This window comes from Antarctobacter heliothermus, assembly GCF_002237555.1.
Classification (GTDB): domain Bacteria; phylum Pseudomonadota; class Alphaproteobacteria; order Rhodobacterales; family Rhodobacteraceae; genus Antarctobacter; species Antarctobacter heliothermus_B.
Window position 1 is genome coordinate 113341 of the sequence record NZ_CP022540.1, and the last position, 54119, is coordinate 167459.

The following is a 54119-nucleotide window of genomic DNA, read 5'->3' on the forward strand; positions in this document are numbered from 1 at the left end:
GGTGATGAAGCTGGGGTTTCTGCCACAGCCGTCAGATCCTGCGCGCCTTGCCGCGTTGGTGGGACCGGCGCGCGCCAAGATGATCCTGATGGCCGGGCAAAAGGTGCCGGTGGACGAGGCTTTGGTCTGGGGGCTGGTCGACCGGGTGGTCGAGGGCGACGTGGTGGAGGCGGCGCGGGCGCTGGCGGCGGACACGCTGGGGGCCGAGCCCGAGCACGCCCGCGCGATCAAGGGACTGATCGGCTGATCGGCGGGGCGCGATCGTCATTTCGGCGCGGGCCCGGGTCCGGTCGGCCCGGGCATTGTCAGGGGCCGTTTGGTCGCGACGTTCCTGGCTTGGCGCTGCGCGGCGTTGTATCGCGAGGGTGCGCTGCCCCCGCCGCCCCTGCGGGGCGCCTCCCCCGGAGATGTTTGGACCAAGAAGAAGCCCAAGGCGCGGCTCAGAGGTCCATCTGAAAGAAGATCATGCGGTCGGCGACCTCCGGGGGCAGGTCGGTGTAGGGACCGCGAATGCGAAAGCCAAGCGAAATGAAGAGGCGTGTGGCGGCTTTGAGTGGCTTGCTAGTGTCCATCAAGATGCGGGAAGAACCGTTTTCCCGGCAGGTCTCGATCAGCGCCAGCATGAGCGCGCGGCCGGCGCCGGTGCCGCGCGCCTCGGGGCGGAGGTAGACGCGCTTTATCTCCGCAGTCCCCTTGGCAAGCGTTTGGACCATGCCGCAGCCGACTGGCGCGCCATGGAGCCGGACGAGCTTCACGGAGCCGCCGGGCGGGCGGCAGTCTACATCCAGCCGGTCGAGAAGCTCCGTATAGGTTTCCACAGGGTACTCACGCAGCACAATCGCAGCGTCGGCGGGCCGCAATGACAGCAGGAAATCACGGTACTCCCAGCACAGCTCGCGAACGGTGTCGAGGTCTGCAGCGCTAATCACATCGGTGATCTCGAGCGCGCCGGGGGCTGCGCTGATAAGGTGGCGTTGATCTGGGCGATCACGCTGTTGGTGGTGATCTGTTCCAGCGGCGAGCCGGGCGACGATGCTGTCGGCCGTAACGCGGCCCAATGCCCTGCCGCCTTCGGTCACCGTCAGCGGGCCATCCTTGAGGCGCGGCATCAGTTCACGGATCGGGGTTTCGGCAGCGATCTCTTCGATACCTGTGCCCGGTTCCATCACATCGCGGGCGGTCAGCACGCCCAGCGGGTTCATGTTGGCCACGAAATCTGCCACATAGTCTGAAACCGGGGCTGAGAAGATCTCACGCGGGGTTCCAGTCTGAACGATGCGCCCACCCTCCATGATGGCGATGCGGTTGCCGATCTTGAACGCCTCGTCCAGATCGTGACTGACAAAGAGGATAGTGCGTTTGAGTTCGCGTTGCAGGTCGAGCAACTCGTCCTGAAGCCGTGAGCGGATCAACGGGTCAAGCGCCGAGAACGGTTCATCCATCAAGAGGATCGGGGCCTCTGTGGCAAAGGCGCGGGCCAGACCGACGCGCTGTTGCATACCGCCTGACAGCTCGCTGACCTTGCGGTCTCCCCAGTCGGACAGCCCCACAAGCGCCAGTTGCCGTGTCACCGTCTCGGCGCGCTGCGCGCCCGCCTGCCCGGCCAACTCCAACCCGAAACCGACGTTTTCCGCCACGGTGCGCCAAGGCAGCAGGCCGAATTGCTGGAACACCATTGCGACATGGCCCTGCCGGACCCGGCGCAGGGCGCTTGCGGAACAATTGGTAACCTCTGTCACTTCGTCACCGCAGGTCACTCGCACGGAGCCACGGCTGACCGCGTTCAGCCCGTTGACCGCGCGCAGCAGCGTGGATTTTCCGGACCCCGACAGGCCCATGAGCACCACGATCTCACCCTCTGCCACGTCGAGCGAACAGTCATGCGCCCCCAGCACCTGGCCGGTTTCGGCCTGAATCTCGGCCCGGCTCCTGCCCTGATCCGCGAGTGGCAGGGCACGATCGGGGTGATCGCCAAAGATGATCGAGACGTTTTCGAAAGACACGGCTGTCATTTGCCACCCACCCTCAGCGCACGGTCCAACATGATGGCGACGACGACGATGATCAGCCCCGCCTCAAACCCCAGCCCCGTATCGACGCGGTTCAGCGCGCGCACCACCGGCACGCCCAGTCCATCCGCGCCGACCAGCGCGGCGATCACCACCATCGACAACGACAGCATGATGGTCTGGTTCAGCCCCGCCATGATCTGCGGCAGCGCCGAAGGCAGTTCGATCTTCCACAACTTTTGCCGCGGTGTCGCGCCAAAGGCATCGGCCGCCTCCAGCAGCGCCTTGGGGGTTGAGGCAATGCCCAGATGGGTCAGCCGGATCGGGGCAGGCACGACAAAGATCACCGTGGCAATCAGACCCGGCACCATGCCGATACCGAAAAACACGATGGCCGGGATCAGGTAGACAAAGGTCGGCAACGTCTGCATCAGGTCCAGAACCGGGCGCATGAACCGGTAGATACCCGGGTTGTGTGCCGCGTAGATGCCGATAGGCACACCGACCCCCATGCAAACCACGCAGGCCGACAGGACCAGCGTCAGGCTTTCGGTGGTTTCCTCCCAATAACCCTGATTGAGGATGAACAGAAAGCCGACAAACACCAGCGCCGGCACCTGCCAGCGGCGGTGCACCGCAAATGTGGCCGCCGTTAGCACCAGCACCACGATCAGGGGATGCGGCTCTTGCAGCACCCAGAGGATCGCGTCTATCAGCGCCTCCATCGCGACAGCGAGACCGTCAAAGAACCAGCCACCGTTCTTCTGCAACCAGCCGAACCCCGCCTCGGCGGCGTCTCCGATGGGTATCTTGTGATTTGTCAGCCAGTCCACCGGCCCATCCCCCTTGGTTTTCCTATTCATGAGGGGTTTGGCCGGAATTGTGAAGCAGGTCGACGTCAATTGGGGTTTGTCGAACCTACGCAACAATGGCACCCTCCTCCCGGAACAAGGAGCGCCGCCATGTCAGATCTCGTGTTTTACACCAATCCCATGTCGCGCGGGCGTATCGCCCGCTGGATGCTGGAGGAATGCGGCGCGTCCTATGAAACGCGCGTTGTGGCCTATGGGCCAGAGATGAAGGGCCCCGCCTACCGCGCGATCAACCCGATGGGCAAGGTGCCCGCGCTGGAGGATGGCGGCACGGTGATCACCGAAGGCGCAGCAATCTGTTGCCACTTGGCAGAGCGGTTTCCCGACGCCGGTCTGATCCCGGCGTCCGGCGCGCGCGGGGCGTTTTACCGCTGGATGTTCTTTGCGGCGGGTCCGCTGGAGGCAGCGGTTGTGAACCGGTCCTTTGGGTTTGAACTGCCCGACGACCCAGAGGCGCGCGGTCGCGCCGGGTGGTGTTCGCTGGAGGAAGAGGCCGACATCCTTGCCGCGCTGCTGTCGGATGGGCGCAAGTGGCTGCTGGGGGACTCGTTTTCCGCGCTGGACGTCTATCTGGGATCGCAGATCGCCTGGGGTCGTCAGTTTGGCACGCTGCCCGAACGCGCAGGATTTGACGGCTACATCGACCGGATCATGTCCCGCGACGCGGCGGTGAAGGCGCGGTCACTGGATGATGCCTTGTTGGCCCAGTAGACGATTGCCTTGGGTCGACCGATGTCAGCAGATGATGCCGGACTTTGCCCTGTCGCAACACCGACCGTACAAATCGCTGGACCTAGAATCTGGCACCCTTCGCGGCCAGAATGCGCAACTTACCTACGGCCTGGAAACCCGCTGATAGCGCATGGTCCAACTCAGCACCGGATTCAAAACCCGACCAAAGGGAAACGTCCCCCGACAGAGCTGGCCGCATTTGCCGCCTCCGCAATGGACCGTTGTGACGGGCTTTCCGCAAAGACATTGGACAGGCCGACACACTCATTCGACAGGTTTGCAATACACCCGTCTGTAAATCGGCCTGCCTCGAGCCGACCCAGAAATATGACGTCTTCTCTGTCCAGGAGCAAGTCAGGGAACATTCGGCACTCCGCGCTGGAAGTGCACCGCCTCCAACCCTCTCCCCAGATCGTCAACTCACTGGTGTTATTCACAATTCTCCAACCAGCGGGCAAACCGGATCGCACATGATCCCGCCAAATCCAGAAAGCCTCAAAAAGCGTCCGAAACCCATTCTGCTCAAGCTCAAGCTGGCAAAAACTGTCCTTTACCACAACACGCTCAAAACGTGACACCAACCCAGCCAACTCCCGGATGATGGCCGCTTCTTGGTCTGGTGCAACACCTGTCAGGTTGGAATGGAAAGGCAGCGCGCCATCCTGACCGACAAAGGCATAGGGACGACGTACATAGCGCAGCCCATGCGTTGTAAACATGGCCTCATACCAATCCGCATTGTTTCTGGCGGCCGTGAGTGCACGTTCATCGATGGACATTCGCACCCAAACTCAAGTGGACATGAAACGATCAACCATTGCGGAGCAAAATCCGCCCACAAGGTCAACAAGCGCGCCAGACGGCCCCCTGCGGCGAAAGAAGGCTCCGCTGATGGCGGAGCCTTCCAGAACGCGGGCCGTGACTCGCCGTTACTCCAGCGCGGCCTTGACCGCAGCCATTGCGTCGCCGCCATCCAAGGCGGTCACACCGGCCAGCCAGCCGTCCAGCACGCCCATGTTCGCCGACAGCCAAGCCTTGGCGGCATCCTCCGGGTCTTCACCATCGTCAAGGATCGCGCCCATGATCTCGTTTTCCATCGCCAACGTGAATTCGAGGTTCTTGAGCAGCGCCCCGACATTCGGGCACTCATCGACATAGCCCGCGCGGGTGTTGGTATAGACCGTCGCCCCACCCAGATCCGGGCCAAAATAATCATCGCCACCGGTCAGATAGGTGAGATCATAGTTTGCGTTCATCGGGTGCGGTTCCCACGCAAGAAAGATTACCGGCTCATTGCGGTTCACCGCACGACCCACCTGCGCCAGCATCCCCTGCTCGCTGCTTTCCTTGACCTCGAACGCGCTCAGGCCAAAAGCATCGGCGTCGATCATGTCGATGATCAGACGGTTGCCGTCATTGCCCGGCTCGATCCCATAAATCGTCTCATCCAGCGCATCGGCATGGGCAGCGATATCGGCGAAATCGGCAATCCCAAGTGCGGCCCCAACGGCATTGGTCGCCAGCGTGTATTTCGCGCCTTGAAGGTTGTCGCGCACGGTGTCGACGGTGCCCGCCTCGCGATAGGGGGCAATATCCGCCTCCATCGTGGGCATCCAGTTGCCAAGGAAGACGTCAATGTCGCCTGCCGCCATCGAAGTATAGGTCACCGGCACCGACAGAACCTTGATGTCGGTCTCATAGCCCAGCGCGTCCAGCACGACGGTTGTGGCGGCGGTCGTGGCGGTGATGTCGGTCCAGCCCACATCCGAAAATGTGACGCTGTCGCAGTTGGCCAGTGCGCCCGTGGCGGCAAGGCCAAGAACGAGGGCAGAGGTAAGGGTCGTTTTCATGATGGTCTCCCTGGTTGATTTTTCCCAGAGTAGACCGTGCCGCGCACGTCTTTGCAACCGGCGTCCAAAGGCGTTCGAGGACTTCGCAGTTTCTTCTGTCCTGAAATATCCCGGGGGAGTCGACCGCAGGGAGACGGGGGCAGCGCCCCATTCGGCTGCATCGAAAGGCGACACGCCTTCTCGCACCCGCCAACCGCCTGTGCCATCATCGGACAACAACAGGCGGAGGCAGTCACATGGCAGAACTGGAACAGCGGATCTCACAGGGGCGCGGTGATGAAACCGCAGACCTCGTCCTGCGCGGCGGACAGGTATTCGACCTGATCACCGGCGCGCTGCTGGACGGCGACGTCGCGGTCTGCGGCGATACGATTGTGGGCGTTTTCGATCACTACGAAGGGCGTAAGGTGATCGACGTCTCGGGCCTGATCCTTGTTCCCGGATTCATCGACACGCATCTGCACATCGAATCCTCGCTGGTCACACCGTTCGAATTTGACCGCTGCGTCACCCCGCGCGGGGTGACGACAGCCATCTGCGATCCGCATGAGATTGCCAATGTGATCGGCGCTGCGGGTGTTCGTTATTTCCAGGACGCCAGCCGCCACGCGCTGTTGGACATCAAGGTACAGCTTTCGTCCTGCGTGCCTTCGACCCATATGGAAACAGCCGGGGCGGAACTGGACGCAGATGCGATTGCCGGGTTGATGGGGCATCCATCCGGCCTTGGGCTGGCGGAGTTCATGAATTTTCCCGGCGTGATCCACCGCGATCCACAAGCGATGGACAAGCTGCGCCTGTTCGAAGGTGCCCATGTGGACGGGCATTGCCCGTTGTTGTCGGGTAAGGAACTAAACGCCTATATCGCCGCCGGCATCCGCACCGAACATGAAGCAACAAACCCGGACGAGGCACTGGAAAAGCTGCGCAAGGGGATGCGGGTGCTGATCCGTGAAGGGTCTGTCTCCAAAGACCTGCATGCGCTGCAGCCGCTGCTGGATGAGCGGACGGCCCCCTACATGTGCCTGTGCACCGATGACCGCAACCCGCTGGACATAGGCGAATACGGGCACCTCGATTACATGATCCGAGAGCTGATCCGGTTAGGCTGCTCACCATTGGCGGTCTACCGTGCCGCCAGCCTGTCCGCAGCTGAGGCATTCGGCCTCAAGGATCGCGGTATGATCGCTCCGGGCAAACGCGGGGACATCGTGGCGGTCAGATCGTTGGAAGATTGCGACGCGCAACTAGTGTTGGCGGGTGGCGTGGTGGTGGACGACGCCGGATTTGCCAAACGCGGGACCGTGGCCCCGGTCGGGCGCGGTTCGGTCAAGGCACCGACCGTCAGCGCGCAGGACTTTCGCGCACGCGGAAACCGGGTGGAAACGGATGTGATCGGCATCCGCGAGGGGCAGATCCTGACCGACCATCTGCATGAGGACATTCCGATCACCGACGGCGATAAGCGGCCTGACGTGACGCGCGATCTGGTGCGGATTGCCGTGGTCGAACGACATGGGAAGAACGGCAATATCGCCACCGGCTTTGTCCGTGGATTTGGCCTGCAGGCAGGGGCGATTGGCTCGACCGTCTGTCACGACCACCACAACATTGCCTGTGTCGGCGTCGATTATGCTGACATGGCCGTTGCGGCCAACCGTTTGGGAGAAATCGAGGGCGGCTTTGTCGTGGTGCGCAATGGTCAGGTGCTGGCCGAACTGGCACTGCCGGTCGCAGGGTTGATGTCGCTAGAGCCGTTTGAGACAGTGCGCGCGCAATTGGTGGACCTGCGTGCGGCGGCGAAATCGCTGGGCGTGGGACTGGAAGAGCCTTTCCTGCAACTGGCGTTTCTGGCGCTGCCGGTGATCCCGGCGCTCAAGATTACCGACAGGGGAATGGTTGACGTGAACAAGTTTGAAATCATCGGCTGAGGCACAAAAAGGAACATGGGGCAGGCGCCGCCGCACCTGCCCCATGTTCCTTTTGTCCAAAAATATCCAAGGTGGGCCTCATGCCCGCCACCCTGACAGCCCTACAGCCGGTTAAGCAGAGCCGGCGTTGGCCAGGCATCGGCAGGCATTCCCAGTTCACGTTGCACGTTGCGCACCGCATCCCGTGTACCCGCGCCAAGAATGCCGTCAATCTTGCCGACATCATAGCCGCGCGCGGCCAGTCTGGATTGCAACTGCTTCATTTGTTCACCTGACAGACCCGGCTCCGGGTTGCCCGCGTCATAGACCGGCGCGCCCTGCAGCCGGGTGCCAAAGTAGGCCGCGGTCAGAACGTAGGTAAAGCTCTGGTTCCACTCGAAATAGACGCTGAAGTTCGGATATGCGATAAAGGCCGGTCCCTTGCGCCCCTGCGGCACAATGATCGAGGCCTCAAGCCGTCCGTCGTCCAGCGCGCCGTGACGTCCCCGGACGCCCAACTGCTCCCATTCGGCGACGGTCTTGGTGGCATGCATCCCGGTGTCGTACCAGTCCAGATCGGAGGGCAGAACAACCTCTTGCAGCCACGGCTCATTCGGACGCCAGCCAAGGTGGGACAGCATCTTGGCCCCGGACATCAGCGCATCGGGGGCAGAAGTCTTGGGCGTCACATGACCGTCGCCATCCCCGTCGACGCCGTTGATCAGAATGTCTTTGGGCAGCATTTGCACCATGCCGATTTCACCCGCCCAGGCCCCTGTTGTAGTGCGCGGGTCAATATCTCCCTGTGCGTACAGAGAAAGCGCGGCAAAAACCTGCGGGCGAAAGATCTCAGGGCGACGGCAGTCATGCGCCAATGTCACCAGCGCGTTCACCGTGTTGAAATCCCCCTGAAACGCCCCGAAATCCGTCTCGAATGCCCAAAATGCCAAAAGCACGCCGCGCGACAGGCCGAATTCGCTTTCGATACGGTCAAAGACGCTGTCATAGCGGTCCGCCATTTGACGCCCCTTGTCGAGACGGCTCTGGCTAATCAGCTTGCGGGAAAACGTGATGAACGGATCCTGAAAGATGCCCTGCCGTTGGTCAGCCCGAAGAACGGCGGGGCTTTGCTGAACGCCGGCAAAGAACCGCCGAACCGTGTCAGCGTCATGACCCAGTGTGACCGCCTCTTGGCGGAGGCTATCCACAAAAGTGCCAAAGCCGCCGCCGCAGGGAACGTCCTGCGCCTGCGCCGCGCCTGCCAGCATCAGAGCGCCGATTATAGCTGAAAACCGCATGAATTTCCTCGTTTGCTGTTTGATGGCGCACAGTAACAAGCCCGGCGCGCGGAGCAAGCAGGCTTCGGCAGAGTGCCACGACAATGCGGCGGCAGACCGCTCGGTGGAAACTCTGCGTACACGCAAAATTCAGAGGCGGATTAACCCTTTCTTCACCCCTGTGAAGGATTACTAAACCTATACGAAAGTTTAGTCTAATTCCCGTTCGGGTTTTGGTTCTGTGGAGGTTCGCGTGAATGTGCTGATAGTGGAAAGCAGCAAACCGCTCGCTCAACTGTGGCAGCGCCATTTACAACGCAGTGGCGTCGATGTCTGGACAGCCTACACCCAGAACGCGGCTTTTGAACTGCTGGAAACCCACTCATTCCAGGTGATCATCCTTGATGTGGTGGTCGAGAACGACAGCACGCTGGCGGTGTCCGATATCGCCCAGTTCCGCCAGCCTGACGCGCGGGTCATCTTTGTCACCAACACCAGCTTCTTCTCGGACGGGTCAATCTTCAACCTGTGCGCGAATGCCTGCGCATATCTGCCCAGCTCGACGCCGCCGGATGACCTGACAAACATGGTGCACCACTACGCACGTGCCTCCTGACCCGGTAATCCGGTTCAGGCCGCCCGCAATCTCTCTCGCCCATGCGGAGCATCCAGATCGAGGTCAGGACCCACAGGCACGATGCGATGCGGGTTCACCGTATCTTGGCTGTAGTGGTAGTGCCGCGTGATATGGGCGAAATTCACCGTTTCGGCCACACCGGGCCACTGGTACAGTTCGCGGGTGTAGGCCCAGAGATTGGGGTAATCCACGATCCGCGCGCGATTGCATTTGAAGTGACAGTGGTAAACCATGTCAAAGCGGATCAGCGTCGTGAAAAGTCGCCAGTCGGCCTCTGTGACGCGATTACCCATCAAATAGCGGCTGAGCGACAGCCGTTCCTCGAGCCAGTCAAGCGTATCAAAGAGCGGGTGAACGGCGGCGTCATAGGCCTCTTGCGACGTGGCAAAGCCCGTTTTGTAGACACCATTATTAAGCGTGTCGTAGATACGCGCGTTGACCGGGTCGATGGCATCGCGAAGATCTTTGGGCCAGTAGTCATCCGTATTGCCGGTCAGACCGTCAAAGGCGCTGTTGAACATGCGGATGATCTCGGCGGATTCGTTTGAGACGATGGTTTCGCGGTGCTTGTCCCACAAGATCGGCACCGTGACCCGCGTTGTCGCCTTGGGGTTCGCCTTGACGTAGACGTCGCGCAAGAAAGGCAAGCCATACAGCGTGTCGCCAGTTGCGCCGTCCCTGTCCTGGTCAAAAGTCCAGCCGTCGCCCAGCATATCGGGGTGCACGACACTGACAGTGATTAGATCCTCCAGCCCCTTGAGTTTGCGAAAGATCAACGCGCGGTGCGCCCAAGGGCATGCATAGCTGACGTAGAGATGATAGCGGTCAGGTTCCGCCTTGAACCCGCCGTCACCCGAAGGACCGGCCGAGCCGTCCGCGGTAATCCAGTTGCGCGAAACCGAGTCCGAACGGACAAATTTTCCGCCGGATTTCTTGGTGTCGTACCAGCCGTCGTGCCAGATACCGTCAACGAGTTGTCCCATGTCATGCGCCTTTTGTTACCTGCTCCAAGACGTAGAAGCGTTCAGGACCATATCAAAGCCCTAGCGTTGCAGGCTTGCAGTGCGCATTTGCACAGGTCTGCGCGACAATAGATAAGCGTCCGCTCCCGAGTCTTTCTCAATTCACTTGGCGATTCTGGAATTCACATATAGGTTAAAAAAATATTAACATGCCATTCTGGAGAAGGTTATGATCCGATTTCTTTGTGCATTGTCCTTGCTATTCTTTCCGACTATCTCCCCCGCCGATGAAATGCCCACTCCTGCAAAGCCGGAAATTTCCACCTCGGCCCCGGGACATGGCGGCGGGTGCCGGAAAGATTCGCCTCCCGGAAAGTGTTGCCACGCGGGATCCAAACCGTACCACTGCCACTGAACAACGTGACCAGTTTCGAGGTTGGTCCGGGGCGCGATGTCAGCGCAAGTAGGTTTTATACACCCAGATCAGTACAAGTGCGCCCAGCACCGCACCGACAAGGCCCGCCAGTAGTCCGGTGACGGCTAACAGGAAACGAATGATCAGACCACCGATCAGCGCGCCGCCGATCCCGATGGCGATGGTCGGCAAGACGCCGGTGTCCATCTTCATCATGCGGGTGGCAAGAAAGCCGGCGGCAGCGCCGACGATAATAAGCCAGACTATGGGCATGGAGGTCTCCTAACGGGACGGATTTCGGCCGTAGGATAGTCGAGCACAGCGGTCGGGCCTAGCGGGAAGGTTGCGCAAACGGGGCCGCAGCAGGGAACGGTGCAACTAAAGCGCATTTGGTGGAGAAACTTGGGCGGTTTAGATATGGGTGCATCTCAATCGCGGCAGGAGGGGGCGCTGCCCCCGTCTCCCTGCGGTCGTCTCCCCCGGGATATTTTCGGACAGAAGAAACGTGGGGTCAGCGCTTTGTGTTTTAGCGTTTACGCCAGTGCGTGGGGACGATGACCAGCGCGCCGATGGAGGCAGCAATGGCGTTGAGGCCGGGTGCGCGAAAGCCGATGCCGAACATGATCGTCACGAAATAGAACAGGAACGCGCCGCCGATGCAGATGATGATGCTGGGCAGGATGCCGTTATGGGTGAACCGCGACTTCTCGGAGGCGTATCCGACGATGCCCGCGATTACCACGGTGCCGATCAGAGTTGGGAACATGGGCGTCTCCTGTGTGTGAGGTCATTGCAGTCACCTTGGGCAGGTCAGTCGCCCAGACGGGTGCCGGGCGGAAGTGGATGTCCATTCAGAAAGGTAGCGGCGTCTTGCGCGCCTTTTCCTGCCCGCTGGGCGCGCGTGACGCGCAGGGCGTTCTCGCCGCAAGCGACGGTGAACGTGTCGTCCAACAGCGAGCCGGGCGCGCCCTGTCCAGTCGCCGGTTCCGCGCCGAGCAGTTTGATCCGGTTGCCCGTGTGCGTGGTCCAAGCACCGGGAAAAGGCGACAGGCCGCGGATCTGGCGTGAGACGTCTGCCGCCGGGAGGGTCCAGTCGATCGCAGCCTCCGACTTGTCGATTTTGGCGGCGTAGGTAGCGCCATCATTGGGTTGCGCTTCGGGCGTGAGCGTGTCGAGCCTGTCCAGCGCCATGACGATCAGTTCCGCGCCCAGCACGCTAAGGCGGTCGTGCAGCTCGCCGGTCGTTTCGGCGGCACCGATGGGTGTGGCCTCGCGCAGCAGGACCGGGCCGGTGTCCAGACCGGCCTCCATCTGCATGATGCAGATGCCGGTTTCGGCGTCTCCCGCCATGATCGCGCGGTGAATTGGGGCCGCCCCGCGCCAGCGCGGCAATAGAGAGGCATGGATATTGAGGCAGCCATGTGCCGGCGCGTCGAGGATGGCCTGCGGCAGGATCAGGCCGTAGGCGACGACCACAGCGATGTCGGCGTTCAGATCGGCGAACGCCTGCTGTTCGGTAGATGATTTAAGGCTGGTGGGATGGCGGACCGGCAGACCCAGTGCCTGTGCCCTTGCATGGACCGGCGTGGCGCGGTCCTTTTTTCCCCGGCCTGCTGGGCGGGGCGGCTGGCAATAGACGCAGGCGATGTCGTGTCCCGCCGCGACAAGCGCGTCCAACACTGGAACAGAGAAATCCGGGGTTCCCATGAAGATGACGCGCATGTGAATGATCCCTTGTCCTGCCTTGCCGGTGTCTTATCGCAGGTCTCGGCCGGGCAGAAGGGGCATTGACCGGAACGACCCGGATGCAAGAGAGCCCGGATCAAGTTTGGGCCGACGGGTGCGCGGACGGCCCCCCCAAGGCGGACTTAGCCCAGTTTGCGCGCCTTGCGTAGCAGCATATCGCGTTTGATCTTGCTGAGTCTGTCGAAATACATACGCCCTTGGAGATGGTCGATCTGATGCTGGACCGAGGTTGCCCAGAGGCCGACCAGATCCTTGCGCACCTTCATGCCTTGATGGTCAAGGTAGGTGACCGTAACCGCACGGGGGCGCGAGATTTTAGCAGACACCCCAGGCAGATTCGGGCTGGCCTCTTCGTGGTCGCGGAACTCGACCGAGGCATGCAGGATGACCGGATTGGCCATCAGGATCGCCTTGCCCCTCTCTTCAGAGGCATCAACCACCGCGAGGCGTAACATGACGCCGATCTGCGGCGCGGCAAGGCCAACGCCGGGCATCGCCTCCATCGTGTCGACCATGTCCTGCCAGATGGCGCGGATGTCATCGGTGATCTCGGCGACCGGGGCAGCGGCGGTGCGCAGGCGTTTGTCCGGCCAGGGAACGAAAGCCCGTTTGGTCATGCGCCCTGCCCCTTTGCGTAGTCCGCCAGCAGGGCGGCGCGCGCCGTCGGGTCAAGACGGTCGAAATGCATAATGCCGTCCAGATGATCCAGTTCGTGCTGAGCGATGGTGGCGGCGGCACCGGTCAGGGTCACCTCCTGCGCGGTGCCGGTCAGGTCGGTATAGGCCAGCGTGATCTCGGCGGGTCGGCTGACATCGGCGCTGACACCCGGCACGGACAGGCAGCCTTCGGTCGCTATCGCAGTAACATCAGTTGTCGCGGAGATCCTTGGATTGAGGCAGGCAAGCGGGGTCATGTCACCCTCTTTCCAGCCCGCATCCATGACAAAAAGGCGCGTCGTCCCGCCGACCTGCGGCGCGGCAAGACCCCGGCCCGGAGCGGCATACATCGTCTCAAACATATCGGTGACCAGCTGCTCAACCGCGGCCCGGTCATCAACCGGGGTGCAGACCTGCGCCAAGCGCGGGTCTGGCCACTTCAGGATCGGTAGCAGGCTCATGCCCGTTCCCGCGCGCGTTCTTTCTTTAGTTTGACCATTTTTCGGGTGATCAACTGACGTCGCAGCGGTTTGAGGTAGTCGATAAACAGCCTGCCTTCGAGGTGGTCGATCTCATGCTGCACACAGGTCGCCCAGAGACCATCGAAGGTCTCGGACTGCAGCTTGCCGTCGCGATCGATCCATTCCACATCGACGATCTTGGGGCGTTCCACATCGGCGTATTGGTCGGGGATCGACAGGCAGCCCTCTTCGTAGACGTTGCGTTCGTCCGAGCTTGCCAGAACCTTGGGGTTGAACATGACCAGTGGGCGATGCGCATCTTCGCTGTCGGATTTCACACAATCCAGCACGATCAGTCGCGACATGACACCGACCTGCGGTGCCGCAAGGCCGATGCCGGGCGCGGCATACATCGTTTCCAGCATGTCGTCCGCAAGCACGCGTAGATCGTCCGACAGATCGTCGACAGGATCGCAGTGCTTCTTCAGGCGAGGATCGGGGTGGATGAGAATGGGCCGTTTCATGGCGCTGATTTAAGGGCGTCGTGCGGTTTAGGCAAGCATGTGCTCTTGCCCTTGGCGGCCAGACCGCTAGCGTGCCGCTTCGAAAACCAAATAGAGGTCAGGAAATGAGCCGTTTTGACGAAGTGATCGACCGCGTCGGCACCCATGCGATGAAGTGGGACATGATGGAGGCGCGCTATGACGTCTCGCCCGAGGATGGGCTGGCGATGTGGGTTGCGGACATGGATTTCCGCGCGCCCGACTGCATATCGCAGGCATTGCAGGGCATGGTCGATCACGGGGTTTATGGCTATTTTGGCGATGACCGGGCCTATTTGGACGCCGTGCGCTGGTGGGCAGAAGAACGGCACGGATGGCAGGTTGAACCAGAGTGGATCTTTTCAACCCATGGTCTGGTGAACGGCATTTCCATGTGCCTGCAGGCCTACACAGACCCGGGGGACAGCGTTGTCCTGTTCACGCCGGTTTATCACGCCTTCGCGCGGGTGATCCGGGCTGCGGGCCGCAAGGTGGTGGAATGCCCTCTGGTTCTGGAGGATGGCCGCTATGTCATGGATCTGGACGAGTACGACACGCTGATGACCGGAGCAGAAAAGATGGTAATCCTGTGCTCCCCCCACAATCCCGGCGGGCGCGTATGGTCCAGGTCGGAATTGCAGGCGGTGGCGGGCTTTGCCGAACGCCATGACCTGCTGCTGGTCTCGGACGAGATTCACAACGATCTGGTGATGCCGGGCTATACGCATGTACCGATGGCGGTTGCAGCGCCCGACATTCTGGACCGGCTGGTGATGATGTCGGCCACCACCAAAACCTTTAACATCGCGGGTGCCCATATCGGCAATGTGATCGTTCCAGACGAGGCCCTGCGGGCGCGTTTCGGCAAGGCCATGTCTGCCATGGGCATCTCTCCCAACTCCTTTGGTCTGGTCATGGCAACCGCCGCCTGTTCGCCCGAAGGCGCCGCCTGGGTCGATGAACTGGTGCAGTATCTGGATGGCAACCGGCGGCTATTTGACGAGGGGATCAATGCCATTCCGGGTGTCCAGTCGATGCCGATGGAGGCGACCTATCTTGGCTGGGTGGATTTCGCCGGCACCGGGATGACGCGCGAGGAGTTTACGCGCCGCGTCGAACGCGAGGCGAAAATTGCGGTGAACCACGGACCAACCTTTGGCTATGGCGGCGAGCGTTATTTGCGGTTCAACTTTGCCACCCCACGCGCGCGGGTGGCCGAGGCCGTGGCACGGATGCAGGCGGCGTTTTCTGATTTGCAGTAAGTGCCGGCCCTCTGGGACGGGTGCGAGGGGCCAGCCCCTCGCGCTCCCCGGGATATTTTCAGACAGAAGAAGCTGCGGGCAAGGGTGCCGTGCGCCGGGATTTCAAACGCGAGGCGGGCGGGGTTTGTAGACCGGCAAGCGCCAGCCGAGGGCCAGAGATCCGGCGCGCAGGCCAATGGTGACCAGCGCGGTCAGCGCGGCGGCCAGTGCAGGGGGAGCGCCCACCCCAACGGCCAGCACAGTGGCCAGCGACCCTGCCAGCGCGCAAGTGACGTAGAGTTCACCTTGTTTCAGCACCAGCGGCACCTCGTTGGCGACCACGTCGCGCGCCAGCCCACCTGCGCAGCCGGTGGCGATGCCCATGACCAAAACCACTGCAGGCGGCTGGCCAAGCCGCTGCGCCAGCCCGGCCCCGGCCGCCACGGCGACGCCCAGCGCCAAGGCATCGAGCCAGAGGATCGCTTTCATTCGGCTTTCCAGCAGGTGCGCGGTGAAAAAGACCAGCACCGCCGCCCCGGTGACGACGCCGAGATAGGTCTGGTCGGCGACCCAGATCGGCGGGCGGTCCAAAAGCACGTCCCGCAGGGTGCCGCCGCCGAGGCCGGTCACCCCGGCGAGAAAGGCAAAGCCCACGATATCAAGCTGGGCGCGGCTGGCGACCAGCGCGCCGGTCAGCGCAAAAACCAGCACGGCGGCATAGTCGAGCAGGACAAGCGGCGTCATTTCTTGAACGGCGCCATGCCGGCGCGTGCAAGCTCATCGGCGCGTTCGTTTTCCGGGTGGCCTGCGTGGCCCTTGACCCATTCCCAGGTGACGGTGTGGCGCTTTTGCGCCTCTTCCAGCCGTTGCCAGAGGTCGACGTTCTTGACCGGCTTCTTGGCGGCGGTTTTCCAGCCGTTGCGCTTCCACCCATGAATCCAGCTGGTGACGCCGTTTTTGACGTAAGCGCTATCCGTGACGACGGTGATGTTGGATGCGCGGCTGAGCGATTCCAGCGCGTTGATTGCAGCCAGCAGTTCCATCCGGTTGTTGGTGGTCTGCGGCTCACCGCCGCTGAGTTCGCGTTCCTTGACGATCGTGTCGCCGTCCTTGGCACGCAGCAGCGCGCCCCAGCCGCCGGGGCCGGGATTTCCGGAACAGGCACCGTCTGTATAGGCAAGAATCTTAGGCATAGGAGGTCACCGAGATCCAGGGCGCCATGATCTTGTCGAGGCCCATACCCTCTCCGTGCCGAAAGGGACCGGGGGTGAGGCCGGCCTGCGTAAGCAGCAAGGACAGTTCGGGTTCGGTGTAATAGGTATAGAGGCGGCCAAGGGTATCGCGCTGGCTACCCGTGCCTTCCTTGACGGCGACATGCGCCAAGCCGCCGGGCTTCAGAGCCTGTCGGATCGCGGCAAGGTGCCGGGGCATCTCGGCGCGCGGGGCGTGTAGCAGGCTGAAGTTGGCCCAGATCGCGTCGTAGACCGCACTGGCTGTGAGGGCGTTGAATTCGGCCAGTCGCGCGGTGACGCCGGGCCGTTTGGCAGCCAGCGCCACCATCCCCTCAGAGGCATCCCATGCCTCGACCTGATGTCCGGCGGCAGCGAGTATCCCGGCAGAGCGGCCCGGCCCGCACCCCAGATCAAGCACCCGCGCCTTTGGCGGCAGGGCGGCGAGAAAGGCGCGCAGCGTGGCGTCAGGCCCGGCGCCTTCGGTTACATCGGCGTAATCCTTGGCACGGGCATTATAGAGGCGGATGGTTTCAGGATCGGTCATGGCGCGTGGTCTCGCCTTTTCCTGACGCCTTCGCAAGGGCGGTCTTGCGGTCAGGCCAGCGGGATGACGGCAAGAGGACGGTCAGCGCCCCCTGACAAACGACACCACACCGGAAAGCGTGAGGGTCAAGACAGAGCGAAGGATACGGGTCATCGCGGTTAGCCCAAGGAGGGTATGTCAGATGCCGGTGCAGATCGGGCGCCACGCCATGGCGGCCGGCCCTATGCGGGTACGCGCAACACGCGCGGCACCTTGAACTCCACATTTTCCTGTGCCGTTTCCACAACGTCAACCGTCACGTCGTAATGAGCGCGGAATGCGTCGATCACCTCATCAATCAAGATTTGCGGTGCCGAGGCCCCGGCGGTGATGGCAATCGACGTGATGCCGTCCAAGGCACGCCAGTCGATGTCCGTCGCCCGCTGCACCAATTGCGCATAGGCGCAGCCCGCACGTCGCCCCACCTCTACCAAGCGTTTGGAATTGGACGAATTGGGCGCGCCCACGACCAACAGCGCATCGGCACGCGGTGCAATGGCCTTGACCGCCTCTTGCCGGTTGGTTGTCGCGTAGCAGATGTCCTCTTTGTGGGGACCAACAATGGCGGGAAAGCGCGCCTGAAGGGCGGCGACAATCCCGGCTGTGTCGTCCACCGACAGCGTGGTCTGGGTCACAAAGGCCAGCCGCTCAGGGTCACGCACCTGAACGCCTGCAACGTCTTCAACGGTTTCGACCAACAGCACCTCACCCGCCGGCAATTGTCCCATGGTGCCTACAGTTTCGGGATGCCCAGCGTGGCCGATCATGATCATCTGGAGACCGTTCTCAGAGTGACGCGCCGCCTCGATATGGACCTTGGACACCAGTGGGCAGGTCGCGTCCACATAGATCATCTCACGGCGCGCGGCCTCTGCCGGGACAGCCTTGGGGACGCCGTGGGCGGAAAAGATCACCGGGCGGTCGTCTGGGCAATCTTCCAACTCTTCGACAAAAACGGCGCCTTTGGCGCGCAGATCGTCGACAACGTATTTGTTGTGCACGATTTCATGCCGGACGTAGACCGGTGCGCCCCATTTATCGAGCGCCATCTCGACGATCTTGATCGCGCGATCCACACCCGCACAGAACCCACGCGGCGCGGCCAGCAGCAGGGTAAGCGGTGGAAGGGACTGGGAGGACATCAGGGCACCTTTCCTCAACTGTTCCACGCAGACCTAGTGGCCGTGCGGCGCGAGGTAAAGGGTACAGCGCCCCGTCATCGGCGCAGGGGGCGGTCGGTGCCCGACCCGAGTGAAGGCCAGGACACCAATCGCAAGACGGGCCCACCCGAAGGGGCAGGCGCATCCATGATCACTTGCCAGTGGCAGCGACTTCAAAGTTGCGCTCGACCTGAACGTCGCGCGGCGGGCGGCCAATGACCTCCCGCAATTCATCCAGTTCGATGAAGTTGTCGGCCTGACGGCGCAGTTCGTCCGCGATCATCGGCGGCTGCGACCGGATGGTCGACACAACCGAAACACGCACGCCCTGACGTTGCAGGCTTTCGACCAGTGGACGAAAATCTCCGTCGCCGGAGAACAGTACGATGTGATCCACGCGCGGCGCGAGTTCCATGGCATCGACCGTGAGTTCGATGTCCATGTTGCCCTTAACCTTGCGGCGGCCCTGGCTGTCGGTGTATTCTTTCGCGGGCTTTGTCACCATGGTGAAGCCGTTGTAGTGCAACCAATCCACAAGCGGACGGATCGGCGAATACTCGTCATTTTCCAGAAGCGCGGTGTAGTAGAAGGCCCGAACCATCTTGCCGCGACGCGCAAACTCCTGCCGAAGCAGCTTGTAGTCGATATCGAAACCGAGAGCTTTGGCGGCCGCGTAAAGATTCGAGCCATCTATGAACAGCGCAAGCCGTTCGTCCTTGTAGAACATAAAATTTCCTTTCGTCCAATCGGGTCGCCTGATCCGTGAGTGTGAGTGTGGTGGCGAACGCGTCGAAGTAGATTATGTTTTTTCCCGCTCTTCGCAAGGCGCGGGCAAGTCTCAGAAGAATAGTACGTTGGGTCAAATGGAGCAAGAATTCCTTATCGCACTGGGATCCAACCTGGGTTCTGAGGCGGGCGGACGCGGAGAGACCCTGGTATCGGCCGTGGCCGCGATGGCCGCCGCCGGGTTGCGCCTGCGTCGGCTGAGCCGCTTTTATGCGACACCGTGCTTTCCGGCAGGTGCCGGGCCGGACTATGTCAATGCCTGCGCCGCCATCACCGGACCGGACACGTCCGAAGCCTTGCTGCAAATCCTGCACCGGATCGAGGCGGATTTCGGCCGCGAACGCCTGCAACGCTGGGCCAGCCGATCACTGGATCTTGATCTGCTGGCGGCGGAAGATGCCGTTTTTCCGGACGTTCCCACCCAGACCCGGTGGCGCACCCTGCCCCCCGAATCGCAACGTTGCGTCACCCCTGACCGTCTGATTCTTCCACATCCCAGGCTGCAGGACCGGGTATTTGTCCTGGTGCCGCTGGCGGATATTGCGGCGGACTGGCGCCACCCGCTGACCGGGGACACGGTGGCTCAAATGCTGGCCAAACTGCCCCGGCAGGATCGTGCCGAGGCGCGGCCAATCTGATCTGCGCCTTGCGGGGTATTGCCCTTGTCAATTCCCGGGTCGCGCGTTATGTCAAGTCTTTCTGAGACCCTCAAGACAGGAAACGGAGCACTCTTATGGCCCGCGTGACGGTAGAAGATTGCGTTGACAAGGTCCCGAACCGGTTCGAACTGGTAATGCTGGCCGCACATCGTGCGCGCGAGGTTGCAGCCGGTGCTGCCATCACGGTGGATCGTGACAACGACAAGAACCCGGTTGTCGCCCTGCGCGAGATTGCCGAAGAGACCCAGTCCGCCGATGAACTGCGGGAACGCCTGATCGAGTCGAACCAGACCCAGATCGAGGTGGATGAACCCGAAGAGGACGCCATGGCGCTTCTCATGGGCACCGAGGCAGACAAGCCTCAAGAGGACGACATGTCCGAAGAAAAGCTGCTGCGCGCGCTGATGGAGGCGCAGGGCCAGGGCTGATCCCGGTTCGGCGGCGGTGAGGTGACATGATCTCAGCTGAAGACCTCGTTGACCTCGTTCGCATCTACAACCCCAAGACCAACGCAAAGTTGATCCTCGCGGCCTATGAGTATGGCCGCGAGATGCACGACGGGCAGTCCCGCAAGTCAGGCGAGCCCTATTTCAGCCACCCGGTGGCTGTGGCAGCGATCCTGACCGAACAGCAACTTGACGATGCCACCATCGTGACCGCGCTGCTGCATGACACGATCGAGGACACCCGCTCGACCTATTCAGAGGTCAAAGAGCGATTCGGACGTGACGTCGCCGACCTTGTTGATGGCGTCACGAAGCTGACCAACCTTCAGCTGTCGTCGTCCGAGACAAAGCAGGCGGAAAATTTCCGCAAGCTGTTCATGGCCATGTCCAAGGATCTGCGGGTCATCCTGGTGAAACTGGCCGACCGGCTGCACAACATGCGCACCATCCGCGCCATGCGCCCTGAAAAGCAGGTGCAAAAGGCGCGGGAGACGATGGACATCTTTGCGCCGTTGGCCGGTCGCATGGGCATGCAGTGGATGCGCGAGGAACTGGAGGATCACGCCTTTCGCGTGCTCAACCCCAAGGGCCGCGACAGCATCATCCGCCGTTTCATCACCCTGCAACGCGAAACCGGCGATGTGGTGCAGAAGATCACCTCTGACATGCGCCATGAGCTGGAAAAGGCTGGGGTTGAGGCTGAGGTCTTTGGCCGCGCGAAAAAGCCCTATTCGATCTGGCGCAAGATGCAGGAAAAGAAGATCGGCTTTTCCCGGCTGTCCGACATCTATGGCTTTCGCGTGATCACCCGGTCCGAAACCGACTGTTACGGAGCGCTGGGAGCCATCCATCAGCGCTGGCGCGCTGTGCCGGGGCGTTTCAAGGATTATATCAGCCAACCCAAGACCAACGGCTATCGCTCGATCCACACCACGGTGTCGGGCCGAGATGGCAAACGGGTCGAGGTGCAGATCCGCACCCGCGAAATGCACGAGGTCGCCGAAACCGGTGTGGCCGCGCATTGGTCCTATCGTGACGGGGTACGGGCCGAGAACCGCTTTGCCGTCGACCCCGCCAAGTGGATCACGTCGGTTACGGAACAGCTGGACGCCGAAGAAGATCACGACGCCTTCATGGAGGCGGTCAAGCTGGAGATGTATTCGGACAAGGTGTTCTGCTTTACCCCGCAGGGCGACGTGGTCAAATTGCCGCGCGGGGCGACACCGATTGACTATGCTTATGCGATCCACACGCGGATCGGGTCCAAATGCGTCGGCGCCAAGGTCGACGGCATCCGCGTGCCACTGTGGACGCGGCTTAAGAACGGCCAATCGGTCGAGATCATCATCGCCGAAGGACAGGCCCCGCAGGCCACATGGCTGGACATGGCCACGACGGGCAAGGCCAAGGCCGCGATCCGGCGCGCGCTGCGCGAGGCCAACAAGGAACGCTATGCCAAGCTGGGCCATGAACTGGCCCGAGCCGCGTTCGAAGCACGCGGCAAGAAAGCCACTGACAAAGTGCTGGAAAAGGCTGCAGCGACTCTGCGGCTGGAAGACACCGAAACGCTGCTGGCCCGGCTGGGCAGCGCCGAACTGACCTCCTCCGAGGTGGTCGAGGCGGTCTACCCCAATCTTGCCATCCGCGACGGCGGCGAGATCGAGCTGAAAAAGGCGGTTGTCGGACTTGAACACGGGCAAGGGTTTGAACGTGCGCACTGCTGTCAGCCACTGCCCGGAGAACGCATTGTCGGGCTGGCCCATCGCGGCAAGGGGGTCGCGGTCCACGCCATCGACTGCGCCGCCATGGCCCGCCACGAGGACCAGCCAGACCGCTGGCTTGACCTACATTGGGCGGAAGGCAAACACCCGGCGGTCTATACCGTGTCGCTGGATCTGACGATTGGCAACGATGCCGGGGTCCTGGGACGCATTTGCACATTGATTGGTGAGACGCGGGCCAATATCTCTGATTTGAACTTCATAGACCGTAAACCGGATTATTACCGTTTGATGATGGATGTAGACCTCAGGGATGCGGAACACCTGCACTCGCTGATTTCCAACCTTGAGGCGGAGAGCAATGTCGCCTCTGTCGAACGGCGGCGGGACCCGACGTTGGAAACGGCGCCGGGGGCCACAGCCGAAGCGGCAGAGTAGGTAGAAAGGCACAGTTTGGTCTTCAAGCGACGCGACAGACGGCCATTGGGCCGGATCGTGCTCGAAGTGCTCTGGCCGCGTGGCGGCTGGGGGCGGGCTGCGCGATACGTCCAGCTGCGCCTGAACCGCTTGCCCGATCCGCCAGAGAGGATTGCCCGCGGCATCTTTGCCGGGGTCTTTACCACCTTCACGCCGTTCTACGGGTTTCACTTTGTGTTTGCGGCCATTCTGGCCTGGATCATGCGCGGCAACATCTTGGCCGCGATCCTGTCCACCTTCTTTGGCAATCCTTTGACCTATGTGCCGATTGGCGTCGTCGCGATGAAGTCCGGCTATGCCCTGCTTGGGCTAAGGGGGAGCGAGGACCACGGCAGCATTGGCAAGAAATTCGTCAAGGCGGGCGAGGATCTGTGGGACAATTTCTATGCGCTATTCACCCCGGACAGGGCCGATTGGAACCACCTGGGCATCTTCTACGATGAGGTGTTTTTTCCCTACATGATCGGCGGCATCATTCCCGGCATCGTGGCCGGAACCATTGCCTATTATATCTCTCTTCCGCTGATCACCGCCTTTCAGAACCGCCGCAAGGGGGCGATCAAGGCAAAGCTGGCCGAGTTGAAGAAAAAGAAAAAGCTGGGCAAACAGGCGGATTGACGCGACCGCAAAGGCCATGGTCCCAAAGGGCTGTGGGCGCTTGCGTGTCCCCGTGCCCGCCGTTAGCGTGGCGCCAAAATCCATGGGAGCACGACATGACCAACGCCATCGACGCCCGCCTCGCCGAACTCGGCCTCACCCTGCCTGACGCCCCGGCACCTGCGGCAAACTATGTGCCCTATGTCATCGTCGGCAACCTTGTCTTCGTGTCGGGACAGATCAGCATGAACGCCGACGGCCTTATCACCGGCAAGGTTGGTGCCGACCTGACCGTCGAAGAAGGCGCCGCCGCCGCCAAGACCTGTGCGCTCAGCCTGCTGGCCCAGGCCAAGGCCGCTTGCGGTGGCGATTTCAGCCGCCTCAAACGCGTGGTCAAGCTGACCGGCTTCGTCAATTCCACCCCTGATTTCACCGAACAGCCCAAGGTGGTGAACGGTGCCAGCGACACGCTGGTCGAGGTTTTGGGCGATGCGGGTCGGCATTCCCGTTCCGCCGTATCGGCGGGCGCATTGCCGCTGGGCGTCGCGGTCGAGATCGAAGGCATCTTCGAGATCGCCTGATGACCCCGCTGCCGCCGGTTTTTCTGGACCGCCCGATAGCGCACCGCGCCCTGCACGGCGCGGGCCGCCCCGAAAACTCGCGCGCCGCCATCCGGGCGGCGGTCGATGCCGGGTACGGAATCGAGATTGACGTTCAGCGGTCCAAAGACAATCAGGCGATGGTCTTTCACGACTATGCGCTGGACCGTCTGACCGGGGTCAACGGCCCCATTCAGCAGCGCACCGCCGCAGATCTGGCGCAACTGACCCTGATCGGCGGCGACGAAGGCGTGCCGACTCTGGCCGAGGTGCTGGAGATTATCGGCGGTGCCGCACCCCTGCTGATCGAACTCAAGGATCAGGATGGCCGCATGGGGCCGAACATCGGCGCACTGGAACAGGCGGTGGCCGGGGCTGTGTCGGGATACGACGGGCCGGTCGCCTTCATGTCTTTCAACCCGCATTCAGCGGCGGATATGGCCCGGCTCTGCCCCGATCGCCCGCGCGGCCTGACCACTTGTGCCGCGACTGCCGACGATTACCCGACGCTGCCCGCCGCAACCCGCGATCATCTGCGCACCATGCCCGGATTGGTCGAGATGGGGGCCAGTTTTATCTCTCATGACCACAGCGATCTGGACAGCCCGCATGTGGCCATCCAAAAGGCGCGCGGCCTGCATGTGTTGTGCTGGACAATCCGCTCGCCCGCCGAAGAGGCAAAGGCGCGGCGCATTGCCGAGAATGTCACCTTTGAAGGGTACACCGCTTGATCACCGCGCCCGCGATGCCAGATTGACAGATGTCATGACCGATCAGCGCCCGGCCCCCACTGTCTCTATCGATGTCCTCTCCTCTTTGTCGCAAATCGCGCCCGAGGTATGGGACGCTTGCGCCTGCCCCGAGGCGGCGAGCGGTGGTCGCCCGATGGACCCATTTACCACGCACCGCTTTCTCAAGGCGCTGGAGGACAGCGGATCGGTTGGCCCCGGCACCGGCTGGGACCCGCGCTACCTGCGGGTCGTGTCAGCGGGAGAGACCATCGCTGTCGCCCCGCTATATGTGAAATCCCACAGCCAGGGCGAATACATCTTCGATCACAACTGGGCCCATGCGCTTGAGCAGGCAGGCGGCGACTATTACCCCAAACTGCAAGTTGCAGTGCCCTTTACCCCGGCCACCGGGCGGCGGTTCCTGACCAAACCGGGGCTTGAGGTGACCGGCATCTCCGCGCTCATTCAGGGCGCGGTACAGATCGCGTCAGACAACGACCTGTCGTCGGTCCACGTCACCTTTTGCACCGAAGCAGAGGCCATCGCCGGCGAGCAGATCGGGCTGATGCGGCGGACCACGCAACAGTTCCATTGGGAGAACCACGGCTACGCCGACTTTGACGCTTTCCTTGCCAGTCTGAGCTCGCGCAAGCGCAAGAACATTCGCAAGGAACGCGCAAAGGCGCAGGATTTCGGCGGCAAGATAGAGATCCTGACCGGCAACCAGATCCGCCCCGAACACTGGGATGCCTTCTGGGTCTTTTATCAGGACACCGGCAGCCGCAAATGGGGCTCGCCCTACCTGACCCGCGCGTTCTTTGACCTCGCACAAGATCACCTGCGCGACGACATCGCGCTGGTCATGTGTTCGCACGATGGACGCTATGTGGCGGGCGCGCTGAACTTCATCGGCCAAGAGGCGCTATTCGGCCGCTATTGGGGCTGCACAGAGGATCATCCCTGCCTGCACTTTGAGGCGTGTTACTATCAGGCCATCGACTTTGCCATCGCACATGGGTTGCAGTCGGTTGAGGCGGGCGCACAAGGCGAACACAAACTGGCGCGCGGCTACCTGCCACGCCCAACCCATTCGCTACATTGGATCGGCAACCCCGGCTTTGCCGATGCCGTCGCCAAGTATCTGCAGGCCGAACGACGCGCGGTGGATGAGGACATTGAAATCCTCACGGCCTACGGCCCCTTCCGCAAGGACAGACAGGAGGAACAGGAATGACCGAGAAACTGTCAGACACCGCCCGCAAGACGGTGCTCGCCCCGCTGCTGGACAATGGCTGGTCCATGGTCGAGGGCCGCGATGCCATCGTCAAAACTTTTACGTTTGAGGATTTCACCCAAGCCTTCGCATGGATGACCCGCGCAGCGCTCTGGGCCGAAAAATGGGACCACCATCCCGAATGGTTCAACGTCTACAAGACCGTAAAGGTCACTCTCAGCACCCATGACGTCGGCGGCCTTTCGACCCTGGACGCCAAATTGGCCCGCAAGATGGATAGCCTCTGACACCACTTCTCGGCTTCTCTGGCAAAGAATATCCGGGGTGAGGACGCAGGCCGAGGGGGTCATGCTTCAAGCATGACTCTGGCATGACGCCCCCCTCTCTTGCCTCTACGCCCGCGCCTTAGATCGCGGCCAGCAGCGCCTCACCGCCCGAGGTTTCGCACACACCCGGGCTTTCCTCCAGATGCAGCACCTTCACCGTGCCATCCTCGACCATCATGGCATACCGCTTGGACCGGTCATACAGCCCGGCTGGCGGTGCCGTGAACGCTAGGCCCATCGCCTTGGTCAACTCGGCTGCCGGATCGCCCAACATGGTGATCCCCGCATCCGTGGCGCCCGTCGCCTCGCCCCATGCGCCCATCACAAAAGGGTCGTTCACCGACAGGCAAATGACCTCATCAACGCCCTTGTCGGCAAATCCCGCGCGCGTACGGATAAAGCTGGGCACATGGGCCGTGGTGCAGGTTCCGGTATAGGCCCCCGGCAGGCCAAAAATCACCACTTTGCGGCCCTTGGTGAGTTCGCTCAACGCCACCTGCTCGGGACCACTGTCCCCCATACGCGCCAGAGTGGCCTCTGGCAGGGTGTCCCCTACTGAAATCGTCATGTTCCTGTCGCTCCTTGGAATTGCGTTCCCAAAGACAGACTGTAGTTTGTCGGCGGAGAATTGAAACCGGTGAGGGTAAAATGAGCGACGTTGTTGTGATCGGCGCGGGACAGGCGGCGGCCTCTCTGGTGGCGCGGCTGCGGTCCAAGGGGCACGAGGGCAAGATCACCCTGATCGGCGAAGAACCCTCCGTTCCCTATCAGCGCCCGCCCTTGTCCAAAGCCTATCTTCTGGGGGAGATGGATCTGGAACGCCTCTACCTGCGGCCAAAGACGTATTACCCCGAAAACGCGATTGACCTGAAACTCTCGAACAACGCCACCGCCATCGACAGGGGGTCCAAACAGGTCGTCGCCGGGGGCGAGGCGATCCCCTATGACCACTGCGTGCTCTGCACTGGGTCGGTGCCGCGCCGCCTGCCCGGCGCCATCGGCGGTGAATTGGCAGGCGTGCATGTGGTGCGGACCCTGCAAGACGTCGACGCGATGGCCCCCGCCTGCACTGCGGGCAAGCGTGTCTTGATCGTCGGCGGCGGCTATATCGGGCTAGAGGCGGCGGCGGTCTGCGCCAAGCTGGGCCTGACCGTGACACTGGTCGAGGCGGCCGACCGCATCCTGCAACGGGTTGCCGCGCCTGAAACCTCGGCCTGGTTCCGCGAATTGCACAAGTCGCACGGCGTCGACCTGCGCGAAGGCACCGGGTTGAAACGCCTGATCGGCGAAACCCACGTCACCGGCGCGGAACTGGCGGATGGCTCCGCGCTCGATGTTGACATGGTGATTGTCGGCGTCGGCATCACCCCCGCCACCGCCCTGGCCGAAGGCTGCGGGCTCGAGATCGACAATGGCATCGCCGTCAACGCGCGTGGTTTGACCAGCGACCCGGCGATCTGGGCGGCAGGCGACTGCGCCAGCTTTCCGCAACACGCCGCCCGGATGCGACTGGAATCGGTGGGCAACGCCATCGACATGGGTGAACTGGTGGCCGACAACATCATGGGGACGGACCGCGACTACACCGCCACCCCTTGGTTCTGGTCGGATCAATACGATGTGAAACTGCAAATCGCCGGCCTGAATGCAGGCTATGACCAAATCGTCGTGCGTGAGGACGGCACCGCCCGCTCGCATTGGTACTACTCCGGCGACCGCCTGCTGGCGGTGGATGCGATGAACGACAGCCGGTCTTACATGGTCGGCAAGCGCCTGATCGAGGCGGGCAAAAGCCCCGCGCCAAAGGCGGTGGCCGACCCGAACACCGACCTCAAAGCCTTGCTCAAAGCGTGAGGATCATCGCAGGAGAGTGGCGCGGACGGCGCTTGGCCGCCGTTGGCAAGGGCGACGCGGGCGCCCATCTGCGCCCGACCACGGACCGCGTGCGCGAGGCGCTGTTCAACGTGCTGGCGGGCGGACGCTTTGGCGACCCATTTGACGGCGCGCAGGGTCTGGACCTATTCGCAGGCACCGGCGCGTTGGGGCTAGAGGCGCTGTCGCGCGGCGCGGCGCATATGACCTTTGTCGATGACGGGCGCGCGGCAGGCAAATTGATCCGCGACAACATCCGCACGCTTGGCTGTGGAGATCGGACAAAACTGATCGCCCATACCGCCACCCGCCTGCCCGCCGCGGACACGCCCTGCGATCTGATCTTTCTCGACCCGCCCTATGGCAAGGGTCTGGGTGGACAAGCCCTGACCTCGGCCCGGGCCTCGGGCTGGATCGCGCCAGAGGCACTGGTGGTCTGGGAAGAACAAAGCCCGCAAGAGGCACCTGCGGGCTTTGATTTGCTGGAAACGCGCCGCTACGGCGACACCCATGTCACCCTGTTACGCGCACAAGTGTGACGGCAGGAGGCCCCGGCTATGTGCCGGGGCGCGGTCCCACTGATCAAACGCGTCGCGTTCAGGAACCGTCCGCCTGAGCGGCGGCCACCATCGCGCGGGCATCCTCAACCAACGCAGCGGCGGACAGACCCTTCTCCGCTTTCTCGGCGATCCACTCAGCAATCACCTCTTCGCCCAGCGCCTTGATCCGGTCGGTTTCCGCATCGGACAGCGTGGCGATCTGGTTGCCTGCGGCCTCCATCACCAGCTTGCCCTCGGCGTCGCCAGTGTCATGCGCCCGCCCCGCCCAGGCCGAAGCCATCAGGCCAGAGTTCGCATCAATCACCGCGCGCAGGTCGTCGGGCAAGCCCTCATAGACGTCCTTGTTCATCGCCCAGATGAAATAGAGGTTATAAAGCGAATGTGCGCCTGCGACATCCGTATGGCTGTCGGTCAACTCATCCAGCTTGAGCGAGGGCGACATTTCCCAAGTGATCACGCCGCCATCGACCACACCTTTGGCCAGCGCGTCGGGAAAGGCCGGGACCGGCAGACCAACCGGCTCTGCGCCCAGTTTCTCTAGCAACAGCGTGGCGGGCCGCGACGGGCCACGCAGCTTGAGCCCGCCGAAATCCTCAACCGTCTCAACCGCCGGACCTTTCTTGTGGACCAATCCGCGCCCGTGCATGTGCGCCGCGATCAGGTGCACGTTCTCGAAATCATCGGCGAGGTATTTCTGGGTATAATGCCACGCGGCGATCGACGCCTCTTCGGCGGATTTTGTCACCATAAACGGCAGCTCCAGCACCTCCGCCTCTGGAAAGCGGCCTGCCTGATATCCGGGGATCACCCAGCCGCCGTCGATCACGCCATCCTGAATCAGGTCGAACTGATCCGGCGCGCTGCCGCCCAACTGCATAAAGGGATAGATCTCAACCTTGATGCGACCATCCGAGTCCGCCTCGATCTTTTCTGCCCATGGTTCGATGAAATGTTTGGGGTTCGCAGAGTTTGGCGAAACAAAATGCTGAAAGCGCAGGGTGACGTCCTGCGCGTTGGCGGCGCTTGCCAGCAGGCTGGCGGTCAGGGCCAGCGCGACAGTGCGAAAGGGAATGTTCATTGCGATCTCCTTTACGGATCGGGTCATGCCGCGATGCGGCGACCGCACTGACATACGGCGGCGATCTGAGACCTGCAACGGCACAGGCGGGTCAAAGCGTCGCAGATCGCCATTTAACCAATTGGTAAAAAACGATTTTCCGAAACAATGTGGAATTTCAGACCGGGTTTTTCTCTAGACGTATTGCGCTGGAACTTTCGACTGCCGGTGGTATTCTCTCATTCAAATCCATGAATGACTGGGAGGAACTCATGTCCGTCTTTCGCCCCTCGCGCCGCGACATCCTGAGCCTTGCGGCCACCGCGCCAGCGCTCGCCCTGCCCGCGACCAAGGCCCACGCCCAGACGCTGGGCGCCCCCGCCTCCGGCAACCCTGCCCATTTCCGGTTCCAACTGGGCGATGTGACCCTGACCGTCGTGTCAGATGGCCGACTTGAGGTGCCCGCCAACGGGCTGGGCATCAACGCCGACCCGGCAGAGGTCACAGCCTTTCTGGAAAGCTACTTCCTGTCGACACAGACGAACTATTCGCACACCAACCACCTTGTGATCGAAACCACGGATGCGACGGTTCTGGTCGATGTCGGCTCTGGCAACCGATTCCTGCCCACGGCGGGCCGCCTGATGGACAACCTTGCCAGTGCGGGGATCGACGCGGGCGACATCACGCACGTTGTCATCACCCACGCCCACCCCGATCACATCTGGGGCATCCGCGATGATTTCGACGAGGCGCTGTTCCCCGACGCCGCCTATTACATCGGCGGCACCGAACGCGACTATTGGCTGCAAGACGGGCTGGTCAACACGGTGCCAACTGACATGCAGCAATTCGTCGTCGGTGCCGTGAACTCGCTGAACGTCGAGGGCGCCGATTGGACCACCATGGCCGACGGGACAGAGATCGTACCCGGCGTGCGCGTGATCGATACCCCCGGTCACACGCTAGGCCATATGTCGGTGGTGATCGAATCCGGCGGCAAGCAGTTGATTGCCTTGGGCGACAGCATGAACCACGCGTGGATGAGCACCGCCCGTCCCGAATGGGTCAGCAATTTCGACATGGACGCAGACCTGACCGTATCAACACGCAAGCGCCTGCTGGACATGGCCGCGACGGACCGGATGGCGGTACTGGGCTATCACTTCCCCTTCCCCGGCGTCGGCCACATCGCGCGCGACGGCGACGCCTATCGCTTTGTACCGGCGCTCTGGCAGTGGTGATCGCCGGATAACCGCTCATGTGGCGCGCGGACGACAGCGATCCGGCCGCAGACCGCCCCGCCGGTTTCGCACCATCGAGACGGTGTTTCCGTCCCGCCCATACAGAACCGCCCGTTCCGGCCCCCTCCGCAGGTTGCACTTTTCACAAACCGATGAAAGTTTGCGCAAATCCGGTACGGAGTCGCGCAATTGCTCATTCTGAAATCACTCGGCCCCGCTGTTGCCCGCGTTTCAACGACTGAGGCGATCCGCGCTGGGCTGGGCGCTCTGATCGGTCTGGGGCTGATCGGCCTGTTCGTGCTGTCGCCCGCTGTCGATCTGGAACTGGGCCTGTACCTTGTCGCCCCGTTTGGGGCCTCGTCCGTGTTGCTGTTTGCCGTGCCGAACAGCCCGCTGGCACAGCCGTGGTCAGCGATTGTCGGCAACACCGTTGCCGCGCTGGTGGCGGTGGCCGTATGCCTGTTGGTAACCGACCCCGTCCTGCGAATTCCGCTTGCGGTTGGCCTAGCCGTCACCGCAACCATCCTATGCCGCGCCGTTCATCCCCCCGCCGGGGCCGTCGCCATGACCGCCGCCATGTCCCCCGAGGCCATCGCGCATCTGGGGTTTTGGTTCGCCCTTGCACCCGTTGCCATCGGGACCACGGCCCTTGTGCTGCTGGCAACAATCTATGCGCGGTTGACCGGGCGGCATTACCCGTTTCGCCAGTTCGAAGATCCCAGCAAATTCGGAACCGAAGACCGCAACCCGACAGAACGGCTGGGCCTTTCCGAAGACCAACTGACAGAGATCCTTGACCGCTACAGCCAGTCTTTCAACCTCGGGGTAGAGGATCTGGCCCGCCTTATTGGCGCGGCAGAGCTTCAGGCCGCCGCGCAGTCCTCTGGCCCGCTGACAGCGCAGGATATCATGTCCCATAGTCTTGTCACCGTCACGCCCGACACCGCATTGGGGCAGATCGCAGACCTGTTCCGCCAGCACCGGTTCACCTCGTTGCCTGTCGTTGGTCCCGATGCGACCTTCCTTGGCGTCATCTTTCAGATGCACCTGATCACTCGGGCAAGGGCCGACGCCCTGCGCCTTGATCGCGGATTCGGCGCGGCCCTACGTCGTCTTCTGGATCGGGACCGCGACAGACCAGTCAAGGCAGGCGACATCATGAGCGTGGCCAGCCCACGCGCCACAACCAACACCCCAATCGGGGCCCTGCTGCCGATGATGGCCGACGGCGATACCGACGCCGTTCCCGTGATTGAATATGGGAAAATCGTCGGCATCGTCACACGGACGGACCTGATCGCCGCACTGGCGCGCAGTGCGGCGCGAACCGCAAACGCCTGACGACTCAGGCCGCGAGCATCTCGCAGCTCCCGCCGCACCTAGTACGTAGGGTGGAATGTCCCCGCAGGCGACAGCGTAAAGATCTCAACGCCATCCGCCGTCACGCCAACGGAATGTTCGAACTGCGCTGAAAGGGATTTGTCCCGCGTCACCGCCGTCCAATCATCGGCCAGCACCTTGGTTTCCGGACGGCCAAGATTCACCATCGGCTCGATGGTAAAGAACATGCCCTCTTCCAGCACCGGCCCGGTGCCTTCGCGGCCATAGTGCAGCACGTTGGGCGGCGCGTGAAACACCGTGCCCAGCCCGTGACCGCAGAAATCGCGCACGACCGACATGCGGTTCGCCTCGACAAAGCTCTGGATCGCAAATCCGATGTCGCCAAAGGTATTGCCCGGCTTCACCGCCTCGATCCCCTTCATCAGCGAATCGTGGGTAACCTGGATCAGGCGCTCTGTCTTTCGGCTCAGCTTGCCTGCCACATACATCCGTGAGGTATCGCCAAACCAGCCATCGACAATCACCGTGACGTCGATGTTCAGGATATCACCATCCTTCAGCTTTTTGTCGCCGGGGATGCCGTGGCACACGACGTGATTGACGCTGATACAGGTGGCGTGCTGATAGCCCTTGTAGCCGATGGTGGCCGATGTGGCCCCCTCTTCGGTCACGCGGCGTTCGATAAAGGCATCAATCGCACCAGTGGTCTGACCCGGGAAGACAAGCTCTGCCACCTCGTCCAGCAGTTGCGCGGCAAGGCGGCCCGCCTTGTGCATGCCCGCAAAATCTGCGGGCGAGTGGATGCGGATGCCGTCGCGGGTCAATCGATGTCCAGCCTTGTCTTTCACGTCTTTTCCTCAGGTCTTTGGCCCTATTTAGCGGCCTGTGGCGGGATTTGCCAGTGGTGGGCAACAGCTTTGCGGGCACCGCAATTCCCGTGCAGCATTTGCCCGGGCCTGCCGGATGCCGCTAGGATCAGGTCAGCCCCACCCGTACAGGAGTCCGCGCATGTCCCCACTGGCCACCCCCACCGCCGTTTGCCTGCTGCTTTTGCCGCTTGCCCTGCCCGCAACGGCACAGGACGCCGCCTGCCACGATCGCATCGCGGCCATGATGCAAGGTGGCGCATTGGATGCGTTCCAACGCCCACCGCACCGCTTCTCCAACACCGTGACGGACCCCGACGGCGCGGTGCGCTACGTCTTTGACACCCTCTGGGACACCCCGGCGCGCAGCGTGTCGGGCATCAAGGACAGCGGCAACTACACATTGGTGATCGACAGCGACAGTTGGACCGGTCCCAGTCTGACAGGCCCGTGGACCAAGGCCCCCAACCAGTTGCCCCCGGACCGTGAGGCGTTTCAGCGCAAGCAGATGGCACAGATGGTCGCCAACCTGACCGACACCGCCTGCCCCGGCACGGTCGATCTGGACGGCATGACCTATGAAACCGTGACCTATTTCACCAAGACAGACCCGGACGACAGCATGGGCGGCGCGTGGTTCGGCGCGCTCAACACCGTCTACATCGACCCGGACACCGATCAGGTCATGCGCTGGGAGATGACCGATTTCGTCAGTTCCTTTGCCCCAGAGGTCAGCAAGGACCGTCACACCCAACTCTTTACCTACGATCCGTCGATTTCCCTAAAACGGCCCGACTGACCCTTTTCCTCTGCCCGGCCTCGGCGTATCAGCGCCGGGCACAGCAGCGGAGACCGGCATGTCATTCATCACCCTCGTTCGCCACGGACAGGCCAATTCCAGCGCCCGCGACGAACAAAGCTATGACCGGCTCAGCGATCTGGGCTGGCAGCAGGCGCGCTGGCTGGGTGGATACTTTGAGCAGACGGGTGAGAAATTCGCCCGCGCCTACTGCGGCACCCTGCGCAGGCATGTCGAGACGCTAGAGGGCATCGCCCCGGACAGCCTTGCCGATCCGGTACAGGACGCGCGGCTGAACGAACTGGCCTATTTCGACATGGCCCAGTTGATGCAGGCCCAGCACGGCATCGCCATCCCCGACGACCGTGAGAAATTTATCCAGCACATGCCGCAACTGCTGACCCTGTGGCGCGACGGGGCGCTGGACGGCGCGCCCGAAAGCTGGACCAGCTTTGAGACCCGCGTCACCGACGCCCTGACAGAAATCGCCGCCGGCGACGGGCGCGCGATCGTCGTCACCTCTGGTGGGCTGATCGGCATGGCGATGCGCGTGATTCTAGAGCTGGAGCTGAAGGCCATGGCGCATATCTGCCTTGCCATCGAAAACAGCTCGCTCCACCGGATTCAGCCACTGTCCACCGGGCTGGCAATGACCCAATTCAACGCCCTGCCCCATCTGGATACAGCCGAACGGCAACACGCCCGCAGCCACCTGTAGCCCGGTCCGGTCGGAAAACTGCTTGCACGCCCGCCCGCGCACAGGTTCTCTGACCCGCAAAGATCAGGAAGCGACAATGACCCATCTGTGGATCCGGGCGGAAAGCCGCCCCAATGAGGAACGCACCGGCATCACGCCAGACGGCGTGGCCGCCCTTGTCAAACACGGCCTTCGCGTCACGGTCGAGGATTGCCCCAAACGCATCCTGCGCCCGCAACCCTTTGCCGACGCCGGGGCCGAAATCGCGCCCAAAGGCTCATGGCCCGACGCGCCGCGTGACGCGATCATCCTTGGCCTCAAGGAACTGCCAGAGGCGGACACGCCCCTGATCCACCGCCACATCATGTTCGGCCACGCCTACAAGGGGCAGTCCGCAGGCGCACGGCTGCTGAAACGCTTCGCCGCGGGCGGCGGGTCACTCTATGATCTGGAATACCTTGTGGATGACAACGGCCGCCGAGTCGCGGCCTTCGGCTATTGGGCAGGCTACGCCGGGGCGGCCGTGTCGCTGCTGGCATGGGCCGCGCAGGGCGACGGCAAGCTCTGCCCGCCGGTCGCCACATGGGACGACGCGGATGAACTCAAGGACGCGCTACGCGCCGCGCTGGACACCGTGCCCCGCGCCACTGTCATCGTGATCGGCGCCAAGGGCCGCGTCGGCACCGGCGCTCGCGATCTGTGCACCGAACTGGACCTGCCGGTCACCGCATGGGACATGGAGGAAACCGCACGCGGCGCGCCTTTTCCGGAAATCCTCGACCACGGCATCTTTCTTAACTGCATCCTCGCCACCGAAGGCGGCCCCGTCTTTGTCCCGCCAGAGGCCTGTTTGGCAGAGCGCGCCCTGCGCGTGATCGGCGACATCGCCTGCGACCCGGACAGCCCGTTCAATCCAATCCCGCTGTACCACGAGGCGACAAGCTGGACCGCGCCGGTGACCCGCGTGAGTGACGCGCCGCCGCTGGACATCATGGCCATCGACAACCTGCCCTCGCTGCTGCCGCGCGAATCCTCTCATGACTTCGCGCAACAACTGCTGCCCCACCTCATGACACTGGACGACCTAAAGGCCGGCGTCTGGGGGCGGGCGCATGAGACCTATCTGAAACACAAACCAAAGGACGCGACATGACCATCCATTGGTGCGGCACCGGCCTGTCGGCGGTGCCCGGCCTGCGACGGCTGATCGAAAACGGCCACCCCGTCACGGTCTGGAACCGGACAGCGGCCAAGGCGCGCGAGGCCGTCGGCGACCTGACCGACGACATCCATGCCTTTGACAAGGACGCACTGGCCGCAGTGTTAAAACCCGGCGATGTGATCGTCTCCATGCTGCCGGGCGACTGGCACGTCCCGCTGGCCGAACTGGCGCTGGACAAGGGCGCGCAATTTGTCTCGTCCAGCTATATCTCACCGGAGATGCGCGCACTGGACGCGCGCGCCAAACAGGCCGACGCGCGCCTGATCAATGAGGTCGGCCTTGATCCGGGCATCGACCACCTGATGGCCCATTGGCTGGTGGCCGACTACCGCGCCTCCAACGCCTTTGACGCGGACAACGCGCTGTCGTTCACCTCATACTGTGGCGGCGTGCCGAAAATCCCCAACGCCTTTCGCTATAAATTCAGCTGGGCGCCGGTGGGCGTGCTCAAGGCGTTGAAATCCCCCTCGCGGTCCATCCGCCACTTCAGCGAATTGAACGTGGACCGCCCGTGGGACGCACTGTCGCGCTATGACGCGCCCCTGCCCAATACTGAGAGCTTTGAGGTCTACCCGAACCGCGACAGCCTGCCCTTCATGGCGGACTACGGATTTGAGGACGCGTGGAAGGTCAAGAATTTCGTGCGCGGCACCCTGCGCCTGAACGGCTGGGCCGAGGCGTGGAAAGACATCTTTGCCGAGGCCGGCACCGCCACCGACGCCCGCCTGCAAGAGATCGCCGACAAGCTGCTGGCCGAAAACGCCTACGATGAGGATGAGCCGGACCGCGTTGTCCTGTGCGTCGCGCTGGAGGCGGAAAAGGACGGCACCCCGGTCTATCACAAGACCTATGTGATGGACGCATGGGGCGATGCGCGCAGCAGCGCCATGGCGCGGCTGGTGTCGATCCCGGTGTCGCTGGCGGTCGAGGCGGTGCTGGACCGCGCCGTCCCCGCCGGTGTCAGCGCGGCACCCTCGGACCCGAAACTGGTGGCAGGCTGGCTGGATCAGGTCCAGAGCCTCGCCCAGCACCTGAACGTGGTGGACCATCTGGCATGAGGGCACTGGCGCTGACCGCCCTGCTGGGCAGCCCGGCCCTTGCCGCCGATACCTGCCATGACATCGACGCATCACAGGGCTGGCAAACGGCCGCCTTCCCGGCGGGTCTGGTGCAGGATGTCCGCAGCAGCGGTTTTTGGTCGGTGGACCCCGCGCTGACGCCCGCAGGTACGCAGGGCCACGGCGGGCCCGAGGCCACTGCCCTTGCCACCCGGTCCGATCCCCGTCCGCTGCCCGAGGCCCGGTTCGGCGCGCTCTTGGTCCGGTTTGAAGCCGCAGGTCAGGAACAGGTCATGGATTGGGCGCGCTTTCACGGTGCGACCAGCCAGTCCGGCGTATTCAACATGAATGTGGACGCCATCGCCTTTCGCATCAACGAAGACGATGCGGCTCTGGCGAACAACTCCGGCACCATGACGGTCTGTTTTCGGTATCAGGACTGAGGGCAAGAGGATCGGCGTGCCTGCGGCCCGCCGATCCGCCGGGGGCTTTGCCCCCGGACCCCCAGAGGTATTTGGACAAAGAAGAAGCACTGGCGTGACATGGCGGGTGTGGCTTGCCCCCAAGGGGCTACATGGACGCCCGTGCCAGTTGTTTTAACTGCCAGCCTCGCCCAGTTTCGGCGCGGGCCGTTCCAGCACCAGATCGGCGTCCGAGAACCTGAATGGCGCACGCACACCCGGCACGCCGTCCGGCGCAATCTGCAGTCCGCGCGCAATGACGTGCGGGTCGGCAAACACCTCGGCCATGTCGTTGATCGGACCGGCAGGCACGCCCGCCGCCTCACACTCTGCCAGCAGCGTGGCCTTGGTCCGGGTCTGTGTCGCCCCGGTCAGCCGGGTGGTCATCGCGTCCCGATTGGCGATCCGATCGGCGTTGGTGGCGAATTCGGGGGCCGTGGCCATGTCATCCAGCCCCAGAAGGCGGCACAGGCGCTGGTACTGGGCGTCATTGCCGGTGGCGATGATGATATGCCCGTCCGAGCAGTCAAACACCTGATAAGGCGTTAGATTCGGGTGGTAATTGCCAGTGCGCCCCGGCGGTGTGCCGGTGCTGAGATAGTTCAGCGCCTGATTGGCCATGGCCGACACTGCGCAATCCATCAGCGCCATGTCGATATGTTGGCCCTTGCCGGTGCGGTGCCGCTGATGCAGCGCCGCAAGGATGCCGCTGACCGAATAGAGCCCGGTGAACAGATCGGTGATCGCCACACCCGCGCGCTGTGGCTGGCCGTCGGGATCGCCGGTGATCGACATGAAGCCGGACATGCCTTGAATGATGTAGTCGTACCCCGCGCGGTGCGCATAGGGGCCGTCCTGTCCGAAGCCGGTGATGGAACAGTAGATCAGGCCGGGATTCACCGCGCTGAGCGATGCGTAGTCCATGCCGTATTTCGCCAGCCCACCGACCTTGAAGTTCTCGATCAGGATGTCGGCATCGGCGACGAGTTCGCGCATCCGCGCCTGCCCGTCGGCACTGGACAGATCCACCACCTCAGAGGCCTTGCCCCGGTTACACGAGTGGAAATAGGAGGCCGATGTATCGCCCTCCCGTTCGATAAACGGCGGGCCCCACCGGCGGGTGTCATCGCCCTGCGGTGCCTCGATCTTGAGAACCTCGGCGCCCAGATCGGCCAGCGTCTGACCGGCCCAAGGGCCGGCCAGAATGCGCGCCAGTTCGATGACCTTGACCCCTTCGAGGGGTCCGCGCGGTGCCGATGTCATCAATCCAGCTTGGCGTCCAGAATCGCCGAGAATTCCTCATAGCTCATGTTCGAGTATTTCTTGCCGTCGATCACAAAGCTGGGGGTCGAGTTGATCTCATGTTCCGCTGCGTTGGCCTGAAACCAGCCCACCAGCGTCGCGATCTGGTCGCCGTCGTTCAGGCAGGCCTCGATCTGGTCGCTCTCCATGCCGGCCTTGAGGCCGATCTTGCGAAACGCGGCAATAATGCCCTGCTCGCCCTGACGCGCCCATTCAGACTGACCCTCATAGAGCAGGTCGGTGATGCCAAAGAACTTTTCCTCACCGCCACAGCGCGCAATCAACGACGCCCAGACGCCGACCTTGTCGAAATAAACCTCACGGTAGATGAATTTCACCTTGCCGGTGTCGATATAGTTCTGCTCCAGCTTGGGGATCAGGTTCGCATGGGCCGAGGCGCAATGCGGGCAGGTGTAGGACGCGTATTCGATCACTTCGATCGGCGCATCCTCGGCCCCTTTGACCATTTCGGTCACGGTCGAGATGTCGATTTCGGCTGCCTGCGCCTGTGCCGCGCCGGGAAGACGCACGTCGGCCGCCCCTGTCTGGCCTGCGCCCTGCGTCAGATACCATGCGCCGCCACCAAAAAGCGTCAGCGCCACCGCGCCCGCCGGAAGGATCCATTTCATGTCGTTTGCCTCTTTCCTGTCGGTCCTTGGGCCCGGATCACTCCCGGCCCGTTTTCGATATGACGTTTGCCGCCAGTCGTTCAAGCGCCGCGCGCAAATCCGCGTCGCCCACCCCCTCTGCCACCATCCGCGCCCGTGACTGCACCTCTGGCGAGGCAGCCTTGGGGCCGGTGTCCTTGGGACGGTGCTGAAAATCCACCTGCCCCTCGGCAAATCCGGTTGGGGCGGTCTGCGTCACCCGCACCCGCGAAATGGCGTTGTAGCCATAAACCGCGTTGATCCGCGCCCGAATCTCTTCGCGGCGCATCTCGACCATGGGGGCCATCGCGCCCGTGGTCAGCAGCGTCAGCGTGCCGCCAAAGCCGCCCTTGGCATAGCTTACCTCGACGGGCCGCGAAATCGCCGCCACATCGGCACCGGCAATTTCGTCCCAATGGGTCAAAACACGCGTCTGGGCGAATCCCCGCCCCTCCGCCGCCTTGCGAATACGTCCCTGCAACAGCTTGGACGCACTGGAAAACCCATATGTTGTTGGTTTGCGATCCGCCACGTTTGACTCCCTGTCGGCGAGGCTATTCTAGTGACCATGCGGGGCGGCACCAGCCCCCTTACGACACGGAGTTTCACCCTTGCGTGATGAGCCACTGCACAGCCCTGACCCGCAGGCGCTGCTTGACTGGTACGACCGCCATGCCCGCGCCCTGCCGTGGCGCATTGGTCCGGCTGCGCGTGCGCGCGGCGAATTGCCCGATCCCTACCGGATCTGGCTGTCCGAAATCATGTTGCAACAAACCACCGTCGCGGCGGTCAAGGACTATTTCCTGGCCTTCACAACCCGTTGGCCCACGGTGCAGGATCTGGCCGGGGCCAAAGATGCCGATGTCATGGCCGCGTGGGCAGGGCTGGGCTATTACGCCCGCGCCCGCAATCTGCTCAAATGCGCCCGCGCCGTGACTCTTGATCATAACGGCCAGTTCCCGCGCGATCATGCCACACTGCTGACCCTGCCCGGCGTCGGGCCTTATACCGCCGCCGCCATTGCCTCTATCGCCTTTGACGCACCGGAAACAGTTGTGGACGGCAATGTGGAACGGGTCATGGCGCGGCTGTTTGACGAACACACGCCCCTGCCCGCCGCCAAGCCGATCCTGACGGAACACGCCGCCCGCCTGACCCCGCAGGACCGGCCCGGCTGTTATGCCCAAGGGGTGATGGACCTTGGCGCCACGATCTGCACACCCAAACGCCCGGCTTGCGGTTTGTGCCCGTGGCGCAGCGCCTGCACCGCATGGGTGCGCGGCACCGCCGCTGACCTGCCCAAGAAGTCGCCCAAGAAACGCAAACCCACCCGGCTGGGCATTGCTTATCTGGCCCGTCGCGTCGATGGGGCTTGGCTGCTGGAAACCCGCCCTGACAAGGGATTGCTGGGCGGCATGCTGGGCTGGCCCGGCTCCGACTGGACCGAAGACCAACCCGCCGAGGCCCCGCCCATCCGCGCCGAATGGAAGACTATCGACGCAGAGGCCCGCCACACCTTTACCCATTTCCATCTGCGCCTGACGGTCAAAACCGCGCTGGTCCCGATGGAACGCAATCCAGATCGCGGAGAATTCATCGAATTGCCTGAATTCAGCCCCGGTGATCTGCCAACGGTCATGCGCAAGGCGTTTGACCTCGCGCAAGGCGGCTGATCCGCTCTTGGGACAGGCTGGACCCTGCCCTATCATAGCCCCGTTATGGATCAGAGACCCCGATGACCCCCGCCGCCCAGATCGCCAAACCCAGCGCCGCCTTGCCGTTTTACATGTCCTACCTGTTGATCCCGCTGGTCTGGATCGCGGCGACGCAGGGCGGCTATTGGGTACTGCTGCCCATTCTGGCCACTTGGTATCTGTTCACGGCACTGGACGCGGTTCTGGGTCTGAACACGGAGAATGCCGATCCCGATACCTCTGACGCGGATCTGCGCTGGTACAATATCCTGACCGCCGCTTGGGTGCCGCTGCAATTCATCAGCGTCTTTGCCCTGATCTGGTACGTCAGCCGCGCCGCGCATCTGAACGGGCTGGAAAAGTTCATGGTGTTTTTCGGCGTCGGCGTGATGACCGGCACCATCGGCATCAACTACAGCCATGAACTGATGCACCAGAAAAACCGCGTGGAACGCTTTCTGGGCGATCTGCTGCTGGCGATGGTGCTCTATTCACATTTCCGGTCAGAGCATCTGTTGGTGCATCACCGCTATGTCGGCACGCCGCGCGACCCGGTGACAGCGCGATATAATGAGGGCTTTCACCGCTTCTACCCCCGCGTTCTGCGCGACAGCCTGCGGTCCAGCTTTGCCGCCGAACGGGCGATGCTGGCGCGCAAGCGGCTGCCGTGGCATGCCGCGGCGAACCCGTTCTGGCGCTACTGGGGTTTGCAATTGGCGATGCTGGCGTTGGCCTTTGGTTTGGGGGGATTGGGCGGCGTGGTGCTGTTTCTGGTGCAGGCCGGCGTGGCGATTTGGCAGCTGGAGCTGGTCAACTACGTCGAACACTACGGGCTGACCCGCAGGCATCTGGGCGACGGCAAATACGAACACGTCCTGCCGCGCCATTCGTGGAACGCCGCGCACAAGGCGTCAAACTGGCTGCTGATCAACCTGCAACGGCACTCGGACCACCACTACAAACCCGACCGCCGCTTTCCGCTGTTGCAAAACCACGCGGACGCGGACGCGCCGCAATTGCCCTATGGCTATCCGGTGATGACCATGGCCGCGATGGTGCCGCCGTTGTGGAAACGGGTGATGAACCCCCGCGTTCAGGCGTGGCGTCGTCAACATTACCCGGACATCAAGGACTGGTCGGCGTACAACAAGGCCAAGACACCCCTGCCACGGTGATAGCCCTGAACCCGTCAATTCGGGTGTAGGCCGGGCTTCAGCCCGGCACGCCACGTCACGACGCACCCTATCCCCCGCGGGCTCCTGCGCCTCCGACTGTCCGCCAAAATCCTAACCAATCGTAAATTCGCCTCTGTAACCCATTGATTTTTCACACCCGTCCCGCTGTCCACGCGTGGACACCCCTATCCCTGTTCACACCGGCCCCAAGGTCGCACCCCCTTCGTGCGGGGTGACAAGAGGATGCCGCGCGGCTATGAGGCGCGAAAATTCGACGTCTCCAGCCAATGAGGATTCCCATGACCACTCAGGTTTTCGGCCACAAATCCCCCGACACCGACAGCACCGGCAGCCCGATCATCTGGGCCTGGTATCTCTCCGAAATCAAAGGTGAGGCCGCGCAGCCCGTCCTGCTGGGCGAGCCCAACACCGAAGCCGCCTTCATGCTGACCCACTGGGGCCTCGACAAGCCAGAGATCATCGCAGACGTGGCCGAAGGCGCGCCGGTTGTCATCGTCGACACCAACAACCCGGCTGAACTGCCCGCCTCGATCAACTCGGCCGACATCCGCGCCATCATCGACCACCACAAGCTGGTCGGCGGGCTGGAAACCAAAGGCCCGATCGACATCACCGTGCGTCCCCTCGCCTGCACCGCCACCATCATGGTCGACCTGATGGGCGACGACGCCGCCAAGATGCCCGACGCCATCAAGGGCGCAGCGCTGACCTGCATCCTGTCCGACACGCTGGAGTTCCGCTCGCCCACCACCACCGACCACGACAAAGCCGTGGCCGAGAAGCTGGCCGCTGATCTGGGTGTGAACATCGCCGAGTTCGCCGGGCAGATGTTTGCCGCCAAATCCGACGTCTCCAACTTTTCCGACGCCGAACTGATCCGCATGGACAGCAAGGAATATGAGGTCGACGGCACCAAGTTCCGTGTCTCGGTGCTTGAAACCACCGCACCGGAAATCCCGCTGGGCCGCAAGGACAGCCTGATGCAAACCTACAAGACCGTGCAGGCCGAAGACGGCGTGGACGAGGTTTTGCTGTTTGTCGTCGACATCCTGAAAGAAGAGGCCACGCTGCTGGTGCCCAACGATCTTGTCAAAGGGGTGGCCGAGAAAAGCTTTGGCGCAACGGTCACGGGCGACACCGTGGTCCTGCCCGGTATCATGAGCCGCAAGAAGCAGATCATCCCGAACCTCAAGGTGTGAGGCGGTGGCCCAATTCGGGCCTTGGGAGTAATCCAATTGCACGGGGGCCGTTTGGCCCCCGTTCTTTTTCGTAGGTGGGGGCGTTGCCCCCGTCGCCTCCGGCGACTCCCCCAGGATATTTTCAGACAGAAGAAACGGGGAGTGGCGTGCCCAGACTGACCCCATCCGGCGAAATTTGACAGCCGAGCGCCATCGCTTCGACTCCGGCGGAGCGGGCCACTTCAAAGGCGGCACCGTAAGCTGGGTCAATGTCCGAAGCCAATGTGACCCGCGTGCAGTCCGTTCTCTGGACGAGATACAGCATGACGGCGCGGTGCCCCTGTCGGGCCATCTCGGCCAGTTCGACGAGGTGCTTCGTCCCGCGCGCGGTCACACTGTCGGGGAATTCGGCAAGACCGGGAGTGCGCGACAGAGTGACGGATTTCACTTCGACGTAGGTATCGGGCCGCCCCGCGCCGGTGAGCAAGAAATCGATACGGCTGTTGGTGCCGTACTTCACCTCTGGCCGTACAAGATCGTAGCCGTCCAACCCCGCGACCTGACCCGCCATCAGCGCGGCCTTGAGCACGCGGTTCGGAACCCCGGTGTCGACGCCGGTGAAGTGGCCGTTGCCGTGGTCGACCAGCCGCCATGCCCATTTGAGTTTCCGTTTGGGATCGTCGTTCGGTTCCAGCCAGATGCGCAGGCCTTCGTCTTTCATTCCCAGCATGCTGCCGGGGTTGGCCACATGGGCCGTCACCTCACGCCCGTCCTCCAGTAGGCAGTCGGCAAGAAAGCGTTTGTAGCGACGGACCAGGGTGGCGGGGACGAGAGGGGTTTGAAAGCGCATGGGCCGGGCCTATACCGTAGCGTGACGCACGCGCCAAGGAGCTCTGATCATGTCCAATCCCACCGCCGCCATGCTGGTCATCGGGGACGAGATCCTGTCAGGACGGACCCGCGACGCAAACATGCACTATCTGGCCCAGGAATTTACCAAACATGGCATCGACCTGCGCGAGGTGCGCATCGTGTCAGACGATGCATCCGCCATCGTTGCTGCCGTACGGGCGCTGAGCGCGGGATTTGACCATGTCGTGACATCCGGCGGAATCGGGCCGACGCATGACGACATTACCGCGCCCTGTGTCGCCGACGCTTTTGGCGTGGCCATCACGGTGCGCGACGATGCGCGCACTATTCTGCAGGCGCACTATGACCGGCAGGGAACCGAATTGAACGAGGCACGTCTGCGCATGGCCCGCATCCCTGACGGGGCCACCCTGATCGAAAATCCGGTCTCTGCCGCGCCGGGGTTCTCGTTGGAAAACGTACACGTCATGGCGGGTGTGCCTTCGGTGTTTCAGGCCATGGTGTCCAGCGTGCTGCCCGGCTTGACCGGAGGTCAGCCATTGCTGTCCCAAACCCTGCGGATCGAACGCGGCGAGGGCGATATTGCCGGCCCCCTGAGCGATCTTGCGACACGTTTCGACGACCTGTCCATCGGCTCTTACCCGTACCAGCGCAATGGCGTCTATGGCGCCAATGTCGTGATCAGAGGAACTGATGGTGGCCGGATCGACGATGCCATGACCGCGCTGTCGGCCCTGTTTCCCGAAGCCGTCGCATCGTGAGCCGTCCGTGCGGCACGCAGGCCGCATGGACAGCCCCGGCAGCAACGGCCATAACGTGACAGATCCTGTTTCAATCTTTGGCCTTTGTCATGTCCGATGACCTCACTGCCCTTTTCGAGGCGCTTGACGCCACCTGGCCTGCGGCCTCGAAGGTGCCCGCCGGGCCGTGGATGCTGCGTGAGGGGCGCGGCGGCGGCAAACGTGTCTCTGCGGCCACCGCGCGTGGAGACTGGCGGGAGGACGATCTATCCGCGGCGGAAAAATCCATGAAACTGATGGGGCAGACGCCACTTTTCATGATCCGCCCAGACGAAAACGCGTTGGATGCCGCGCTGGCGGAACGCGGCTACACTCTGATCGATTCGGTACAGCTGTGGTCCGCCCCCATTGATCGTCTGACCGATCTCAAACTGCCGCGCGTCACCGCCTTTGCCATTTGGGAGCCGCTCGCCATCATGCGCGAACTGTGGGCTGCGGGCGGCATCGGCTCCGCGCGCCAGCGGATCATGGAGCGGGCAGCCGCCCCCAAGACTGGCATCCTGGGGCGAGTGTCGGACAAGCCCGCAGGCGCGGCCTTTTGCGCAGTACATGGTGAGACCGCCATGGTCCACGCACTGGAGATTGGCTCTGAACATCGGCAAAAGGGATTGGGCGGCTGGATGATGCGCTGTGCGGCGCTTTGGGCGGCCGATCAGGGTGCAACACGCATCGCCGTGGCCGCCACCACGGAAAATACCGGGGCCAACGCGCTTTATGCCACCTTGAAGATGGAGGTGGCGGGGCATTACCATTACCGGATACTCAATGCCGAAAGCGAGGACTTGTGACCGACGCCCTTCCCACCGCGCTGAACCTGCCCATGGCAGACCCGTTGCCGGACGCCACGCAGAAATACTTTGACATCTGCCAGGACAAACTGGGCATGGTGCCCAACGTGCTGAAGGCCTACGCCTTTGATATCGCCAAGCTGGACAGCTTTACCGCGATGTACAATGAGCTGATGCTGGCCGACAGCGGCCTGTCCAAGCTGGAGCGTGAGATGATCGCAGTGGTCGTCTCGTCGGTGAACCGTTGTTTTTATTGCCTGACCGCACATGGCGCCGCTGTGCGTGAATTGTCCGGCGACCCCAAGCTGGGGGAGATGTTGGTGATGAACTGGCGTGTCGCGGATCTGAGCCACCGGCACCGCGCCATGTTGAAATTCGCCGAAAAGATGACCGTGGCCTCGTCCGAGGTGGCCGAGTTTGACCGAGAGGCATTGCGCGATGCGGGGTTCTCGGAACGCGACATCTGGGACATCGCCAATGTCACTGGATTTTTCAACATGACGAACCGCGTCGCCAGCGCCACAGATATGCGTCCGAATGACGAGTACCACACGCAAGCGCGCTGAGGCGCTTGGTCTGACGCTCTGTCTGGCGCTCTGTCTGGCGTTGGGCGTAAGTGGGGCCGACGCGGCGGAGCTGTCGTTACCGCCCGGCGCTCAGCAGAGTTTTAGCACCGTACAGTCGCCCGGGGCCTATGCGCTGCCAACCGGGCCGTGGCAGAACGGCACCCTGCCGGTCGAGCGGGTCGAAGGGCGGGTCGAGGTCGCCGCATGGCACATACCGGGCAATGCCGACACGCCGTTCCAACTGGCCAAACCCATGCGCGACGCCTTGGTTGCCAATGGTTTCGAGATCCTGCTGGATTGCCGGTCGCGGGCCTGTGGCGGGTTTGATTTCCGCTTTGCCACGCTGGTGCTGCCCGCACCGGAAATGTTTGTCGACCTGACCGATTTCCATTTCGTCTCGGCGATGTCGGGCGATCAGGGGGCGGTCTCTATCCTGACCAGCCGCGATGCGCGGTCCGGCTATGTGCAGATCATCCGTGCGGGCGGCAGCGTCACAGGCATTCGGCCCAGCGCCAAGCCCGCGACGGTGGCCCCAACGGCCGAGGTGCAAGGGATCGCCGAACAGTTGGACAGCCTGGGCCATGTCATTCTGGACGATCTTGTGTTTCGGACCGGATCGACGGCCTTGGGCGATGGACGTTTTGCCTCGCTGGATGCCATCGCAGCCTATCTTGCGCAGAACCCCTCGCGGACCATTCTGTTCGTGGGTCACACGGATGCAACCGGATCGCTGGAGGCGAACCGCAGCGTTTCGTTGCGCCGCGCTCAGGCAGCCGTGACCTATCTGCGAGAGCGGCACAACACACCTCCACGCCAGATTGGTGCGCAGGGGGCAGGATACCTTGCCCCGGTTGCGTCAAACCTCACGCCCGAAGGGCGCGAGGTGAACCGCCGCGTCGAGGCGGTGTTGATTTCGACGGAATAAACCAGGCTACACCAGCCGGATCACCAGGTCTGCGGGCCCTTTTCGGCAAAGGAATGCACCAGAAAATCTATGAAGGCGCGCACTTTGGGCTGGGTGAACCGGCCCGGGGGATAGACTGCATAGATGCCTTGGGTCTCGATCGGCAGATCGGGGATCGCGTCCTCGACCAACCCGGCCTCCATCGCCTCATTGTAGAGGTATGAGGGCAGATAGGCGATGCCCAGACCCGCAATGCAGGCATTCAACAGCGACTGACCGTCGTTCACCGTCAGCCAGCCCGCCGTGCGCACCTGACGCTTTTCGCCCGACGGCGCGGTCAGTTTCCACACGTTGCCAGAGGACTGGTTGGAATAGTGCAGCAATTTGTGTTCGTTCAGATCATCGATCCGCTGAGGGCGTCCGAATTTCTGGAAATAGGACGGCGACGCGATCATCCGTTTGGTTGTCTCGGTCAGCTTGCGCGCGCGCAGGGTGCTGTCTTCCAGCTCTCCGATCCGCACCGCCATGTCAAAACCTTCAGAGATCAGCTCTACATAGCGGTTGTTCAGCACCATGTTGACGGTGATGTCCGGAAATTCGGCCAGAAACTCCCCCAGCACCGGACTGAGGTGATTAACGCCGAAATCTGTGGCCACGCTGATCCGCAACAGGCCAGAGGGGGCCGATTGCATCGAGGTCACAAGCGCATCCGCCTCGCCCGCGTCATTCAGAACACGGCGGGCGCGGTCGTAATAGGCCAGACCGATCTCTGTCGGCGACACGCGGCGCGTTGTGCGGTTCAGCAACCGCGCGCCCAGTCGCGCCTCAAGGCTTGAGACGTGTTTGGAGACAGCGGATTTAGAAATCCCCATCTTCTTGGCGGCGTCAGTAAAACCACCCTGGTCCACGACCGTGGCAAAGGCCTCCATTTCGGTCAGACGATCCATCCAGGTCTCCGTTCAACATACATTTCCTGCTATACCTATGCTTTTGAACTGGGGCGCGATTGGGGCACAGAGGAGACAATTGAGGGGTATTGCCGTTCTCTGTCAGCGAGCGAGAAACGGAAAACACCTGACCACAGGGCCGGAACGGTGTAGGCTATGAACGTGATTGAAACAGCATCAGAACTTATTTTTCAGGGAGACCTCGAACCATGTTCCGAACCTTTGCTTGCGTCTCAGCACTTGTCATTGCCCCCCTTGCCGTTTGGGCAGACGCCACCCCGGCCCCGGATGACGCATCCGTGTATTTCATCAACATCGCGGACGGGGACACCGTGACCAGCCCCGTCACGATCCAGTTCGGCCTGTCGGGAATGGGTGTCGCCCCGGCCGGCACCGAAAAAGAATTTACCGGCCATCACCATATCTTAATCAACCGCGCACCTTACGGCGAAGGCGACGAGGATGCCGAGTTTGCCGACTACGGCATTCCGGGCGACGACAACCACCGGCATTTCGGGGGCGGTCAGACAGAGGTCAAGCTGGAGCTAGATCCCGGCACGCACACGCTGCAACTGGTGTTGGGGGATTTGAACCACATCCCGCACAATCCGGCGATCGTGTCAGAGTACATCACCGTCACCGTGTCCGAATAGATCCGGCGCAAAATACTGAAAACCCACACAAGAGGGCGCGCCGCAGATGCGACGCGCCCCTTTATGTTGGACCACATGGGTCAAGCGACGATCAGGCCGCTTTCTGGTTGTGACGGCCCTCTTCGATCTCTTCGACGATCTTCGAAACAAAATCCTTGAGGTCGTCCGGATTGCGGCTGGTGACGATACCACTATCGGCCACAACCGATTGGTCCATGACCTGCGCGCCCGCATTTTTCAGATCTGTGCGGATCGACGGATAGGCGGTCATTTCGCGACCGGCCACGATATCCGCCTCGATCAGCACCCAAGGGGCGTGACAGACGGCGGCGATCACCTTGCCCTGCTTGGCAAAGGCCCGCACCAGCGCGATCACCGGCGCCTCTACCCGCAACAGGTCCGGGTTGATCTGGCCGCCGGGGATCACCAGCGCATCATATTGGTTGGGGTCGGCATCGGCGATCTTCAGATCGGCCTCGGCCTCGCGACCCCAGTCAGAGCCTTCCCAACCTTTGATGGACTTGCCGTCCAGCGTGGCCACATGAACCTCAGCGCCCTTGCTGCGCAATTGATCACGCGGAAATTCCAGCTCCGACTGTTCAAAACCGTCGGTCGAGATAATCAGTACCTTCGAGTCAGCGATATTCGGCATGGAATGCCTCCTTTCGTTGCTGTGTCTGATACAGCAACGTCCCGACCTGGTGTCTGTTCCATCTTCGCGGGGATTTCCGGGCGGGGACGATCCCACCCGGACAAGATTACAGCACAGCGGCGAGGCGCGTGCCCTGATCAATCGCCCGCTTGGCATCCAGTTCCGAGGCCACGTCCGCCCCGCCGATCACATGGGTCTCAACGCCCTTGTCGATCAACGCATCGGCCAGCGATCGTTCACTGACCTGCCCCGCGCACAGAACCACCGTGTCGCAGGCAATCACCTCGGGCCGTTCGCGCGTCTCGCCAAAGCTGACATGCAGCCCGGCATCGTCGATCCGCTCATAATTGACGCCGCTGCGCATATCGACGCCTTTCATCTTGAGCGTGGCTCGGTGAATCCAGCCAGTTGTCTTGCCTAGCCGTTTGCCCGGTCGCTCTGCCTTGCGCTGCAACAGCACCACGGCGCGCTCCGCCGCGTCGGGCTGCGGCCCTTCGGGCGCCAGACCGGCGCGTGCCTCTGACGGGTCGGTGACACCCCATTCGCGCATCCAGTCCGGCAGGCTTTCGGTCGGACTGTCGCCGGTCACAACGAACTCGGCCACGTCAAAGCCGATGCCGCCCGCACCGATGATGGCCACCCGATTGCCCACCTCTGCGTGGTCGCGCAGCACATCGACATAGCTTTTGACCGATGGATGATCCTGTCCGGGGATCTGCGGATCACGCGGCAAGACGCCGGTCGCCACGACAACGGAGTCGTAGCCCGCCAGCGCGTCCGGTGTCGCCTCTGTCCCAAGGCGCAGGGTGACGCCGGTCTCTTTCACCATGGCAGCGAACCAGTCGACGAGGCCGAAAAACTCTTCCTTGCCCGGCACCTGTTTTGCCATGTTCAACTGACCGCCGATGGCGTCGGCCTTGTCGAACAGCACCACCTCGTGGCCACGTTGCGCCGCCGTGATCGCCGCTGACAGACCCGCAGGGCCCGCCCCCACAACCGCCACCCGGCGCGGCATCTGGGCCTGTTCGACCAGTAGTTCGGTTTCGAACGCGGCCTTGGGATTCACAAGGCAGGTAGAAACCTTGCCCGCAAAGGTATGGTCAAGGCAGGCCTGATTGCAGGCAATACAGGGCGCGATCAGATGCGACTTGCCGCTTGCGGCCTTGGCGACAAAATCCGGGTCAGCAAGGAAAGGTCGCGCAAGGCTGACCATGTCGGCGCATCCCTCGGCCAGAACCTGTTCCGCCACCTCGGGCGTGTTGATCCGGTTCGAGGTGATCAGCGGAATGTCCACCTGCCCCATCAACTTTTGCGTCACCCAGGCAAAGGCGCGGCGCGGCACGCTGGTGGCGATGGTGGGAATGCGCGCCTCGTGCCAGCCAATGCCGGTGTTGAGGATCGTGGCCCCCGCTGCCTCGACCGCCTGCGCCAGTTGAACAACTTCTTCGAACGTCGAGCCATTTGGGATCAGATCGATCATCGACAGCCGGTAGATCACGATGAAATCGTCTCCCACAGCGGCACGCACCCGGCGCACCACCTCGACCGGCAGGCGCATGCGGTTTTCATAGCTGCCGCCCCAGTCATCGGTGCGCTTGTTGGTGTGGGTCACAAGGAACTGGTTGAGGAAATACCCCTCGGACCCCATCACCTCGACCCCGTCATAGCCCGCCTCGCGCGCACGCACGGCGGCCGTGGCCATGTCGGCGATCTGCTTTTCGATACCCTCTTCGTCCAGTTCCTTGGGCGGAAAAGGAGAGATCGGAGATTTGACCGGCGAGGGCGCGACACATTCCGGCCCGTAAGCATAGCGCCCTGCGTGCAGGATCTGCATGGCGATCTTGCCGCCCGCCGCATGAACCCGGTCCGTCACCATCCGGTGATTGGCAATATCCTGCGGCGTGAACAGCCCTGCCGCGCCCGGAAACACCCCGCCTTCACGGTTCGGGGCCATACCGCCGGTCACCATCAGCCCCACATCACCGCGCGCCCGCGTTGCGTAGAACTCGGCCACCCGGTTCCAATCCCCCCGCTCTTCTAGGTTGGTGTGCATCGACCCCATCAGCACGCGGTTTTTCAGCGTGGTAAAGCCGAGGTCGAGCGGGCGCAAAAGATGCGGATATTCGGTCATGGTGTCCTCCCGGTTCCTTGGTCGCCACCTCACAGCATGGCGGTTACGCTGTCACGATCTACGTCACGTCATCGCATCGGGACGATCCGTGCTTTACCCGATGGCATTCGTGGTCTAGCGATCTTGCCGCAACGCGGGGACCACATGATGAGCCATTTTGCCACCCTTGGCCTGAACGGCAGCGGCCTGACCCGCACGCCGCGCGTGCGGCCCGCCAAACGCGCCGAGGGCTATCTTGACCGCTTCGACGCCTCGACGCTCTGGCTGGACGCGGTCTGGCATGACGGTGCGGTGGTGCTGATCTGCCCGCGCCTGAACAACCTCAAACGGGCTGTATCAAGCGCGAAATTCAGCGTAGATGGCACGTCGGTCCGCCCGCGTTTCACACGTTATTACCGCCACACCCTGATCCACCTGCCCGCAGAAGCACGCCCGGCATCCGTCGCCGTACAGATCGGCGATTGGCACGCAGAGACGGTCGTTAATGGTCCCGACACACGGCATGACGGGTGCAACGTCCTTATGACTCTTTCCAAGGACAATCACCCCGACTGGATAGAGGACTGGGGCCGCTTTCACATCGCACAGCATGGCGCGGATGCGGTGCTGTTTGTCGACAACGGATCGCAGACATGGGGGCCGGACCAGATCCGCCCGGCGCTGGACCGGGCCGGGTTTCGGAACATCGTCCTGCTATCGACCACGCTGCGCTACGGCCCGCGCGGGCTGCCCCCTTTTCTCAACGCGGAATTGTTTCTGCAAACCGGCGTGCTGAACGCGTTGCAATTCCGGTTCCTGCAAGGTGCGCGTGCGGTGCTGAACTGCGACGTGGACGAACTGGTCATGACGCCGGGGCGTTCTGTTTTTGACGCAGCGGTCGCCAGCCGACAAGGTTTTGTCAGCTTTCCCGGCCGCTGGGTCCATCCCGCGCCCGACGACGATGGCTGGCCCGCCCACGCCCGGCATACGCATCGGGATGACCCGGTCAAAACCTGCCCGTCGAAATGGTGCGTTGTCCCCAACGGACCGCTCCGGGGCTATCAATGGCGCGCACACGGGTTGGAACGGCTGCCCTTTGCCGGTCGGTTTCAAGCGGACAACGCGTGGTTCTACCACTGCCGCAACATCTCCAACGGCTGGAAATCGCTGAAGCGCACGCAGGTTCGTGGCGGCACCGTCCCGGACACAGAGCTGCAGGCGGCCCTGGCAGAGGCAGCCCTGCCTCAGCGTTCCGCTTGAAATGGCCCGCCAGCGGGGGCAGGTATATACGACAAGACATTGGAGGCGACATGACCACCGGCACCGTCCATACAGACAAGGCCGCGCATTGGCCGCAGGTCCACGAGGCGCGTAACCCCGGCATGGCGCTGGATATGGACTGGGTCCGGGCCGCCCGCGCCAATCGGTCAGCGATTGAAAGGCGCGCGGGCACCCTGCCCGGCAGGCGTTCTGTCAAAAAGGACTATCAGGCCGCGTGGCTGGCCCGCGCTGTGTCCTGCATCGACCTGACAACACTGGCGGGCGACGACACGCCCGGCCGCGTCGCCCGCCTGTGCGCCAAGGCGCGCCAACCGGTCCGCGCTGACCTGCTGGAGGCATTGGGCCTGACCGGCCTGACCGTGGGCGCGGTCTGCGTCTACCACGACATGATCGAGCCTGCGGTGAAGGCGCTGGAGGGCTCGGGCATCCCCGTGGCCGCCGTCTCTACCGGGTTTCCGGCGGGGCTGTCGCCGTTCCACCTGCGCGTGGCCGAGATCGAGGAAAGCGTGAAGGCAGGCGCACAGGAGATCGACATCGTGATTTCCCGTCGCCTTGTCCTGCGCGGCGACTGGCAGGGGTTGTATCAAGAAATGTGCGCCTTTCGCGCCGCCTGCGGTGAGGCACACGTCAAGGCGATCCTCGCCACCGGAGAGTTGGGCACCTTGCAGAACGTAGCGCGTGCGTCGCTGGTCTGCATGATGGCGGGGGCGGATTTCATCAAGACCTCGACCGGCAAAGAGTCGGTAAACGCCACCCTGCCCGTCAGTTTGGTGATGATGCGGGCGATCCGCGAATATCACGACCGCACTGGCTATCGTGTCGGCTATAAACCGGCGGGCGGCATCTCCAAGGCCAAAGACTCACTCGTCTACCTGTCGATGATCAAGGAAGAGCTTGGGGACCGCTGGTTGCGTCCGGACCTGTTTCGTTTTGGCGCATCGTCGCTGCTGGGCGACATCGAACGCCAGTTGGAACACCATGTGACTGGGGCCTATTCGGCGTCCTGGCGGCACGCGATAGGCTGAACCGATGCAGATGACCCCCGAATGGTCCTTGATGATGGTGGCGATTTTTCTCGTGATGGGGGCCGCAAACTGGCGCCGCCGCCGCCTTAGACGGGCGACCCGCGATCTGCCCACGCGACTGTTCCGCCAGTTGGGGCCAGAGCCTGAATTTCTACCGCCCGAGGATATCCCCGAGGAACTGCAGGGATACGCCACGTTACACAAACGCAGCCTGCGCGTGCAACACGCGATCTGGGGGCTGGCGCTGATCTGGATGGGCTGGGTGGCCTTGCTTGGGATGGGAATGCTGTAATGACCGTAAAAGAGATATTCGAAACCATGGATTATGGCCCCGCCCCCGAAAGCGCCGGGGATGCGCTGGCATGGATCGTCGATCAGGGCTCGCGCTTTGGTCATTTCATTGATGGGGCGTTCACTGAGCCGGGCGAAGGGTTTGACAGCCGCAATCCGGCAACGGATGAGGTG

Annotated in this window: 61 protein-coding genes and 1 pseudogene (2 of these 62 only partly in view); 34 read left to right on the top strand and 28 right to left on the bottom strand. The window is 62.6% G+C overall.

The features are described 5' to 3' along the window. A protein-coding gene (locus tag ANTHELSMS3_RS00610; RefSeq protein WP_094033185.1) for an enoyl-CoA hydratase/isomerase family protein crosses the window boundary here: on the top strand, window positions 1-247 show its final stretch. Its footprint begins 362 nt before the window's first position; only the last 247 of its 609 coding nucleotides appear in the window; its start codon lies off the left edge, out of view; the stop codon is at window positions 245-247. 193 nt (window positions 248-440) lie between these two features. Here the strand turns inward: ANTHELSMS3_RS00610 and ANTHELSMS3_RS26440 are convergent, their stop codons facing one another. The 3 genes and pseudogenes from ANTHELSMS3_RS26440 to choW all read right to left on the bottom strand — a co-directional run bounded on the left by ANTHELSMS3_RS26440 (window position 441) and on the right by choW (window position 2842). Further along, the gene (locus tag ANTHELSMS3_RS26440; protein ID WP_368074442.1) at window positions 441-929 is read right to left on the bottom strand and encodes a GNAT family N-acetyltransferase; all 489 of its coding nucleotides are present in this window, start codon (window positions 927-929) and stop codon (window positions 441-443) included. Between the two features lie 90 nt (window positions 930-1019). Continuing rightward, window positions 1020-2012: pseudogene (choV, locus tag ANTHELSMS3_RS25915) on the bottom strand (choline ABC transporter ATP-binding protein); the annotation flags it as partial. After that, on the bottom strand, window positions 2009-2842 hold the full coding sequence (choW, locus tag ANTHELSMS3_RS00620; protein WP_094036833.1) for a choline ABC transporter permease subunit: 834 nt from the start codon (window positions 2840-2842) through the stop codon (window positions 2009-2011). The pseudogene choV and the gene choW, both read right to left, overlap by 4 nt. A gap of 129 nt (window positions 2843-2971) precedes the next feature. Between choW and ANTHELSMS3_RS00625 the strand changes: the two genes are divergently transcribed. Then, window positions 2972-3592 (top strand): glutathione S-transferase family protein, encoded by a 621-nt coding sequence (locus ANTHELSMS3_RS00625; RefSeq protein ID WP_094033187.1) that lies wholly within the window; start codon window positions 2972-2974, stop codon window positions 3590-3592. A gap of 173 nt (window positions 3593-3765) precedes the next feature. Here the strand turns inward: ANTHELSMS3_RS00625 and ANTHELSMS3_RS00630 are convergent, their stop codons facing one another. Continuing rightward, window positions 3766-4392, bottom strand: coding sequence for a hypothetical protein (locus ANTHELSMS3_RS00630; RefSeq protein ID WP_094033188.1), 627 nt, complete (start codon window positions 4390-4392; stop codon window positions 3766-3768). Window positions 4393-4542: 150 nt separating this feature from the next. After that, on the bottom strand, window positions 4543-5463 hold the full coding sequence (gene choX, locus ANTHELSMS3_RS00635) for a choline ABC transporter substrate-binding protein (RefSeq protein ID WP_094033189.1): 921 nt from the start codon (window positions 5461-5463) through the stop codon (window positions 4543-4545). Window positions 5464-5699: 236 nt separating this feature from the next. Here choX and ade point away from each other — a divergent pair, with 236 nt between their 5' ends. Next, window positions 5700-7394 carry an adenine deaminase gene (gene ade / locus ANTHELSMS3_RS00640; protein WP_094033190.1) on the top strand — a complete coding sequence of 565 codons (1695 nt, stop codon included), beginning with the start codon at window positions 5700-5702 and terminating at the stop codon, window positions 7392-7394. Between the two features lie 101 nt (window positions 7395-7495). Here the strand turns inward: ade and ANTHELSMS3_RS00645 are convergent, their stop codons facing one another. Next, window positions 7496-8671 carry a lytic murein transglycosylase gene (locus ANTHELSMS3_RS00645; RefSeq protein ID WP_094033191.1) on the bottom strand — a complete coding sequence of 392 codons (1176 nt, stop codon included), beginning with the start codon at window positions 8669-8671 and terminating at the stop codon, window positions 7496-7498. Between the two features lie 232 nt (window positions 8672-8903). Here ANTHELSMS3_RS00645 and ANTHELSMS3_RS00650 point away from each other — a divergent pair, with 232 nt between their 5' ends. After that, window positions 8904-9266, top strand: a complete 363-nt coding sequence (locus tag ANTHELSMS3_RS00650) for a response regulator transcription factor (RefSeq protein ID WP_094036834.1) — start codon at window positions 8904-8906, stop codon at window positions 9264-9266. Window positions 9267-9280: 14 nt separating this feature from the next. Here ANTHELSMS3_RS00650 and ANTHELSMS3_RS00655 read toward each other — a convergent pair whose 3' ends face one another. From ANTHELSMS3_RS00655 to def (ANTHELSMS3_RS00690), 7 genes are all read right to left on the bottom strand, one after another. After that, the gene (locus ANTHELSMS3_RS00655) at window positions 9281-10270 is read right to left on the bottom strand and encodes a glutathione S-transferase family protein (RefSeq protein WP_094033192.1); all 990 of its coding nucleotides are present in this window, start codon (window positions 10268-10270) and stop codon (window positions 9281-9283) included. Between the two features lie 433 nt (window positions 10271-10703). Then, window positions 10704-10937, bottom strand: a complete 234-nt coding sequence (locus tag ANTHELSMS3_RS00665; RefSeq protein WP_094033194.1) for a GlsB/YeaQ/YmgE family stress response membrane protein — start codon at window positions 10935-10937, stop codon at window positions 10704-10706. 253 nt (window positions 10938-11190) lie between these two features. After that, entirely contained in the window at window positions 11191-11430 is a 240-nt protein-coding gene (locus tag ANTHELSMS3_RS00670) for a hypothetical protein (protein WP_089279174.1), read from the bottom strand. A gap of 44 nt (window positions 11431-11474) precedes the next feature. Then, window positions 11475-12386 carry a methionyl-tRNA formyltransferase gene (fmt, locus tag ANTHELSMS3_RS00675; RefSeq protein ID WP_094033195.1) on the bottom strand — a complete coding sequence of 304 codons (912 nt, stop codon included), beginning with the start codon at window positions 12384-12386 and terminating at the stop codon, window positions 11475-11477. A 146-nt stretch (window positions 12387-12532) separates the two neighbouring features. Next, window positions 12533-13027, bottom strand: a complete 495-nt coding sequence (def, locus tag ANTHELSMS3_RS00680) for a peptide deformylase (RefSeq protein WP_094033196.1) — start codon at window positions 13025-13027, stop codon at window positions 12533-12535. Next, window positions 13024-13527 (bottom strand): peptide deformylase, encoded by a 504-nt coding sequence (def, locus tag ANTHELSMS3_RS00685; protein ID WP_094033197.1) that lies wholly within the window; start codon window positions 13525-13527, stop codon window positions 13024-13026. Before def (ANTHELSMS3_RS00685) ends, def (ANTHELSMS3_RS00680) begins: the two co-directional genes overlap by 4 nt. After that, complete coding sequence (def, locus tag ANTHELSMS3_RS00690; RefSeq protein WP_094033198.1) at window positions 13524-14051, bottom strand: peptide deformylase; 528 nt, start codon at window positions 14049-14051, stop codon at window positions 13524-13526. The genes def (ANTHELSMS3_RS00685) and def (ANTHELSMS3_RS00690) overlap by 4 nt, the downstream gene beginning before the upstream one ends. A 104-nt stretch (window positions 14052-14155) precedes the next feature. On the opposite strand from def (ANTHELSMS3_RS00690), the gene ANTHELSMS3_RS00695 reads away from it, so the two are divergent. Next, window positions 14156-15331: a MalY/PatB family protein gene (locus ANTHELSMS3_RS00695; protein WP_094033199.1), complete on the top strand. Its 1176-nt coding sequence runs from the start codon at window positions 14156-14158 to the stop codon at window positions 15329-15331. A gap of 102 nt (window positions 15332-15433) precedes the next feature. On the opposite strand, the gene ANTHELSMS3_RS00700 is transcribed toward ANTHELSMS3_RS00695, so the two are convergent. From ANTHELSMS3_RS00700 to ANTHELSMS3_RS00720, 5 genes are all read right to left on the bottom strand, one after another. Then, window positions 15434-16054, bottom strand: a complete 621-nt coding sequence (locus tag ANTHELSMS3_RS00700) for a trimeric intracellular cation channel family protein (protein ID WP_094033200.1) — start codon at window positions 16052-16054, stop codon at window positions 15434-15436. After that, on the bottom strand, window positions 16051-16503 hold the full coding sequence (gene rnhA, locus ANTHELSMS3_RS00705) for a ribonuclease HI (protein WP_094033201.1): 453 nt from the start codon (window positions 16501-16503) through the stop codon (window positions 16051-16053). The genes ANTHELSMS3_RS00700 and rnhA overlap by 4 nt, the downstream gene beginning before the upstream one ends. Then, entirely contained in the window at window positions 16496-17086 is a 591-nt protein-coding gene (locus ANTHELSMS3_RS00710; RefSeq protein WP_094033202.1) for a class I SAM-dependent DNA methyltransferase, read from the bottom strand. Before ANTHELSMS3_RS00710 ends, rnhA begins: the two co-directional genes overlap by 8 nt. Before the next feature lie 221 nt (window positions 17087-17307). Further along, window positions 17308-18267, bottom strand: coding sequence for a 4-hydroxy-3-methylbut-2-enyl diphosphate reductase (gene ispH, locus ANTHELSMS3_RS00715; RefSeq protein ID WP_094036835.1), 960 nt, complete (start codon window positions 18265-18267; stop codon window positions 17308-17310). 169 nt (window positions 18268-18436) lie between these two features. Further along, complete coding sequence (locus ANTHELSMS3_RS00720; RefSeq protein ID WP_089279163.1) at window positions 18437-19012, bottom strand: LabA-like NYN domain-containing protein; 576 nt, start codon at window positions 19010-19012, stop codon at window positions 18437-18439. A gap of 136 nt (window positions 19013-19148) precedes the next feature. Here ANTHELSMS3_RS00720 and folK point away from each other — a divergent pair, with 136 nt between their 5' ends. The 8 genes from folK (at window position 19149) to ANTHELSMS3_RS00760 (ending at window position 25822) form a co-directional block, all read left to right on the top strand. After that, window positions 19149-19709, top strand: coding sequence for a 2-amino-4-hydroxy-6-hydroxymethyldihydropteridine diphosphokinase (folK, locus tag ANTHELSMS3_RS00725; RefSeq protein WP_094033203.1), 561 nt, complete (start codon window positions 19149-19151; stop codon window positions 19707-19709). A 95-nt stretch (window positions 19710-19804) separates the two neighbouring features. Then, window positions 19805-20158, top strand: a complete 354-nt coding sequence (gene rpoZ / locus ANTHELSMS3_RS00730; protein ID WP_089279161.1) for a DNA-directed RNA polymerase subunit omega — start codon at window positions 19805-19807, stop codon at window positions 20156-20158. Window positions 20159-20184: 26 nt separating this feature from the next. Next, a complete protein-coding gene (locus ANTHELSMS3_RS00735) occupies window positions 20185-22335 on the top strand; it encodes a RelA/SpoT family protein (RefSeq protein ID WP_094033204.1) in 2151 nt (716 codons plus the stop codon). 15 nt (window positions 22336-22350) lie between these two features. Beyond that, window positions 22351-22992, top strand: coding sequence for a DUF2062 domain-containing protein (locus ANTHELSMS3_RS00740; RefSeq protein ID WP_094033205.1), 642 nt, complete (start codon window positions 22351-22353; stop codon window positions 22990-22992). A 95-nt stretch (window positions 22993-23087) separates the two neighbouring features. Continuing rightward, a complete protein-coding gene (locus ANTHELSMS3_RS00745) occupies window positions 23088-23552 on the top strand; it encodes a RidA family protein (RefSeq protein ID WP_094033206.1) in 465 nt (154 codons plus the stop codon). Then, a complete protein-coding gene (locus tag ANTHELSMS3_RS00750; RefSeq protein ID WP_094033207.1) occupies window positions 23552-24301 on the top strand; it encodes a glycerophosphodiester phosphodiesterase family protein in 750 nt (249 codons plus the stop codon). Before ANTHELSMS3_RS00745 ends, ANTHELSMS3_RS00750 begins: the two co-directional genes overlap by 1 nt. Before the next feature lie 34 nt (window positions 24302-24335). Beyond that, entirely contained in the window at window positions 24336-25535 is a 1200-nt protein-coding gene (locus ANTHELSMS3_RS00755) for a GNAT family N-acetyltransferase (RefSeq protein ID WP_094036836.1), read from the top strand. Beyond that, window positions 25532-25822: a 4a-hydroxytetrahydrobiopterin dehydratase gene (locus tag ANTHELSMS3_RS00760; RefSeq protein ID WP_094033208.1), complete on the top strand. Its 291-nt coding sequence runs from the start codon at window positions 25532-25534 to the stop codon at window positions 25820-25822. Before ANTHELSMS3_RS00755 ends, ANTHELSMS3_RS00760 begins: the two co-directional genes overlap by 4 nt. A 118-nt stretch (window positions 25823-25940) precedes the next feature. On the opposite strand, the gene ANTHELSMS3_RS00765 is transcribed toward ANTHELSMS3_RS00760, so the two are convergent. Then, window positions 25941-26429 carry a peroxiredoxin gene (locus ANTHELSMS3_RS00765; protein WP_094033209.1) on the bottom strand — a complete coding sequence of 163 codons (489 nt, stop codon included), beginning with the start codon at window positions 26427-26429 and terminating at the stop codon, window positions 25941-25943. Window positions 26430-26509: 80 nt separating this feature from the next. Between ANTHELSMS3_RS00765 and ANTHELSMS3_RS00770 the strand changes: the two genes are divergently transcribed. Together ANTHELSMS3_RS00770 and rsmD are read left to right on the top strand one after the other, a co-directional pair. After that, the gene (locus ANTHELSMS3_RS00770; protein WP_094033210.1) at window positions 26510-27715 is read left to right on the top strand and encodes an NAD(P)/FAD-dependent oxidoreductase; all 1206 of its coding nucleotides are present in this window, start codon (window positions 26510-26512) and stop codon (window positions 27713-27715) included. Further along, the gene (gene rsmD, locus ANTHELSMS3_RS00775) at window positions 27712-28272 is read left to right on the top strand and encodes a 16S rRNA (guanine(966)-N(2))-methyltransferase RsmD (protein ID WP_094033211.1); all 561 of its coding nucleotides are present in this window, start codon (window positions 27712-27714) and stop codon (window positions 28270-28272) included. Before ANTHELSMS3_RS00770 ends, rsmD begins: the two co-directional genes overlap by 4 nt. 58 nt (window positions 28273-28330) lie before the next feature. Here rsmD and ANTHELSMS3_RS00780 read toward each other — a convergent pair whose 3' ends face one another. Continuing rightward, a complete protein-coding gene (locus tag ANTHELSMS3_RS00780; protein ID WP_094036837.1) occupies window positions 28331-29371 on the bottom strand; it encodes a TRAP transporter substrate-binding protein in 1041 nt (346 codons plus the stop codon). Between the two features lie 251 nt (window positions 29372-29622). Between ANTHELSMS3_RS00780 and ANTHELSMS3_RS00785 the strand changes: the two genes are divergently transcribed. Together ANTHELSMS3_RS00785 and ANTHELSMS3_RS00790 are read left to right on the top strand one after the other, a co-directional pair. Continuing rightward, a complete protein-coding gene (locus ANTHELSMS3_RS00785; protein WP_094036838.1) occupies window positions 29623-30594 on the top strand; it encodes an MBL fold metallo-hydrolase in 972 nt (323 codons plus the stop codon). Window positions 30595-30783: 189 nt separating this feature from the next. After that, window positions 30784-31935 (top strand): HPP family protein, encoded by a 1152-nt coding sequence (locus ANTHELSMS3_RS00790; RefSeq protein ID WP_094033212.1) that lies wholly within the window; start codon window positions 30784-30786, stop codon window positions 31933-31935. A 38-nt stretch (window positions 31936-31973) separates the two neighbouring features. Here the strand turns inward: ANTHELSMS3_RS00790 and map are convergent, their stop codons facing one another. Beyond that, entirely contained in the window at window positions 31974-32783 is an 810-nt protein-coding gene (gene map / locus ANTHELSMS3_RS00795) for a type I methionyl aminopeptidase (protein WP_094033213.1), read from the bottom strand. A gap of 160 nt (window positions 32784-32943) precedes the next feature. Between map and ANTHELSMS3_RS00800 the strand changes: the two genes are divergently transcribed. The 5 genes from ANTHELSMS3_RS00800 to ANTHELSMS3_RS00820 all read left to right on the top strand — a co-directional run bounded on the left by ANTHELSMS3_RS00800 (window position 32944) and on the right by ANTHELSMS3_RS00820 (window position 37020). Next, complete coding sequence (locus ANTHELSMS3_RS00800) at window positions 32944-33600, top strand: hypothetical protein (protein WP_094033214.1); 657 nt, start codon at window positions 32944-32946, stop codon at window positions 33598-33600. A gap of 58 nt (window positions 33601-33658) precedes the next feature. Further along, a complete protein-coding gene (locus tag ANTHELSMS3_RS00805; protein WP_094033215.1) occupies window positions 33659-34318 on the top strand; it encodes a histidine phosphatase family protein in 660 nt (219 codons plus the stop codon). 76 nt (window positions 34319-34394) lie between these two features. Beyond that, on the top strand, window positions 34395-35450 hold the full coding sequence (locus ANTHELSMS3_RS00810; protein ID WP_094033216.1) for a saccharopine dehydrogenase: 1056 nt from the start codon (window positions 34395-34397) through the stop codon (window positions 35448-35450). Next, window positions 35447-36577 carry a saccharopine dehydrogenase family protein gene (locus ANTHELSMS3_RS00815; protein ID WP_094033217.1) on the top strand — a complete coding sequence of 377 codons (1131 nt, stop codon included), beginning with the start codon at window positions 35447-35449 and terminating at the stop codon, window positions 36575-36577. The genes ANTHELSMS3_RS00810 and ANTHELSMS3_RS00815 overlap by 4 nt, the downstream gene beginning before the upstream one ends. Further along, complete coding sequence (locus ANTHELSMS3_RS00820) at window positions 36574-37020, top strand: hypothetical protein (protein ID WP_094033218.1); 447 nt, start codon at window positions 36574-36576, stop codon at window positions 37018-37020. Before ANTHELSMS3_RS00815 ends, ANTHELSMS3_RS00820 begins: the two co-directional genes overlap by 4 nt. Before the next feature lie 153 nt (window positions 37021-37173). On the opposite strand, the gene ANTHELSMS3_RS00825 is transcribed toward ANTHELSMS3_RS00820, so the two are convergent. From ANTHELSMS3_RS00825 to ANTHELSMS3_RS00835, 3 genes are read right to left on the bottom strand one after another with little or no spacing between them, the layout of a single operon-like run. After that, window positions 37174-38301: a CaiB/BaiF CoA transferase family protein gene (locus tag ANTHELSMS3_RS00825; RefSeq protein ID WP_094033219.1), complete on the bottom strand. Its 1128-nt coding sequence runs from the start codon at window positions 38299-38301 to the stop codon at window positions 37174-37176. Beyond that, a complete protein-coding gene (locus ANTHELSMS3_RS00830; protein WP_094033220.1) occupies window positions 38301-38969 on the bottom strand; it encodes a DsbA family protein in 669 nt (222 codons plus the stop codon). The genes ANTHELSMS3_RS00825 and ANTHELSMS3_RS00830 overlap by 1 nt, the downstream gene beginning before the upstream one ends. A gap of 37 nt (window positions 38970-39006) precedes the next feature. Then, entirely contained in the window at window positions 39007-39519 is a 513-nt protein-coding gene (locus tag ANTHELSMS3_RS00835) for a DUF721 domain-containing protein (RefSeq protein ID WP_094033221.1), read from the bottom strand. A gap of 79 nt (window positions 39520-39598) precedes the next feature. Between ANTHELSMS3_RS00835 and mutY the strand changes: the two genes are divergently transcribed. The 3 genes from mutY to ANTHELSMS3_RS00850 all read left to right on the top strand — a co-directional run bounded on the left by mutY (window position 39599) and on the right by ANTHELSMS3_RS00850 (window position 43076). After that, window positions 39599-40660, top strand: a complete 1062-nt coding sequence (gene mutY / locus ANTHELSMS3_RS00840; protein ID WP_254694813.1) for an A/G-specific adenine glycosylase — start codon at window positions 39599-39601, stop codon at window positions 40658-40660. 62 nt (window positions 40661-40722) lie between these two features. Beyond that, window positions 40723-41856, top strand: a complete 1134-nt coding sequence (locus tag ANTHELSMS3_RS00845) for an alkane 1-monooxygenase (RefSeq protein WP_094033222.1) — start codon at window positions 40723-40725, stop codon at window positions 41854-41856. 299 nt (window positions 41857-42155) lie between these two features. Beyond that, window positions 42156-43076 carry a manganese-dependent inorganic pyrophosphatase gene (locus ANTHELSMS3_RS00850; protein WP_094033223.1) on the top strand — a complete coding sequence of 307 codons (921 nt, stop codon included), beginning with the start codon at window positions 42156-42158 and terminating at the stop codon, window positions 43074-43076. Between the two features lie 121 nt (window positions 43077-43197). Here the strand turns inward: ANTHELSMS3_RS00850 and sfsA are convergent, their stop codons facing one another. Next, complete coding sequence (gene sfsA / locus ANTHELSMS3_RS00855) at window positions 43198-43905, bottom strand: DNA/RNA nuclease SfsA (RefSeq protein ID WP_094033224.1); 708 nt, start codon at window positions 43903-43905, stop codon at window positions 43198-43200. A 49-nt stretch (window positions 43906-43954) separates the two neighbouring features. On the opposite strand from sfsA, the gene ANTHELSMS3_RS00860 reads away from it, so the two are divergent. From ANTHELSMS3_RS00860 to ANTHELSMS3_RS00875, 4 genes are all read left to right on the top strand, one after another. Further along, window positions 43955-44689 carry a competence/damage-inducible protein A gene (locus ANTHELSMS3_RS00860; protein WP_094033225.1) on the top strand — a complete coding sequence of 245 codons (735 nt, stop codon included), beginning with the start codon at window positions 43955-43957 and terminating at the stop codon, window positions 44687-44689. Between the two features lie 89 nt (window positions 44690-44778). Then, complete coding sequence (locus tag ANTHELSMS3_RS00865; RefSeq protein ID WP_094033226.1) at window positions 44779-45516, top strand: GNAT family N-acetyltransferase; 738 nt, start codon at window positions 44779-44781, stop codon at window positions 45514-45516. Continuing rightward, window positions 45513-46082 (top strand): peroxidase-related enzyme, encoded by a 570-nt coding sequence (locus ANTHELSMS3_RS00870; protein WP_094033227.1) that lies wholly within the window; start codon window positions 45513-45515, stop codon window positions 46080-46082. Before ANTHELSMS3_RS00865 ends, ANTHELSMS3_RS00870 begins: the two co-directional genes overlap by 4 nt. Next, window positions 46054-47007 carry an OmpA family protein gene (locus ANTHELSMS3_RS00875; protein ID WP_094033228.1) on the top strand — a complete coding sequence of 318 codons (954 nt, stop codon included), beginning with the start codon at window positions 46054-46056 and terminating at the stop codon, window positions 47005-47007. The genes ANTHELSMS3_RS00870 and ANTHELSMS3_RS00875 overlap by 29 nt, the downstream gene beginning before the upstream one ends. Before the next feature lie 20 nt (window positions 47008-47027). On the opposite strand, the gene ANTHELSMS3_RS00880 is transcribed toward ANTHELSMS3_RS00875, so the two are convergent. Beyond that, a complete protein-coding gene (locus tag ANTHELSMS3_RS00880) occupies window positions 47028-47933 on the bottom strand; it encodes a LysR family transcriptional regulator (RefSeq protein WP_094033229.1) in 906 nt (301 codons plus the stop codon). Window positions 47934-48142: 209 nt separating this feature from the next. On the opposite strand from ANTHELSMS3_RS00880, the gene ANTHELSMS3_RS00885 reads away from it, so the two are divergent. Further along, on the top strand, window positions 48143-48586 hold the full coding sequence (locus ANTHELSMS3_RS00885) for a DUF4399 domain-containing protein (RefSeq protein ID WP_094033230.1): 444 nt from the start codon (window positions 48143-48145) through the stop codon (window positions 48584-48586). 91 nt (window positions 48587-48677) lie between these two features. On the opposite strand, the gene ANTHELSMS3_RS00890 is transcribed toward ANTHELSMS3_RS00885, so the two are convergent. After that, a complete protein-coding gene (locus tag ANTHELSMS3_RS00890; RefSeq protein ID WP_094033231.1) occupies window positions 48678-49238 on the bottom strand; it encodes a type 1 glutamine amidotransferase domain-containing protein in 561 nt (186 codons plus the stop codon). Window positions 49239-49344: 106 nt separating this feature from the next. Next, a complete protein-coding gene (locus ANTHELSMS3_RS00895) occupies window positions 49345-51369 on the bottom strand; it encodes an NADPH-dependent 2,4-dienoyl-CoA reductase (protein ID WP_094033232.1) in 2025 nt (674 codons plus the stop codon). Window positions 51370-51513: 144 nt separating this feature from the next. On the opposite strand from ANTHELSMS3_RS00895, the gene ANTHELSMS3_RS00900 reads away from it, so the two are divergent. The 4 genes in view from ANTHELSMS3_RS00900 to ANTHELSMS3_RS00915 are tightly spaced (at most 50 nt apart) and all read left to right on the top strand, a layout consistent with a single transcriptional unit that may run on beyond the window. Continuing rightward, a complete protein-coding gene (locus ANTHELSMS3_RS00900; protein ID WP_094033233.1) occupies window positions 51514-52608 on the top strand; it encodes a hypothetical protein in 1095 nt (364 codons plus the stop codon). 50 nt (window positions 52609-52658) lie between these two features. After that, on the top strand, window positions 52659-53654 hold the full coding sequence (gene deoC / locus ANTHELSMS3_RS00905; protein WP_094033234.1) for a deoxyribose-phosphate aldolase: 996 nt from the start codon (window positions 52659-52661) through the stop codon (window positions 53652-53654). 4 nt (window positions 53655-53658) lie between these two features. Next, on the top strand, window positions 53659-53946 hold the full coding sequence (locus ANTHELSMS3_RS00910; protein ID WP_094033235.1) for a hypothetical protein: 288 nt from the start codon (window positions 53659-53661) through the stop codon (window positions 53944-53946). Further along, window positions 53946-54119 carry the 5' portion of an aldehyde dehydrogenase family protein gene (locus ANTHELSMS3_RS00915; RefSeq protein ID WP_094033236.1) on the top strand. It continues 2163 nt past the right edge of the window, so only the first 174 of its 2337 coding nucleotides appear in the window; it begins with the start codon at window positions 53946-53948; the stop codon falls past the right edge of the window. The genes ANTHELSMS3_RS00910 and ANTHELSMS3_RS00915 overlap by 1 nt, the downstream gene beginning before the upstream one ends.

Excerpts from the sequence above, each read along its gene's own strand:
- def (WP_094033198.1), bottom strand. The coding sequence starts at position 14,051 with ATGAAACGGCCCATTCTCATCCACCCCGATCCTCGCCTGAAGAAGCAC.
- ispH (WP_094036835.1), bottom strand. The coding sequence starts at position 18,267 with ATGTCCTCCCAGTCCCTTCCACCGCTTACCCTGCTGCTGGCCGCGCCG.
- ANTHELSMS3_RS00655 (WP_094033192.1), bottom strand. The coding sequence starts at position 10,270 with ATGGGACAACTCGTTGACGGTATCTGGCACGACGGCTGGTACGACACC.
- ANTHELSMS3_RS00785 (WP_094036838.1), top strand. The coding sequence starts at position 29,623 with ATGTCCGTCTTTCGCCCCTCGCGCCGCGACATCCTGAGCCTTGCGGCC.
- ANTHELSMS3_RS00830 (WP_094033220.1), bottom strand. The coding sequence starts at position 38,969 with ATGAAATGGATCCTTCCGGCGGGCGCGGTGGCGCTGACGCTTTTTGGT.
- ANTHELSMS3_RS00700 (WP_094033200.1), bottom strand. The coding sequence starts at position 16,054 with ATGACGCCGCTTGTCCTGCTCGACTATGCCGCCGTGCTGGTTTTTGCG.
- def (WP_094033196.1), bottom strand. The coding sequence starts at position 13,027 with ATGACCAAACGGGCTTTCGTTCCCTGGCCGGACAAACGCCTGCGCACC.
- ANTHELSMS3_RS00885 (WP_094033230.1), top strand. The coding sequence starts at position 48,143 with ATGTTCCGAACCTTTGCTTGCGTCTCAGCACTTGTCATTGCCCCCCTT.
- ANTHELSMS3_RS00745 (WP_094033206.1), top strand. The coding sequence starts at position 23,088 with ATGACCAACGCCATCGACGCCCGCCTCGCCGAACTCGGCCTCACCCTG.
- ANTHELSMS3_RS00735 (WP_094033204.1), top strand. The coding sequence starts at position 20,185 with ATGATCTCAGCTGAAGACCTCGTTGACCTCGTTCGCATCTACAACCCC.
- ANTHELSMS3_RS00755 (WP_094036836.1), top strand. The coding sequence starts at position 24,336 with ATGACCGATCAGCGCCCGGCCCCCACTGTCTCTATCGATGTCCTCTCC.
- ANTHELSMS3_RS00880 (WP_094033229.1), bottom strand. The coding sequence starts at position 47,933 with ATGGATCGTCTGACCGAAATGGAGGCCTTTGCCACGGTCGTGGACCAG.
- ANTHELSMS3_RS00875 (WP_094033228.1), top strand. The coding sequence starts at position 46,054 with ATGACGAGTACCACACGCAAGCGCGCTGAGGCGCTTGGTCTGACGCTC.
- rpoZ (WP_089279161.1), top strand. The coding sequence starts at position 19,805 with ATGGCCCGCGTGACGGTAGAAGATTGCGTTGACAAGGTCCCGAACCGG.
- ANTHELSMS3_RS00860 (WP_094033225.1), top strand. The coding sequence starts at position 43,955 with ATGTCCAATCCCACCGCCGCCATGCTGGTCATCGGGGACGAGATCCTG.
- def (WP_094033197.1), bottom strand. The coding sequence starts at position 13,527 with ATGAGCCTGCTACCGATCCTGAAGTGGCCAGACCCGCGCTTGGCGCAG.
- ANTHELSMS3_RS00765 (WP_094033209.1), bottom strand. The coding sequence starts at position 26,429 with ATGACGATTTCAGTAGGGGACACCCTGCCAGAGGCCACTCTGGCGCGT.
- ANTHELSMS3_RS00890 (WP_094033231.1), bottom strand. The coding sequence starts at position 49,238 with ATGCCGAATATCGCTGACTCGAAGGTACTGATTATCTCGACCGACGGT.
- ANTHELSMS3_RS00770 (WP_094033210.1), top strand. The coding sequence starts at position 26,510 with ATGAGCGACGTTGTTGTGATCGGCGCGGGACAGGCGGCGGCCTCTCTG.
- ANTHELSMS3_RS00625 (WP_094033187.1), top strand. The coding sequence starts at position 2,972 with ATGTCAGATCTCGTGTTTTACACCAATCCCATGTCGCGCGGGCGTATC.
- ANTHELSMS3_RS00910 (WP_094033235.1), top strand. The coding sequence starts at position 53,659 with ATGCAGATGACCCCCGAATGGTCCTTGATGATGGTGGCGATTTTTCTC.
- rnhA (WP_094033201.1), bottom strand. The coding sequence starts at position 16,503 with ATGCCTAAGATTCTTGCCTATACAGACGGTGCCTGTTCCGGAAATCCC.
- ANTHELSMS3_RS00720 (WP_089279163.1), bottom strand. The coding sequence starts at position 19,012 with ATGTTCTACAAGGACGAACGGCTTGCGCTGTTCATAGATGGCTCGAAT.
- ANTHELSMS3_RS00645 (WP_094033191.1), bottom strand. The coding sequence starts at position 8,671 with ATGCGGTTTTCAGCTATAATCGGCGCTCTGATGCTGGCAGGCGCGGCG.
- ANTHELSMS3_RS00750 (WP_094033207.1), top strand. The coding sequence starts at position 23,552 with ATGACCCCGCTGCCGCCGGTTTTTCTGGACCGCCCGATAGCGCACCGC.
- deoC (WP_094033234.1), top strand. The coding sequence starts at position 52,659 with ATGACCACCGGCACCGTCCATACAGACAAGGCCGCGCATTGGCCGCAG.
- ANTHELSMS3_RS00865 (WP_094033226.1), top strand. The coding sequence starts at position 44,779 with ATGTCCGATGACCTCACTGCCCTTTTCGAGGCGCTTGACGCCACCTGG.
- ANTHELSMS3_RS00850 (WP_094033223.1), top strand. The coding sequence starts at position 42,156 with ATGACCACTCAGGTTTTCGGCCACAAATCCCCCGACACCGACAGCACC.
- ANTHELSMS3_RS00845 (WP_094033222.1), top strand. The coding sequence starts at position 40,723 with ATGACCCCCGCCGCCCAGATCGCCAAACCCAGCGCCGCCTTGCCGTTT.
- ANTHELSMS3_RS00780 (WP_094036837.1), bottom strand. The coding sequence starts at position 29,371 with ATGAACATTCCCTTTCGCACTGTCGCGCTGGCCCTGACCGCCAGCCTG.
- ANTHELSMS3_RS00895 (WP_094033232.1), bottom strand. The coding sequence starts at position 51,369 with ATGACCGAATATCCGCATCTTTTGCGCCCGCTCGACCTCGGCTTTACC.
- ANTHELSMS3_RS00710 (WP_094033202.1), bottom strand. The coding sequence starts at position 17,086 with ATGACCGATCCTGAAACCATCCGCCTCTATAATGCCCGTGCCAAGGAT.
- ANTHELSMS3_RS00630 (WP_094033188.1), bottom strand. The coding sequence starts at position 4,392 with ATGTCCATCGATGAACGTGCACTCACGGCCGCCAGAAACAATGCGGAT.
- sfsA (WP_094033224.1), bottom strand. The coding sequence starts at position 43,905 with ATGCGCTTTCAAACCCCTCTCGTCCCCGCCACCCTGGTCCGTCGCTAC.
- ANTHELSMS3_RS00900 (WP_094033233.1), top strand. The coding sequence starts at position 51,514 with ATGATGAGCCATTTTGCCACCCTTGGCCTGAACGGCAGCGGCCTGACC.
- ANTHELSMS3_RS00695 (WP_094033199.1), top strand. The coding sequence starts at position 14,156 with ATGAGCCGTTTTGACGAAGTGATCGACCGCGTCGGCACCCATGCGATG.
- ANTHELSMS3_RS00815 (WP_094033217.1), top strand. The coding sequence starts at position 35,447 with ATGACCATCCATTGGTGCGGCACCGGCCTGTCGGCGGTGCCCGGCCTG.
- ANTHELSMS3_RS00670 (WP_089279174.1), bottom strand. The coding sequence starts at position 11,430 with ATGTTCCCAACTCTGATCGGCACCGTGGTAATCGCGGGCATCGTCGGA.
- ANTHELSMS3_RS00665 (WP_094033194.1), bottom strand. The coding sequence starts at position 10,937 with ATGCCCATAGTCTGGCTTATTATCGTCGGCGCTGCCGCCGGCTTTCTT.
- choX (WP_094033189.1), bottom strand. The coding sequence starts at position 5,463 with ATGAAAACGACCCTTACCTCTGCCCTCGTTCTTGGCCTTGCCGCCACG.
- ANTHELSMS3_RS00760 (WP_094033208.1), top strand. The coding sequence starts at position 25,532 with ATGACCGAGAAACTGTCAGACACCGCCCGCAAGACGGTGCTCGCCCCG.
- ANTHELSMS3_RS00800 (WP_094033214.1), top strand. The coding sequence starts at position 32,944 with ATGTCCCCACTGGCCACCCCCACCGCCGTTTGCCTGCTGCTTTTGCCG.
- ade (WP_094033190.1), top strand. The coding sequence starts at position 5,700 with ATGGCAGAACTGGAACAGCGGATCTCACAGGGGCGCGGTGATGAAACC.
- fmt (WP_094033195.1), bottom strand. The coding sequence starts at position 12,386 with ATGCGCGTCATCTTCATGGGAACCCCGGATTTCTCTGTTCCAGTGTTG.
- ANTHELSMS3_RS00820 (WP_094033218.1), top strand. The coding sequence starts at position 36,574 with ATGAGGGCACTGGCGCTGACCGCCCTGCTGGGCAGCCCGGCCCTTGCC.
- folK (WP_094033203.1), top strand. The coding sequence starts at position 19,149 with ATGGAGCAAGAATTCCTTATCGCACTGGGATCCAACCTGGGTTCTGAG.
- ANTHELSMS3_RS00805 (WP_094033215.1), top strand. The coding sequence starts at position 33,659 with ATGTCATTCATCACCCTCGTTCGCCACGGACAGGCCAATTCCAGCGCC.
- ANTHELSMS3_RS00825 (WP_094033219.1), bottom strand. The coding sequence starts at position 38,301 with ATGACATCGGCACCGCGCGGACCCCTCGAAGGGGTCAAGGTCATCGAA.
- ANTHELSMS3_RS00810 (WP_094033216.1), top strand. The coding sequence starts at position 34,395 with ATGACCCATCTGTGGATCCGGGCGGAAAGCCGCCCCAATGAGGAACGC.